The organism is Rhizobium sp. BK538 (assembly GCF_014197575.1).
Taxonomy (GTDB): Bacteria; Pseudomonadota; Alphaproteobacteria; order Rhizobiales; family Rhizobiaceae; genus Rhizobium.
Genome location: NZ_JACIFT010000019.1, coordinates 1 through 55,989, shown reverse-complemented (window position 1 = coordinate 55,989; position 55,989 = coordinate 1). Strand labels below are relative to the sequence as shown.

Genomic DNA, 55,989 nt, shown 5'->3' with positions numbered 1-55,989 from the left:
CAGAGAGGAATGGCCTCTGTCACCTTTGCAACTCCCGAAGGGGAGAGCGTGACATCGAAAGCACGGCCGCTATCGGATCTCTCGGCGACAACCCATCCGGCTGCCTGCAGCGGCTTCAGCGCGCGGACCAGAGTGGTGCGCTCCATGCTCAGCATTTCGGCCAGACGGGTAATCTTGAGGCTCTGGTAGGCTTCCAGCAGCGACAGGATGGAGAACTGCGAAACCGACAGTCCGGCAGGCGCCAGATGACTGTCGTAAAGACGGCTCAGATGCCGCGCGTTCTGGCGGGCGGCAAGGGCGTAACAGAGATGGGGACCGGTGGGTGTCAGCATGGGGTATATCTAAATGTGCAATTGCACAGTGTCAAGTCCGAACCTTGGCGCTCGACCTGCAAAGACCAGACTCGGCACAATCCGGCTCCTAGGCTCATTGCTTGAAGTGCAATTACACACTAGGTTTCAGGAACGTCGCAATTGAGTCTGGATCGCGCTCACGCGGCCACCCCAGAAATCACGCCATCCGGAGAAACGACATGTCGAGCAGCAACGGAGAAAAGCACCCATTCCTCGATGATCTTGCCGGTGACGCCGAACTGAGAGGGACGGTCCTGCGCCGCCCGGTTTCGGGCCGTGACAATATCAAGCATCTGGTCGAGGCCGTCGGCACGCTGTACGCCTCGCAGACGCCCACCTTCTATGGGGCGATCGACCAGCGCCATTTCCTGCAATACAAGGCAACACTTCGCACCGGCCTCGAGCTGGAAGCGGTTGGTGTCATCGAGCGTGACGAGACCGGGCTCGTTCGGCGCGTGACGATGACGTTTGCGCCTCTGGACGCTGCACTGTCACTGTCGGCAGGACTGGGCGGTATCGTCGGGGAGGAGTTTGGTGGCGATCTCTTTTACGCCGCGTCGGTGAACGAGATTACGGCGTCCTGATTGCCAGACTGGCATACGATCGCACGCAAAGGTGGGGGGGCGGGCTACGGCCAGCCCCCGGCCTTTCGCACGCCATCAGCCGCGAAGGAACGCCAGCAGGTCGGCGTTCAAGCGGTCCTTGTCGACATGCAGCAGCCCATGGGAGCCGCCTTCGTAGACAATGAGCTTGGCATGCGGAACGAGCCCGGCGGTCAACTTCGCGGAGATTTCCAGCGGGACGATCTGGTCATCGCTGCCGTGGACCACCAGCGCGGGAACGGTGATCTTCTTGAGGTCGTCGCGGAAATCGGTTTCCGAGAAGGCGCCAAGCACGTGATAGGCGGCAAGAAACCCGGTTGCCTGTCCCTGACGCCAGTAACTCTCCCGCAGACCTTCCGACACATGCGCGCCCGGACGGTTGAAGCTGTAGTACGCCATGGTGACGTCGAGATTCCACTGCGACCGGTTTGCCTGCACGGCGGCGCGGAACGTATCGAACAGCTCCTTCGGCGCGCCGTTTGGATTGGTCGCGGTCTTCAGCAGGAAGGGCGTCACCGAAGAAACGAAGGCGACCTTGGCGACGCGGCTCTGGCCATGGCGCGCGATATAGCGTGCGACCTCGCCACCGCCCATCGAATGACCGACGAAGGTCGCATCGCGCAGATCGAGTGCCTCGACCAGGTGCGCCAGATCATCGGCGAAGGTGTCGTAGTCGTAACCACCGGACGGCTGGGCCGACCGGCCAAAACCCCGACGGTCATGGGCGATGACGCGATAGCCATTCTGCAACAGGAAGAACATCTGGTCCTCCCAGGCGTCGGACGAGAGCGGATAGCCATGGCTGAACACCACGGCCGGGCCGGTGCCCCAGTCCTTGAAGTAGAGGCTGGTGCCATCTTTCGTGACGAGGCGATCGCCTGTGGGCTTGCCGGCTCGGGCTGACGCGGGGGTCTTTGCATAGGCGGGGGATGCGCCGGCGGCTGCAAGTCCGACGCCGGCGATGGCGGCCCCTTTCAGCAGGTTGCGCCGCGAAGCGCTGTCGGGTGTTGAGATCGTAGACATGAGGAAACTCCGTGAGAATTGTGCCGCCTGGGCGGCGCGATTGGCGACTGTGGTTGGGCGTCGGTGCGGTGTTCGCGCCGCGTTCGCGCGGAGGGATCAGAAGCCGAGCCTGCGCAGATCCTCCGCGACGAACATCTGGCCACTGCGATTCTTGACGCTCGGCAGCTCAAAGACCTTCGCGCGCCAGGACTTTAGCGCGGAATGATCGTCAGGGATGGCCATGCCGGCGGCGTCCGCGAACATCAGCCCGGCAAACACGGTGATGTCGGCCATTGAGAATGCATCGCCGGCGACGAACGAGCGATCCCGCAGCACCGTGTCGAAGTACCCCATGCCGGCGACCGCCTTATCGCGCTGGCGATTGCCCCAATCCTGACGGCCAGCCCATTCCGGGCTCTTGAACACTTGCAACTCGGCGCCCAGACCCGGCGTCGCGTGGTGGAAATAGTTGCCGACCGCATCGAGCAGCTCGGTCTCGGCCCGCTTCTGCATCATGTGGATGACGGCCTTTTCCTTCGGCGTCTTGCCGGTGAGCCGCGGATCGCCGTCGAGGTTATCGAGGTATTCGGTGATGGCGGTGGCCTCCGCGATGTAGGTGCCGTCCTCGAGCTGGAGGACCGGCAGCACGCCCGAGGGGTTCTTTTCGAGGAAGGCGGGTTGCTTGTGTTCGGCACCGATAAGATCGACGGAAACAAACTCGATCTGCGGTTCGAGACCCTTCTCGGCGAGCACGATGCGGATGCGGGCCGGATTGGGAAACCCGGGGCGATCGAAGATTTTCATAAGAGACTCCTTTGCCTGTCTATCGATAGATAGATTACAGCCGTCGTTTACCCCTTCCCTTTTCCGGCGTCAATAACTATCTATCGGGTGATAGGTAAGGATCGATGATGGCCAAAACCAAAACGGATATGCGCGAGGCGGTCATGATTGCCGCAAAAGCGACGGTGCAGTCGCATGGCTACAACGCGCTCAGCTTTCGCGAACTCGCGAAAGAGGTGGGTATCAAAAGCGCCAGCGTGCATTACCATTTCCCCACCAAGGGCGACCTCGGCGCCGCCTTGGCGCGTCGCTATACGCAGGAGGGGGCAGACTTTCTGGCGGAGCTCCTTGCAACGTCCGACGACGCGACCTGGTGCATGGACCGATACACGGAGATCTTCCGTTCGGCGCTCGCCAACGACAATCGCATGTGCCTGTGCGGCATCATGAGCGCGGAACTTGACGATCTTCCCACGGAGGTTCGGATTGAGGTCGACAACTTCGCCGCCATGAACGTCGGTTGGCTATCCCAGGTGCTATCGCGGGCCAAGCCTTCCGCAAGCGACCAAGACCTGCAGGAGCACGCCATGGCGATCTTCGCAGCCATCGAGGGGGCCCAGCTGGTCGCGCGTGGCTGCCGGGACATCGGCATCTATGACCGGACGATCCGAGCCTACCGAGCGACAGGCCTCATTCCCTAACGGCCGACGATGGGCCAATTGGTCGGTGCTGCACCCGAGCTTTCGGCGTCGCTCTTTCCGGCAAAACAGGGGTGACCGCTTTAGATGCCGCTAAAGAGCGAGATGCCGGGTTCGATAGGCCGGTCGCTCCTGAAAAAAGGCCGAGTGCTCTAGTCGCTTGGCGCCGTCCGATCGGCGATATCAAAGACGGTGGCATTGGCTTGGACTTCCCGCAAGCCTTTGTATGAAGCATGACGAGCCGCGGAATTTGATTTCGGCAATCTGCGTCGGCTGGCAAAGATGCGCGCATTGCGACACGCACAGCATGCGACAACACCGACAAAGGCCCGACCTTTACTCCCAGTCGACCTAAGGCGATCGCGGTGTTAAAGACCGATCTCAGCATGTGGAACGAACCCCGTCCCCCGTCTGTCGTTGAGGTGGAAACATATCGATCAGCGCTTCGCCGCGGCAGAGGATCATTTCAATGCCTTTCAAACACCTGCACAAAAGCAGAGGATGAGATTTCCAGATGATCGGGTTCGATATTCACGTAGCCGCGGCGGGTGCCACAAATCGCTCCATCCTCGGCGAAAATCTCGACGATGCCGCGGTCATGGAACAGACGAAGGTTCGCCCCGCCGCCAAGGTCCGCAACATACCGGATTGAGCCATCATCCTGCGCGAGCCGGATCGAAAAGATACCGTTCATGACGCGCACCTCGAAGGCAAGGTCACCATCCTGCGTCGCGACAAGCTTGCTGCCCTCAAGTAGTCCCGAAAGCCGGATCTCGATCGGCGCGCTTGGCAACGAATAATCACCGCCTTGGCCTTGGGCGACAGGGAGGGCGGCATAGTGCTCGTCGACCTCAATCGCCGGCAGCATGCATATTTTCTTCTTGTCTTCGCTGAGACGTAGAACACGGGGCAGAGACATTTCTCCGGAATAGGCTGAACCAGCCGGCTTGCGGTACTCCCAGTTGAAAAGCCACGCAAAGGCGATCTGACGCCCTTCTGCTTCAAAACTCTGCATCGCATAATAATCAGTCCCGAAATCCAGCAATTGCAGCTCGGGCGTATCAGGCACGAAGCGATCGTCAGTGAACTCGCCGATCAGGGCGTAGAGGAGATTGTGGCGCCGTGTCGTTGGTTCGATATGGCCCACAAAGCCCATGACCAGAATCCACTTGTCCTCCAGTCGGAAAAAGTCGGGGCATTCCACTGCACGGGCGCCTTCCTCGCGGAAATTGGCGGGTGCGCGGTAGAGCGGCCCCAGATATTGCCACTCTAGTCCATCGTCGGAGGCGTAAAGCAGCACGGCTGGATCGCCGTGAATTGATGCGCCAAGGATCATGCGATAGACGTTTGCTGCTTCGTCCCACCAAACTTTCGGATCTCGGAAATCATGCTTCACGCCTTCCGGACGGATCTCCAGCACGGTCGTGATCCGCTCGGCCTTGATGAGGTCGCGGTCGGGTTCGGCGATCTTCTGGAGTTCGCGGTAGCCGGCAAAGAGGTCGTAGGCTGGCAGCCGCTCCGTATAGTAGAACTTCACCTTCCCGTCCCGATCCCGGAACGCGCTCCCCGAAAACGCGCCGCCCGTCGCGCCAAGCCGGGCGAGGTTCTGCTCCGGCAGCAGGAAAACCGGCATGTGAAGCCACGTACATAGGTCGCGGCTCGTCGCGTGGCCCCAATGCATGGGTGCCCAATCCGTGCCGCCTGGATGGAACTGGTAAAACAGATGCCAGATGTCGCCAATCTTGCACAACCCGTTGGGATCATTCATCCAGTTCTTCACTGGGGAGAAGTGCAGGCGTGGCCGTTGCGGGTCGGCCGCACACCAAGCGTCAATCTCGGCTCCGGTGCGCTCGACCAGTTGCTCTTCGAACTCCAAGATAGTGATTCCTGTCTTGGAGACCGACTGTGGATCGTAACAATAGGCCCAGGTGAATTCTGTTACGCATTCATCCCATTCGAACTCCACCTCGCACGTTTCACGATGATGGTAGCTATAATACTCCGGAAATTCCGAGAAGCGTTTCACTGCCCACAGGACCTGCCCGCCCTGCAGTATCCGGAACGGGAATTCGTCCGCATTGTTGTCGATCGATCTCGCCCAAAACTCAATGCGCGCTCCTAACTCAAGAATCTTTCTTTGTCTTCGCATACAATCTTTCCCTCTACGCGAACTTTTTCTAGCTCATTGGCTTTATTGGAACTTGTTGTTCGCTTCGCCGTGACGAGTAAGCGGATATAGACATAAGGTTGGATACGGACTCGTCGGCCAGGAATTACCTGGTTGAACACTTGGCCGAAGGCGACCCCGTTTTTTCTTCGGCTTCGGTCAGGGATTCGGCACGATGGCGTTCAAGTTGCCGAGGTCGGAGATCTGGGCGCTGGAGCCGCTATAAATTACTTTGTTCTGGGTAGCCGCTGGGCCGAGGCGGACTGCTATATACTCAAGATCCGGAATGGCCTCCAAAACAAAGCTGTTATCGCTAATCCAGCGTCTATGAAGACGCGGGCATGTTCCACCGCGAGCGGAACTCTTGGAGAAAAATTGCGGGCTGATAGTCGGCGAGTGCGTCGGTAGCGCTCGGATATCCGGCGTACACCCTACGCAGCGGTTGACAATTGCACCATGTATTCCGAGCTCTCGTTCCCTATCTGGATCGCAAAAGCCGTCGGCCACGGCGCAAGCCCAAGCGGTATCGCGAAGGTAGGTTGATCGACGAGCTATCACCCGTTTCCTTTGGTTTGGCATCAACAAAATCCCCCGATAGTGGCTGAGTTTGCAGAGATGAGTTCGGAGCGTCCGGCTTATTGCCGAGGAACCGGAGTGGCCCTAAAGGCATTCAGTGTTCGGTCCATGAGAACCTGTGCATCGCCGCCGGAATCCAGGACCGTATTCAGCTCTGATCCGTCTTGAACCAGCACCGCTGTTACATCGAGCGGCTTGAGATTGCTGGTTGAAAGCAATGCGCCTACTTGTGTTGAGAAACAGGCACTGTTTGGTGCGTCATTGATTTTCGATGCTTCGGTTGTAGCCACGATATGGTTGTTGGCTATGTAATTGGCGGTACCGGAAGCCACCCTAATTACCACAGGCTTTGCAGTCGGAGGCTTGATGTATTGAGTATCTATCGTTTCCGAAATGTGGTTGGCGATGATTGAATTATTGCTGCCGTCAATTCGCAGGAGTCCGAACAGATCATCCAGGCCGTTATCGTACTTCTGCATCGGCGCCCATGGCTCGCGGTCTCGCAGAAAGTGATTTGAGGAGACCAAATTCTCGCAGCAGCTTGCAGCAAAAACCAACATTCCGGGATAGAAGGAATGGAATCTGTTTCCTGTGACCAAGGAACGCACCACGCCGGAAAAATAGACACTGCTGGCTCCTCGAGGGAATACGTTGTTTGAGGATATTAGAATGCCCGCATAATTTTCGGCATAAATGGAGTGGCCCTTATATCCGGCTCCGACAAAATTATTTGCTATTCTTGAGGCCTGCCCCATACCTTTCAATTCGATACAGTTGCCGCACTCTGCGATGAAATTGTTGTCTATCGCGAGCGCGTCTGCATCGTGAACGGTAACTCCATGCTCCAGATAGATTAGGCCCATCCCCGTTATCCGGAATGAGTCATTGGCGCTACCTACATAGATGCCCGTCTTGCCATTCTTGTATGAGTTTTCTGCCTCGGTTTGCCCCGAACCATCATCAATGAAATGCAGGCCGTCGATGCAAAAGTCGGCAAACTCCACGGAGCTTATACGAGGATTTCCGCTCCGCTTGACGTAGAACGCGGCCCCAGCAGCCTCGCCCTCGGCTTCGTCTGGACAAATGTCCACAAGTATGCGGCTTCCGCCCGGCCATATTTCGTGCCAGTGCGCCAGCTCGTTTGCCGGTGTGTTGAAACGGATGCTTGAAGACGTGAACCCATGTCCAGAGCCGACAATTTTCAGGTAGCTGACATCTATGACGACTTGAGTGACAAGACGATAATCGCCTGGGGGGATATAGATAACCGCGCCGGGTTTTCCGCCGTCCTTTAGATCGGGAAACCGCTGCCTGTTTTTTATATCCGCAATGATGCCATTTATGACGACGCCAATATCCTCATGGGGGTTCCCTACGGGATAGCTCGTCACGTCGTAATAGTTTTCACCAACCACTGTATATCTCCTCGGAAAGCGAGAGCCTTCCCGTTATCGCCTGACAACCCATCACCAGATGCTGGCGCGGGTGTCCGGCTCAAAGAAGTGAAGTTCTTCGGCATCAACGGCGATGCGGGCAATGTCACCGGAGCGCACAGTGCTCTTTGGTGAGAAGCGGGCTACAGCGGCGCTTTCGTTGCCGATGTCTACGACGGCGTCGGGGTCGCCAGCGTCCACCCACCGCGCGTCGATATTCAGATGCACCATGGACTCGGAACCAAGCGCTTCAACAAGACTGACTGGAGCCAAAATCTCGGCCGAAGAAGGCCGGATTGCAGCGTCATTCATGTGCTCGGGCCGGATACCGACAATGACTTGACGGTGAAACGCCCCGTTGAGCGACGGGCGGTGTTCGAAAACCCGGTCAGGGATTTCGAAACTGTTGCTGCCAAGCGTCAGCGTCCTCCCATTCAGAAGGCCCTCGTATAAATTCATCGAGGGCGATCCGATAAAGGCGGCGACAAATACATTGTCAGGGCGATCGTACAGGTTTTGCGGCGTGTCGACCTGTTGAAGGATGCCCGCCTTCATGACAGCTACGCGGTCACCCATCGTCATCGCCTCCACTTGGTCGTGGGTCACGTAGATCGTAGTGACATTCAGTTTCCTTTGCAGGCTGGCGATCTCGGCGCGCATCTGCACGCGCAGCTTGGCATCGAGGTTCGACAGTGGTTCATCCATCAGGAAGGCCGCTGGCTTGCGGACGATCGCTCGTCCCATGGCGACGCGCTGGCGCTGGCCCCCTGAAAGAAGTGCCGGCCTGCGGTCGAGCAAAGTCGTCAGTTCGAGGATGCGTGCGGCTTCGTCTACGCGGCTGGCAATCTCCGTCTTCGGCAGGCCTGCCATTAGCAAGGGAAAGGCAATGTTTTCGCGTACTGTCTTGTGCGGGTAGAGTGCATAGGACTGGAAGACCATGGCGATGTCGCGATCCTTGGGATCGACATCATTGACCAACTTGTCACCGATTCTGAGTTCACCGCTTGTAATACTCTCCAGGCCAGCGATCATTCTGAGCGCGGTTGATTTCCCACATCCCGACGGGCCAACGAACACCATGAACTCACCATCCATGATGTCGAAGCTCATATCGTGCAGAGCGTGAAAGCTGTTTCCGTAGACCTTGTTGATATTGCGCAGTTGTATGCCGGCCATGCCTTTGCCTCCCTCATCCCTTTACAGCGCCGAAAGTCAGGCCGCCGACGATCTTCTTTTGAAGTGCAAGCGTTACGATGATGACGGGCAGCGAATAGAGCACCGCCGCCGCGGTCATCGCGCCCCACGCAAGCCCGTAGACTGAATTGTATTCGGCGATGACGATCGGTGCCGTTTTGGTCGCCTCCGACGTCAGCAGCAGCGCATAGAGGAACTCGTTCCAGCTTGTGATGAACGTAAAGAGCGCGGTGACCGCTATCCCCCCTGTCATGACCGGAAGGACAATCTTTCCAAAGGCCTGGAATCGTGTGCAACCATCCATCCGCGCCGCTTCTTCGAGCTCCTTCGGCACTCCCTCGAAGAAGGCGGACATGAGCAGCAGCGCCAGTGGTACCGCGGCCGATGTGTGAGCGAGGACCAGACCAGGGATCGTGTCGAGCAGACCCATGGATTTTAGAAGCTGAAACAGCGGCACACCCAGCGACACCGAAGGCACCATGCGCGTGATCAGTGCGAAGAGAAGGAAAAGTGTCGTAATGCGGCGCCGGTATTGCGTCGCGACATATGCGGCCGGCACGGCCACCGAAAGCGAGAGGGCAGTCGTCAGCACCGCGACGGTGAGGGAGTTGACGAAGGCCCTCGGCAAAGTGGAGGATTGCAGGACTTCTCGAAAATTTTCGAACGACAGAGCGGCTGGAAAGAAGCTCGGCGGGATCTGCTGCACATCGGCCGCCGGCTTGATGGAAGTCATGAGCAGATAGATGTAGGGCAGCGCGTATGACAGCACGAGCACGAGGGCTGCGGCTTTGACCAGCACACCACTGATATCGAGGCGATGACCTTTACGCATGGACCGGCCTCCAGATTTTCCAATAGGCGAGGGCGGCCAAAAGCATCATGACGATGAGGAACAGGGTGCCGGATGCCGATGCCTCGCCGAGATCGCCGAAACGAACCATGCGTTGATAGATGTTCATCGAGAACACTTCCGAGGCGTGGCTCGGTCCACCCTGTGTCTGAATCCAGATCAGGTCGAAGGTTTTGGCGGCGTCCACGCCACGCACGATCACCACGACGGCGATCACCGGCCGCATCATAGGCAGAGTGACGTGCCAGAACCGCTTGAGCGCGTTTGCCCCGTCGATCCTTGCGGCTTCCAGCAGATCCTTTGGGATATTCGTCAACCCGGCATAGGACACAAGGGCGACGAACGAAGTGGTAAGCCAGATGTCGGCAAAGGAAACAGAATAAATGACGATATCTTCACTGGACAGCCATGCAATCGCGTCGGGATCGCTGATGAGCCCTAGCCGGACGAGCCCGTAGTTCAGGATGCCGATATTGCCGACGAGCAGGAACCGCCACAGTAGGCCCGCGACGATGGGCGGAACCATCAACGGCAGAGCGAAGATCGTACGGTGCCACCGCGAGCCCCCTGCCATCGCCGAAAACAGCAGTGCCGCACCAAAACCGAAGATGAATTCAAAGAACAACGCGAAGACCGAATATTGGACGGTCCGCAGAGCGCTCTCCGCGACACGTTTCGATGTCAACGCGTCGACATAGTTCTGTAGTCCGACCCACTCGCGTATGTGGGGTGTGATCGTATCGACCTTGAAAAAGGAATCGAATACCAGGAGTCCCACCGGGTAAGCGACCAGCAATCCGAGGATCGCCACCGCGGGCGCAAGCATGTAGAGCACAAATCGGTCTTCACCCGACATGTCCGTCTCCAAGAAATGATCTTGCGGGCTTCCCGCAATGTTGAAGAAAATGTCGGATTAGTTGAGGATGTCCTCAATCGTCTCTTTGGCTTCCTTCAGCACGTCGCCGACATCCGTTTTGCAAGTCAGTGCCTGCTGCACAGCAGGCAAGACAGCCTCGTCGACGATTTCCTGATATTTCTCGTTGATCGGCCGGCCTTGTGTCGCGGGCGCGCTCAGCGTCTCGAGAAGTGGGGCGAAGTGTTCATAACCTGACTTCCCGGAATAGCTGCGATAGGCGGAATTCGTTGCGGCAAGGCCGAGCGGGGCCTCAATGCCCAACGCATTGTTAGCGATCGCGAAAGCGATGAATTTCTTCGCCGCTTCCTTGTGCTGAGAAGTCGATGGGACAACGTTGTACCATGGGCCAGGAATAGCAGCGATTCCGGCGTCGTCGCTCAGCATCGGTGCGACGCCGACCTTGCCGCTGACCTTTGAATCTGCAGGCGTCATCTTATACGCGTGCGCCCAGAACTTCATCATGGCCGTTTTGCCCTGGTAGAACAGGTTCTGTGCCTCACCCCAACCGATTTCGTTGACGTTTTCTGGAACGGAATGATCGACGCAGTGCGGTGCGATATAGAATTCGAGCGCTTTCTGGTGCGCCTCATTGTCAATGATGACCTGCCCGTCCTTATCGAGTATTACACCGGCCGAACCCGCTTGCAGCACATGGGCCATCCATTCCTCAGAGAAGGTGCCGATGGTGTCGGTGCCCCAGAAGTCAATCTTGCCATCACCATCGGTGTCGCGCGTGAAGAATTTCGCGACGTCTCGCCACTGCTGCCATGTCTTGGGAGGAGCCAGCGGGTAGCCATACTTCGCCTGAAATGCTTCCTTCTCCTCTGACTTATCGAAGAGATCCTTGCGATAGAAGACGATCTCGGCATTCGCCCAGGCTGGCATGCCAATCACTTTGTCACCGACCTTCGCGTCTGCCAGCAAGGCTGGCGGCAGGTCCGCCCGAATTGCATCGGTATAAAGGGATGAGATGTCTTCGACGTGGCTCGCGAATTTTGCATTCCAAACGACATCGATAGTAACGACATCGAAAGCCGAAGAGCCGGAGGCGATTTCGGCTGAGAACTTATCAAAGACGCCCTGGTAGGGAACGACGGTGAAGTTCACCTCGATGCCGGTTTCGGCGGTGAATTTCTCAGCCGCAGCCTTCTGCAGCATTTCGCCGCCGCCTTCCACCAAGATATTGATGATCTCGGCTCTGGCAGGAGCCACCATGAGAATGAGCGCAAGCGCGCTGACACCAGCAAATTTCTTCATTGATTCCTCCCTTAGATGCCAGGACGTTTGCTTAGGCGTCCTTGCTTGGATCCGACCATAATCGCGTTATGACGACGTTGTCAACGCGCGTTGTCGACGTTGTCAGAAATAAATGTCGACGTTGTCATATAATTTATTTACAACATCGCGGAGCAAGGAGTTGACGGGTCATGGTCAGTATTATCAGCGTCGCGAAAGCGGCCGGAGTTTCCAACAAAACCGTTTCGCGGGTTATCAATGGTGAGCCCTATGTGACCGAGGAAACCCGGGAGAGAGTGGAAAAGGCGATCCGCGACCTCGGCTATATTCCAAACATGGCGGCGCGCCTCATACGTTCGAGCCGTTCCAACACCTTCGGCATCATCACGGATTATGTGTCTACCACGCCCTATTCGGTCGACATTGTTCGAGGGATACAGGATTGGGCAAATGCGCATGGGAAAACCATCCTCATGGCAAATACCGGCGGCTCGTCCGAGCGAGAGGCTGAAATCTGGAAAATGTTCCAGTCCCATCGAATTGACGGGGTTCTTTATGTAACGATGTACCGTCGCACGGTGGATCCTGTGGCAGGCGACGTCCAGATTCCGACGGTGATGATCAATTGCAGACCTGAGACGAACGAACTGTTGCCTTCCATTGAACCAGATGACTACCAGGGCGCCCAAGACCTGACCCGCTATCTGTTTGACAAAGGTCATCGAAAGATCGGCTACATCCGGCTCAATCCGATCTTGCTGGGTGCGCAACTTCGCCTTGAGGCGTTCCGTAAAACCACCGCGGATTTTGGCATTGCTGAGAGCGACCTGAGTATCCGTCTGGGCATGGAAGGGCCGGTTGGAGCGGAGAAGAACTACGTTTTTGCCGTTGCGACGGAGATGCTGCAACAAAAGGAACGACCGACCGCGATCATGAGCGGCAATGACGAAATGACGATCCAAGTCTACATCGCGGCGATGGCGTTGGGTCTCCGCATCCCTGAGGATGTCAGTATCGTCGGTTTTGACGATTTTCGCACGGTTTCCCTCGCACTGAAGCCGGAACTGACCACCGCGGCCTTGCCTTATTACGATTTGGGTCTGGAAGGCGCGGAATTGCTGAATAGCGTTGTCGCAGGAAACAACGTAAGTCCGAGTACTCGCGTTTTGCCGTGCAAACTGGTCGAACGAAGCTCGGTGCAATCCTTGTAGTCTGACCTCACGAAGCAGGAGCGCTTAGGTCAGCGATCAACCCAGCGAGTTTCAACGCGTGGGGATTTGGTGGTGACGACCTCGCTGCCCACCAACGAGGTGGAGGACTTCGGGGCTGCCTTGGACGTCGCCGACGACGCAGTTGTTCGCCGGCTGAACCGGCATCTCGACAAACTGCAGGACACGCTCGGCGAGCCGGTAGTGCTCACAGAGGAATGACTGCCAGCGTTCGTGACCCGCATAGGCGAAGACTTCAAGCTTGGGGCGGAGCCCAGAGCGCGACCGGCCGCAGCGCGGGGCAGCCAGGTCCTATAGGATCATAGGAAGGACACGGCCAGGGGAAGGAAGGGAGGGCCCCCAAACATGCGGTACCCTAAAAATGACCAAAGGCGCAGTCGGTGAAGACCACGCCCAGTCAAATTCCGTTTAGACTCTCCAAGTGCCATGGTAACGCCATGGGCTCGCAACACCATTGTGCCACCACTCAGCGAGTGGCTACGCTGTTGGGCGAAGTGACTCGCATTGCAAGGGGGGACCGGGTGTCCAGCATCCCCAAGCGGCATCTACCGACATCACAGCTCCTGGGTGAATACCTGACCTTCGTTCCCACCCCTCAGCAGGTGGATCACTTCAAGGCGGACATGCGCACTCTCAACCAGACCCTCTTGCGCGACGGTATCCGCGAAGGGGTCCAGGTCCAGGCCCTCCAGCAGATACCCATACACGAGCAGAGGCTGGTGATCCACAGGATCGACACCCGCAGGGTCAAGGAGTTCTCCTCGATCTATCCCCTCGTCTTCGCGGTCGAGAATGCCTTAAGGTCGGTACTGGCCGACTACCTTGAGGAACGCTTCGGCCGGATGGACCGGTGGGTCCTGATCCGCAATGCCCGGGACAACGGGCAGGCATACACGGCTTTTCCTCACATCCTCGGCACTGCGGTCAATCCGGGTTTCGTCAAGGCGGTCTGGCGGGTGTTCGACAACATGATCAACCCCCAGCATATCGGAAGCGTTATCGGCAACACCAAGACCGACGAGTTTTACTACTGCCTGACAATGGGAGAGCTATGGACGATCATTGCAGGCGGACTGGGTGCTGATCCGCGGTATGTTCGCCCCGGACGCCGAACTTGGTTTCACATTCACGAAGACCCTTTTCAACGACACGATGCGGGTCATCAAGGAAACCCGCAACGAACTCTTCCACAGCAATCCGATCAAGGACCGCAAGAAGATCATCGAGGCGTGCGAGCGCATCTTGAGCGGCCTGCAGTTCCATCTCGGCGACTACGACCACGATCTTGGCGCCGCGCAATATGTCCGAGTGCCTGGGACTGTCGCACGCGCCCCGCGCCACGTCATTCCGGCGCGGTGAGGGCGGGATGCGGATCCGCCTTGGCGGATCCGCAGAGCCGCTTCAGTGAACCGGCCGGTTCCAGATGATAGCAAAGCCGTCTTGGTCGTCCTGGTCGGCGGCACTCCCGAGGTTGGCGTAGATCTTGCGGGTCAGCTCGGGCGTGTCGGTGAGCGAGACGTAGTCGTCGCCGGTTTCCCTGTTCTGCCTGATCCAGCCGGCCCCGACTTCGGCGCCTTCGCTCATGATGCGGAAGGTGGGTGCGTTGGGCTTTGAGGCGGTGATGGGCACAATCCGGATGGGGCCTTGATGGAGAGAGTGACCAGGCGGCCTTCATATGCGCCGTTTGCGAGTTTGGTGACGATACCGATAGTTTCCAATGTCGCCTCGCTTCATCTCGGCTGGGCCGAGATGAAGCGGAAGCTCGCCGCGCAACGCTTTGCGCATGGACAGGACGAGATGGGTTTCTTATATTATCACAAGGTATCACCTTCGAATAAAGGCTGCAGACATGGCGACCTCGATCAAGATCGATGACGGCCTCAAGGGCCGTATCCAACATTTGGCCGAAACCAGACAGCGTTCCGCACATTGGATCATGCGCGAAGCCCTCAAGCAATATGTAGAGCGCGAGGAGGCGCGGGAGAGCTTCAAGCAGGAAGCTTTGGCATCATGGGAGGCTTATCAGGAAAACGGACGGCATCTCACGGGAGCAGAAGCCCGCTCCTGGCTTTCGACCTGGGGCACTGATACTGAGACCGAAGCGCCGAAGTGCCACGAGTAGTCCTAACGGAAGGCGCGGTTGTCGGCCTTGACCGCTGCCGCACCTTCCTAACAGCTAAAAATCCTAACGCGGCCCGCAAAGCCGCCGAAGCGATTGCCCATCATTTCCTTTTGTTGGAAACGTCGCCCGAAATGGGGCGCCCCTTCGGTGACGATCCCGAGTTGCGTGAATTGATCATTGAGTTTGGTGCTGCTGGTTACGCTGCGCTTTATCGGTATATTCCGGTGAAGAACGAGGTTTTCGTATTGGCGTTCCGCCATGTGCGTGAAGCGGGATATTAACGGCGGACGCTTGCATTCGATCGTTTGCCCGAACTCAAAGAGCTTGCTCAACAAACGTTTCAAATGTTTGCAGGGTTTTGACGACAGCACGTTCGGAACCGTGACGGTGCGCTTCTTCTCACCCTAAAAACCGGGCGGTGAAATCGCTCTTTCCAACATGTGGGAATCGTGTCGCTCACTTCGAAACGAGCGGATGGAGTGAGAAGGGCGTATGAGCGGCAATGCTGAAGGTCTTTAGGATCTTCGTTCGATTCTCTTGAAGCCGGTCATTGTGAAAACTGACCGAGCAGCTCGGCCGCATCAGCAGCGGCTCGCGGATATCCGAAGCAGCGGGTGGGCGCTGGGTGGTTGGCCGGTCACGGAACTGGAAGCTGGCCGAACCCGGACCAGTTCTCCGGTGAAGGGGGAGGCGGCTAAGACTTGCATCCCTTCGCCGGAGGGTAGCTGATTGGTCGGATCAATCTGACGCGACCTTCGAGCCCACCATCGAAGTGGCGGCTTTGTCCGTCAGACCTCCCGCGCGGGGTTTCCAACCACCGTTGCGCCTTCCGCGATGTCGCGGGTGACGACTGAACCGGCGCCGACGATGGCGCCGTCGCCGATCATCACACCGCCAAGGATGATAGCGCTCCCGCCGATCCAGACGTTAGTACCGATCGCCACGGGCCGGTCAATCTGCAGCCCGCTGCGCCTAAGAGCCGGATCCCTATGATGGTCGGCACAGTAGATGTGGACGCCAGGCCCCAGCATGGACCCTTCGCCGATCCGCACGCTCGCCGTGTCCAGGATGGTGCAGCCGGCATTGAGATAGACACCGTGGCCGAGTGCAATGTTCATGCCGTACGCGCAATGGAACGGCGCCTCAATGAAAGCATCGTCCGGTGCCTCAGCAAAAAGCGCCCTTAGCGCTGGCGCAATGTTGCCCCGGTTTTCGGGATCCAGTGTGTTGTGCTGATGCACTGCCTTGCGCGCAAGCACGCGCAGAGCGTCGAGCTCCGGGTCGAAGCAGCAATACCATTCTCCAGCGGCCATCTTTTGTCGTTCACTGTCACTCACGAGACCCTCCTCAGTTGTTCACATACCGCTGGCACGATGATGGACGAAGGTGTAGCGTCGCCGCAAGAGTTGCAATCGCGCCGCTCGGCTTGGGCAGATATTTGCGTCAGGGTTCATGCCACCTTGTGCTTCCGCCACAAGGATAACCGAACCTCGATTGAAATAGCGGTCATCACATCGCGCGACAGTGGACGCTGCTTCGCCCACTGAGCTGACAAAGGTTCTTGGGCTTAGAGCACCGAGACAACGGCCTTGGCGAGGTCGTCGAGCCGGTCTTCCCTGAGGCCTGCGACATTGAAGCGGGAATCACCAACCATATAGATGCCGAACTCATCTCGCAGGCGGTCGACCTGCGCTTCGGTCAGGCCGAGCCGCGAGAACATACCCCGGTGGTCGGCAATAAAGTCGAAGCGCGAGGAGTTGGACTGGCGACGGAGCGCCTCGGCAAAGCCCTTGCGCAGGTTGAGCATACGAAGCCGCATAGCTTCGAGTTCGGACTTCCAGTCGGCGCGCAGTGTATCGTCCTCGAGGATAAGGCGGACGGCGGCGGCGGCATGGTCCGGCGGCATGGAATACAGCACGCGAGTAGTAGCGAGCGCCTGACTGCCTGCGATCTTTACGCTTTCTGCGTTCTTGCCCATCAGGATAACGGCGCCGACGCGGTCGCGGTAGACCGAAAAATTCTTCGAGCAAGAGGTGGCGACAGCCATTTCCGGCACCCTGCTTGCGAGTAAGCGAACGGCGGCAGCGTCTTCCTCCAAACCGTCGCCGAAGCCTTGATAGGCAAGATCGACGAAGGGGAAAAGATCACGTTCGACGAGAAGATCCACGACCCGACCCCACTGCTCGATCGTCAAGTTGGCGCCGGTCGGGTTGTGGCAGCAGCCATGCAGTAGGATGATGTCGTTGGCCTTCGCCTGCTTCAATCCCTCGAGCATGGCATCGGCCTTCACCGTGCCGCTGACTGGATCGAAATAGGGATAGGTCGCGGTTTTGAAGCCTGCAGCCTTCAGGATCGGTACATGATTCACCCAGGTCGGATCGGAGAGCCAGACGGTGGCGTCAGGCCGGGCCTTTGCAAGCAGGTCGGCGATCGTGCGGAGCGCGCCCGAGCCGCCCGCTGTCTGGCAGGCGAACATACGCGAGAGATCGGCCTTCTCGCCAAAGACCAGCTTCAGCATGGCCTTGTTGAAACCTTCATCGCCTGCCATGCCGATATAGGTCTTGGTCGTCTGGCTTTCATAAAGGCGCTTCTCGGCGTCACGCACGGCCCTCATGATGACGGTCGCACCCTGCGAATCCTTGTAGACGCCGACGCCGAGATCCATTTTCGTCGGCCGTGCGTCATTTTTGTACAGAACCGAGAGGCTGAGGATCTTGTCTGGCGGCGCGGCAGTGAGGGTTTCGAACATGGCTTTTCCTTTGAATTGAGGTCAAATGCGAGCTGCTTCAGCCGCCCCGCATTGGCGGAATCAATGCTCCAATTCGCTTTGCGATCCGGCGCGGATTGCCGCAAGCACCTGCTTTTGAAGAGCAACGAATTCCGACGTCGAAATCATGTCCTGGCTCCGTGGACGGGCGAGCCCGACGTGGAAGGTCGCGTTGATGCGTCCCGGATTGATACTCATCGCGACGATCCGGTCGGACAGATAGACGGCCTCTTCCACGTCGTGGGTGACGAAGAGAACGGTCAGCCGATGCTCCTCCCAGATATGCGTCAGGAGTTCCTGCATCTGGTGTCGGGTCAACGCGTCAAGTGCGCCGAACGGCTCATCCATCAATAGCATTTTCGGGCGATAGGAAAGGGCCCGTGCAATGGCGACGCGCTGCTTCATCCCGCCCGACAGTTGCGACGGAAATGCATCGGCGAACTTGGTGAGCTTCACCAGTTCAATGTGCTGACGGGCGACATCTCTGCACTCGGCTGCCGGCCGCCCGGCCGCCTGCAGGGCAAATTCCACATTCTGTTGTGCAGTCAGCCACGGCAGCAGTGTGTAGGATTGGAAGACAACGCCGCGATCGAGCCCTGGGCCGACGATCGGCGCACCGTCCGTCAGAAGAACGCCATTGTCGAAGCCCTGAAGTCCAGCCACGATAGACAGCAGCGTACTCTTGCCGCAGCCGGATGCGCCGACCAGGGAGACGAACTCGTTGTCGGCAAGTTCCAGGTCGATACTGCTGAGCGCATGAACGCGGTTCTTCCTGCCACCATACCACTTGTCGAGACCCTCAATCTTAAGTTTGGATTCGCTCATCTCAAATGCCTCGAAGCGTAACGGAAGAAGACACGCTCGAGGGCCTTCATGCTCTGGTCTGTGATCAGACCGAGCAAGCCAAGGAGCAAGATGTAACCAATGATCGTCTGCGTCTGGAAATATCGCTGAGAGACGACGATGCGATAGCCGAGGCCGGATGTCGCCGCGACAAGCTCTGCCAGCACAAGCCAGGTCCAGGCCCAGCCAAGACTGATGCGCAGCGTGTCCCAGATGCCGGGGAGGGCGGACGGCAGGACGATGCGGCGCAGGATCTTGGTCTCCGACATGCCGAGTGTACGGCCCAGTCCGACGAAGTCGGTTGGCACACGCTTGACGCTGTCCATGACCATCAGCACCTGCTGGAAGAAGGTTCCGATAAAGATGATGACAAACTTCTGGATATCGCTTGTTCCGGCCCACAAAATGGTCAGCGGGACAAAGGCGACGACTGGCATATAGCGGACGAAGTCCACGAAGGGCTCGATGGCCGCTTCCCAGGTCTTGAAACAGCCGATCATGATCCCGATCGGGATCGCCAGGGCCGATGCAATCAGAAAACCGACGAGCATTCGATAGATGCTGATCCCGGCATCGGCCCACAGCGTGCCATCCATCGCCAGTTCCACCATCTTGGCCCACACCGCTCCGGGCGAGGGCAAGAAGATGGGCTTTACCCATCCGGTGACGGTAGCAACCCACCACACGGCAAAGAGCAGCGCAAAAACGGCAACCGCAATCAGAAAAAACGACCGGCCGCTGATCGGATCCCCGATCCGAAAGGCACTGGGTGGTCTACCGACGCCCGCGCGCGATTGCGCGCGGGGCCTTTCCTTCGTTGTCGACGACAATTCTGAGCTAGACATTACGGTCCCGTTGGTGGCCAGAGGTCACTTGTTCGCTGCATCGACAAACGATGTGTCGATCATGGCGTCGGCGGAAACGTCCTGGGTCACGAGGCCGGCTGTTTTGGCCGCCCTCAGAACGTCGGCGAAGGTCTTGGTCTTGAAGTCACCGGCAAAGGCCTTGGCTGCTTCAGCAGAGGTATAGTACTGGACGCCGTCGAAAGCCGTTTTCAGATCATCCGGGGAGGCGCCCACGGCCTTCGAGATGATGGTGCGGTCCTCCTCGGTATTGGCCTTGTAGTCGGCCAGAGCCGCATCCCAGGCCTTGATCATGGCCAGAACCTGCCCAGGCTTCTGCTTCAGTACCTCCTCGCGAACGACGAGGACGTCGGAGACAAGGCCCGGATCCTTGCCGGCTTCAAAAAGCAGCTTGATATTCTTGTCCTGGGCCAGCGCCGTTGAAATGTAAGGCTCGTAGGTGACAGCGACGGGAACACGGCCAGCAATCAATGCCGTTCCGGCATCAGCTGCAGGCATTGGCACGCGCACGATATCGTCGATCGTCATGCCGTTGCTGGCAAGCGCGTAGTTCAGCAGGATGTCGCTTGTCGTGCCTTCCTCGAAGGCGATGTTCTTACCCTTGAGGTCAGCGACGCTCTTGATGTCGCTTCCGGCAAGGATTGCGTCCGCCTTCAGGCTGAAATCGAGAAGCGAGACGATCTTCACAGGCAGGCCGGCGGCGACCATGCCCATGGCCGTGTGCGTGGCGATATTGGCAGCGTCGAGCTGACCGCTGGCAAGTGCCGCGTTGATGTCCTTGTCTTCGCTGAAGTTGACAAGCTCGACATCCTCAAGGCCGGCTTTCTTGAACAGGTCTTTGCTGGCGGCGACGTGCCACTGACCGTAACCGAGCCATGGCTCGATGCCGATCTTGAAGGTGCCCGGCTCCGGCTTGGATGGGATTTGATCCTGGGCGTTTGCCTGCGCACTGGCAAGAACGCCGACGATCCCGAGCGCGATCGCTGCGCGGGCAAACTGCTTGCTGATGGATTTGTAGTTCATTGGGAACCCCTCTTTTGATGATTTTAACGGATCATACAGCTTTCATCTTCTGAAGTCTGATGCCCACCCATCAAAGTCATGACGGGCGAATATCGTATGCAAGTGTTTGTCTCCTTTCGCCGGCGTTCGCGGTCACTGTTTGAGTATCAGATGCGAGCCACGTTTCTTTAGGTCGGCGATCGAGCTCACACCCATCAAAGCCGAGGTAATCGAGAACACGCGACGCAATGTCTCGATCGCACGGTCGACGCGGGCCTGGCCTGCAGCTGCAAGAGCGTAAGCATAGGCTCGACCCAGGAGACCGACCGGTCCCAGCATAAAGGGAAGAGGATGTCGCCGTCCGAGGTATTCGGTCGACAGATCAGGCTCGGCATAGTCGACGAGAACGTGCTGACGCAGCCCCAAAAGCGAGAAATCGTCCTTGTTTCGACGATAGGTTTCCTCCGCAAAGGATGCACCGTCGATGTAGCTTCGATCCCAAACAGATCTCGCAACAGGTCGGCAAGAAGAGCTTCGGCACTGCCGTCGCGCTTGTTGGCTTTTTCCCGGATGGCTGCGGTCCGACTGTTGGGCTGCCCCATGATCTCTCACTCCTGGAATGACGCGAAGGCTTTCATTTTTTGGGCGGCAAGTATCTGCTGCCGAGCGAGTAGCGGCTGCCGACATAGGTGAAGGTATTGACCGTTGCGATCGCCTGCCCCGTCCACGTTTTTCGGTTGAGAACCAGGCAGCTGTCCCGCTCACGAATATGCAGGAGGCGTGCATGTCTCTCCGTCGCCGGGATCGCGCTGATGAGATGCTCGACCTCGGTTAGCGGCGTGCTGTGCTGCAGGTAGTCGTAGGTGCCGATGGACGTAAAATCCTGATCGAGATAGTTCTTCACGAGCTCTGTATTGACGTAGCGCTCCTCCAGTTGAACAGGGACGCCATTCTCGTAGTGAACGACCATCGAGTGATCGACGGGGCAAAGCTTTCTGAACTCGAACGCGTCCAATAGCATTTGATCCGGCCGCTCGATCCGCTCGAGCAGGATCACCTCCGCGCGGTGTTGGCTTCCGCGCGCTTTGATCTCGGTGATGATATTGCTGATCTCGATGAGCGTCGACTGCGCCTTGGGAGGCGAGACGAACGTCCCGACGCCCTGGACCCTGCGCAGATAGCCTTCGGCAGTCAGTTCGCGAAGCGCGCGATGGACCGTCATGCGAGAAACCCCGAGCGAAGACGTCAATTCATGCTCGGACGGAAGCTTCTCGTTCTGTGGCCAACTGCCGTTTCCGATATTGTCGAGGACGAAGTCCTTGACCTTTTCGTAGAGCGGCAGCGCGGTGTTTGAAAGGCCGGGCAATTTCTATCTCCGTCTCACGCCGAGGCGTGTGCTCGATCAATCGGCTATTCGAATGATCGTCTTTAATTTGGTTGAGCGACCATCGATCAGTCGGTGGTACGCGTCAGGAATTTCGTCGAGTGAGTTCAGGATCTCGCTGAATTGCAGAAGTGAGGGCTGCAGCTTTGGCAACAGCGCGATGGCGTCGGCGAGTTCGTCTTCAAAGGCATGGCAGCCAACGAGGGAAATCTCACGCTCGACGAGGACATTGGGATCCAGATCCAGTTTCCCATGACTAATGCCCACAAGAGCGAAGGCGCCGCCCCCGTCCAGAAGTTCGATGCCTTGCGCGATGGCCTTTGTGCTCCCCGTTGCATCCACCGCATAACGCAGTCGCGCGTTGCCGAGAGCAGTCCTTGCTTGCGACTTATCCAGCAAGACCACCGAGCCTCCGCAGAGGCCGGCCACCATCTCGGCACGACTGCCATTCAAATCCGCAAACAACAGCTTCCCATCGTGGAGATGTGAAAGCAGCAAACCGCAGAGACCGCCGATTGTCCCGCAACCGATAAGAATAATCGCTTCGCCTTGGGGCGGATTGAGCCGTCGTACCGCGTGAAGGGCGACGGCCAAAGGTTCGGCCATGGCCGCCACTGCAGGATCAAGTGACGGCTCGTGCTTGAAAACCAGACGAGCCGGTAGTTGGGCCTGCTCCGCAAATCCTCCGTCGCATACCTCGCCGACGAAACCGAGATGTTCGCAGATATTGGTGCGGCCTGATCTGCATGCTTCACATTGGCCACAGTAAAAGCGGGAGTCAGCTGCGACGAGGTCACCGATCGCGAGACCTTCGACGCCCTCACCAATTGCGGAGACGCGACCGCAGAACTCGTGTCCAGCGGTGGATGGACGCCTGCTGATCCACTGGCCGGTTCTGTAGTTGTGAAGGTCCGAGCCGCAGATGCCCACGGCGCGAACATCAATCGTCACGTAACCTGCCGGGGGCGACAGAGGTCTGTCGACTTCCTCGACCCTAAGATCAAGCGCGTCGTAAAGCCGGACCGCCTTCATCCAATCAGCCCCGCTTTGGCAGATAGTTGTCGCGGACCGCCGAGACCGCATACGCGTGAGATGAGAAGCCTTCATACTCCGCAAGCGTATGGGCACGCTTCGCAAACTCGGGATAGGCCGACGCTGTCACGTAGCCGATCGAACTGCGCTTCACAAAATCGGTCACCGACAGCGGGCCGAACGTGCGCGCCCAGCGGCTCGTCGGCAGCACGGCATTTGGACCGAGGCAGAAATTGGCGATGCTGACAGGGGTATGCGGACCCATGAGGATTTCTGCAGCCTCCGTGATCTGTCCGAGATGGGCGAAGGGATCCTGCGAGAGGATTTCGAGATGCTCCGGCGCGTAGGCGTTGACGAAGTCGTAGCTTTCCTCGATCGAGGAGGTAAGGATGATTCCACCGCATTTGCCCGAAAGGACGGCACTCGAGAACTGGACGCGCTGTTCGGTCATACGTGCCCAATGCTCAGGCAGTGCGGCGAGGGCCTCCTCGGCCACGCGGCGGCTATGGGTCACGAGATAGGCGGAAGAGTCGGGACCATGCTCGGCCTCGATCAGGAGATCGAGCGCGGCAAGGCCGCCATGGATCGTGTCGTCCGCGAAAATGATCGCTTCCGAAGGGCCAGCAGGCAGGCCGGTGTCGATGATGCCTGACAGGCTCCGCTTGGCTGCGACCACCCAAGGGCTTCCCGGCCCAACGATCTTCAGAGCCGGCTTGATCGATTCCGTCCCGTAGGCAACCGCTGCGACTGCCTGAGCGCCGCCTACTTTGTAGACAGTTTCCACGCCGGCCAGACGCGCTGCCACGAGCGTTGCGGCGTCCACGCTACCGTCCGGGGCAGGCGGAGTGACGATCGCCAGATTCGGAACACCTGCCACGACGGCCGGGACGGAGGTCATCATCGTGACCGACGGAAACGAACCTTTGCCGCGCGGAACGTAGAGGGCGGCGGACTTGATCGGCGTGAAGCGGTCGCCGGCAAAGGCGCCTGGCTTGATCTCCTTCAGCCACATGGCCTCGGGCTTCTGCTCTTCATGAAAATGACGAATATTCTCGATGCCGAAGGTGATGGCCTCGATCACATCTTCGCTGACGAGCTTGAAGGCGGCGTCGAATTCCGCGTCCGTTGCCTTGATCGTTGCTTCTGTAATATTTGCCTTGTCGAGGTCGCGGCCGAAGCGGGCAACGGCGCGGTCACCCTCGGTGCGCACGGCCTCTAGGATTGGTGCCACTTTCTCGATGAAGCCCGAGATGTCTGTTTCAGACCGTCGCAAGAGCGCGGCCTGCTCATCCGGTCCAAGATTTGAATATTCATGAAAAGTGACGTCGGTCATTGCTCATACCCTTGTTGGCGCACAGAGGCGCAGACAGCCGCTGTCGTCCGCGCCCTGACGGCGCGACGATGTATCGTCCCTACAGGTCATGCTGAAACGCACCGCAAGTCGGTGGCCACCGGCGCAATACCCTGCAAGCTGTTCATGCGAGGACGCCGGATGGCTATCCGGCAAATTCCCAGGAAGTCGAAGACTTCGTTCCCGTTTTATTGTCTAGAGTTGTCTATACATCTATAGACAAATATGATCGTTCATGTGCTGTCAAGCGTCAATTTCCGTTTCTATATCGACGCCAGAAAGCCGCCGTCGACAGGAATACATTGGCCAGTGATGTAGGCCGATGCGCCACTCGCAAGGAAGACGACGGCGCCGCCGATGTCGGAACCATCACCGAACCGCTTCTGTGGAATCTTGTCGAGCATTTTCGCAGACCAGCCCTCATCCTGATAAAACCCTTCGGTCATCGCTGTTCGGAAATAGCCCGGAGCCACCGCATTCACGCGGATGCCCAGCGGCGCCCATTCCGCCGACAGCGCGCGCGTCATGCCGAGCAGTCCCGACTTCGAGGAGCCATAGGGCACAGCGGTCGGGATGCCGACGTAGGACGTGAGGGAGCAGAGATTGATTATGCTTCCACCGTGGGCTCGGCGGGACATCCGGCGTGCTGCGGCTTGCGACCAGAAGAACGCGCCCTTGAGGTTGGTGCCGATGATCTTGTCCCAGATCTGTTCATCGACGTCGAGCGAGGGAGATATCTGTTCGTAGCCGGCATTGTTGACAAGGATATCGACAGCGCCAGTGATGTTTTCGAACTTGCTTAGCGTTTCATCGATGGACGAGATGTCTGTCACATCCTGGGCGCTCGTGATGCAGGTCCTGTTAAGCGCCTCAATCTTCCCTTTGGTTTCGCTTAGCGAATTTTGATCGCGCGCCGTAACGCCAACATCGGCACCCGCTTCGGCAAGCGCCAGCGCAATCCATTGGCCCAGGCCGCGGCTCGCACCGGTCACAACTGCCACTCTTCCTGCCAGATCGAACATCGTATTGGCCATGATGATCCCCTTACTTTTGCAGGATAGAACCACCGTTCAACAATAATGTCTATACATGTATTGACAAAGAGTGGCATTCCGATTTGTGCCTGAAAGACGCGCCATGGCAAAAGTTGCCACAGGACATTACGTTCAGAAATCCCGATCCGCAGCCGCAAGGACTATCATTAGGTTTGAACCGTGGTCTCATGGAGCTGGCCTGGAATCCGTCGCCTGCGCTTGACGCAGTGACAACGGTCTACGTTAATTAAGCGCGCTTACCTAAGCTTGATGCTTATTTAAATAGAAGGGCGCTTGCTTAAATAACGGTCGGAATTCATATTAGGCCATGTCTAATTCCGAACCTAATTTGCGCCTGGGTCGTTTTGTCGAAACAACAGCAGCGAGCGAAACAGTACGGGCGTTCGTGCCTCCGCCATTGCCGCCCGAGCCATCCATCGATGTCCTTTCGCTATTGGAGCGCCTCAGTCTGGCAGAGCGTGCGCTAGGTCGCCTGGATGGCATCACAATGCTGCTCCCGCGCCAGGAGCTGTTCCTTTACATGTATGTGAGAAAAGAGGCAGTTCTTTCCTCACAGATTGAAGGTACACAGTCGACCCTTTCCGATCTTTTGCGGTTTGAGACCGAGGCTCAAGCGGGGCAACCGGTCGATGATATTCGTGAGGTTTCCAATTACGTTGATGCGATGATGTACGGTTTGGAGCGTTTGGAAACGCTGCCAATGTCATTGCGACTGATCCGAGAGATGCACGCACGACTGCTGCAAAGCGGGCGCGGAGGCACAAAGGATCCAGGAGAGTTTCGGCGCTCGCAGAATTGGATTGGAGGCACGCGACCCGGTAACGCACTCTTCGTGCCACCACCTGTGACGGAGTTGGGTGGCTGCCTAGATGCGTTCGAGCGCTTCATGCATGACGCTCAATCACGATTACCGGCACTGATCAAAGCCGGCCTCCTGCATGTCCAGTTCGAAACGATCCATCCATTTCTCGATGGCAATGGCCGTATAGGTCGTCTGCTGGTCACTCTTTACCTGTGTGTGAACGGCGTTCTACGCAAACCATTGCTCTACCTCAGTCTTTACCTCAAGGCTCATCGAAGGGAATATTATCGATTACTGCAAGAGGTCCGTGAACATGGAAACTGGGAAGGTTGGTTAGACTTCTTCCTGACAGGTGTAGCCGACACCGCCAACCAAGCATTTGAAGCTGCCACTCGGATTGTCGATCTTTTCAAGGAGGACAGGGAGAAAATCACAACCGAGAGCGACAGAGCTGGATCGGCCCTTCGTATTCACGAACTCTTTCAGCAAAACCCCTTTCATACGGCAAATCAAATCGTTCAAATGACAGGCCTTTCCGCACCGACTGTCAATGCAGCGCTCGCTGACTTGGAGCGCTTGGGGATTGTCGACGAGGTGACAGGTCGCAAGCGTGGCCGTGTTTTCAGCTACCGTAGATATCTCGCAATCCTAAGCGAAGGCACTGATCCCCTGCCGGCTACGTGATTAAATCAACCGACGTCGTTGACTTTGTCGCCTGACGGACATCTCGTCAGATTGACAAATATGCTACTGAGTAGCAAATTAGGCTCAAAGGAGTTGAACCGATGAGTGTCAAATCGTCGATCTCGCTAACTGACCAGCAGGATGCGTTTGCCCGTTCGCTGGTGGAGAGCGGCCGGTACTCCAGCATGAGTTCCGTTCTTCAGCAGGGCCTAGAACTGCTTCGGCAAAAGACTGAAGCTGAGACCGTTGAAACGGCAGCGCTTCGCGAATTGGTCCAGCGGCGATTGAACGGACCGATGATTTCTGCGACGGAAATGGAAAGCCGAGTCGCGGCAATGATTGAGCGGAAGCGACGGGTTGTTCGTGTGGACTCTTGATTATTCTGAGGATGCCGAACGCGATTTCGAGTTGATCTTCGATCATCTGTTCGACGCCTATGTCGAACTCGGGGACTCGGCTGGCGAGGCTGTGGAGCGTACCGCTGAGCGGATTCGCAAATTGCGTGTCGAAATCGATCGCCTCGTCAATACGCCTTATATCGGGACTCTGCGGCCTGATATTCATCCCGGGATTCGGTTTCTTCGGCGGGACAAGGCGGCTATTTGGTTTTTACCGGTGGAACATAGCCGCACAATCATTGTCGCGGCAATTTTCTACGGCGCGCAGGACCACATCCGAAATATGCTCGCACGTATGCTGGCGCGATAAGGTCCCTACAGCCCCGAGGCCCTCGTCAGATTGACCCTAAATAGATCGCGTCGGCGCTGGTATTTGCGGGTCATTTCGGCGCTCGCATGGCCGAGCTGCTTTTGCACATGACGCTCATCGACCTCGGCCGAGGAGGCCAGACCGACGCGCAGCGAAATGACCGGAGAATTTTGCCGCCCGCTCTTCCTCACCGAGGTCGCCATATAGACGGGCGGCAAGGGCCGCGGACTTGACGAGGTGGGCGACCGCCTTGTCATTGAGACGGTCCGGCCCAACGTCTTTGCCGCGTCCGGTGACGCGGCGGAAGAGGGGGCCTTTGGCGAGCTTGGCGAACCTGATCCAGGTCTCGACGGCGACGGGCGGACAGTTGGTGTCGGCGGAACCGCGGCCGATCTCGACCTCGCGTCAGCCGGTCTTGCAGCGCAACGTCAGCAACATTCCCTTGTCGAGGATCTCGATCCAGCCGCACCCGTCCTCGGTCTGATCGCGTCCGAGGTCGAGGCCGGTGATTTCCTTGCGACGCAGGCCGCCCGCAAAGCCGACGAGTAGGAGTGCCCGGTCCCGCAGGCCCCGAAGCGTGCCGCGTTCCGGGGTCTCGAGCATGGCGATCAGGTCTTCCGGCAGGATCGCCTCCTTTTGCCGCGGCAGGGCGGTGTGGCGATTGCGTCCCCCCGCCATGACGGTGGCGATGGCGCGGTCCTTGCGGTCGAGCAGCATGCCCCGTTGGGTGCAATTCCAGGCGATCGCCGAGAGGCGCCGCTCGATCGTGGAGACGGAATTGGCCTTCACGCCCCGCCGGCGGTCCCGGAGGCACAAGCGGTGATGTAGAGGCCGACGACGTGCGGATCCGGGGGAAGGGGAGCGAGGTTCTGCCGCCGGCACGAGGCGGAAAAATGCTTCCAGTCCGAGGCATGGGTCTTGCGGGTGTTGGCGGAACTCGCCGCCTCGACATAAGCGGAAGCTACTCCGGGACTCAGGGCCAGGCAGCGTAGCTCGTTTCTACGCTCGGCCTTTTCAGGACGACGCCGGCGCGATGGGCACGCGGGGAGACGCCGGTAAGGCGTTTGAAGAAGCGGCTGAAGTATGCCGGGTCGGAAAAACCGAGCGCTTCGGCAACTGCGGCGATCTGCAGTCCCGAGCCGTCCAGCATGGTTGATGCCTCCGAGATCAGGCGTGAATGTATCAGTTCCAGCGGGGTTCGGCCTGTCGCGCGGCGGATTGCACTGTTTAAACGGTCGGCAGTGACGCCAAGTGCGTTGGCGTAGTCGTTGATTGTCCAATGATCGCGGATATGCACCTCGACCAGATGCACAAAGCCGCGAACGACGGCGCGCGGCGAAGGTTGCTGTCGTTCGTCCGCCGGACTGGTCAGGCGCCATATTGCAAGAAGAAGGAGTGCCAGGTGATGGCGAATGACTTCCTGCGCGCCAGGGACGTCTGCTTTCAATTCCTGTTCAATGATGCTGTGTGCTGCCGAGAGGCGGCGCGCTTCCTGCGTGCTTAGACGAGCGCCAAGGATCGGGCGCGAGATTGCTTCGCGAACCTGTGCGAAGACCGCGCCTGACGGCATCGCGGAGCCAAGGACGATGTCTGGTACGGCGAGCGAGGCGCCTTCCGCGCCGGCGTCGAAGGTGATCAAGCCGGTCTCTCCCGACGGCGCCCATACGATGGTAGGGCCGTTGATCGGCACTTCATGCGTGCCGAGCCGGATGTGTCCGCTGCCGGAAACAAGGACGAAGGCACGATTGCGGGTCCCGCGGAAGGTCCACGTCGAGTGCGCGAGCGCGCCGTGGAAAATGCGGGCCTCGACGGCTTCGGGCGCTCGGGGCAAAGGGTGCGCTGCAGGATTGGTAGGCATGATGACGGGAGACATGGCCGCCCTTTTCGCGTTTCCGTGAAAAGTACAAGTATCTCTTGTAAAAGTCTATCACGCTTCGACTGGACGGCGCGTAAATTGAACATGTCAATGGATGCAGCCCCGCCCCAGGAGGAGAAACGGGTCGTGGTTGGCACGTTGGCCTGAACAGCCTGTGGGAGCAGGCTTATGGGAGGAAAATCGATGAAAACCTTTCAACGCAGGCAAGTCCTGCGAAGTGCTGCGCTTGTCGCAGCGGTTGCTGCAACGGGCGTCGGACGGGCCGCCTTTGGGGAAGAGCGCAAGTCCGTTCGTATCGGCTATGCCATTTCAAAGACCGGGCCGAATGCCGGCGGTGCCGGGATTACCACGCTTCCAAACTACCTGCTCTGGGTCAAGGACGTGAATGATGCCGGCGGCCTGGAACTGCCGGACGGCAAGAAGCTGCCGATTGAGGTCATCGAATATGATGACCGTTCGTCGTCGGAAGAAGTTGTGCGGGCGACGGAGCGCCTGGCGACGGACGATCAGGTCGATTTCATTCTTGCGCCATGGGGTACGGGCTTCAATCTTGCTGTTGCGCCACTTTTTGACCGGTACGGCTATCCGCAACTCGCTGTTTCGGCTGTGACGGACAAGGCTCCTCAATTCGTTCAACGTTGGAAGAAAAGCTTCTGGATGCTGGGCGGCGGCCATGATTACGCCAAGGCACTGGCCAGTATCCTCGTCGAAGCCAACAAGGCCGGTACGATCAACAACAAGGTTGCCATGGTCTCCGTTGCCGATGGTTTTGGCATTGACCTTGTCAGCGCGGCCCGTCCGGCCTTCAAGGAGGCTGGTATCGAGGTAGTCTACGACCAGACCTATCCGCTGGCGACATCCGACTTTTCACCGGTCATCAATGAGGCGATGGCGAGTGGCGCTGACAGCTTTGTGGCCTTTTCCTATCCGCCGGATACGTTCGCATTGACGCAACAGGCACAGGTCGCGAGCTTCAATCCCAAGGTGCTCTATCTCGGCGTCGGAACGGGCTTTCCGGTCTACGGCAAGAACAACGGGGAGAATGCGACAGGCATCATGAGTCTTGGTGGTATCGATCCTGCCAACAAGGCCAACGAGGAATATCGCAAGCGTCATGAGGCGCACACCGGGATTGCGCCGGATTACTGGGGTAGCGTGATCACATATGCCAGCCTTCAGATGCTGCAGGAGGCAATCAAGCGCAAGGGACTCGATCGGGAAGCAGTATCGGCCGAGCTTGCCAGTGGCACCTTTGAAACTGTCCTGGGCGATACGAAGTTCGAGGAGAACCAGCTTCGCAAGCTCTGGTGGACCGGCCAGTGGCAAAACGGCCAGTTCGTCGGCGTCGCTCCATCCGACCGTCAAGGGGTGAGCAAAGTGGTGCTGCCCAGGCAGGAATGGAAGAAGGCCTGACACCAAAGGCGGTGCGCGTCCAGGAATGCGCACCGCCCTTTCGCATCTCGATTGAAGGAGGGGGCTGATGCTCGGCACAGCCATACTATCCGGGTTGGTGCTCGGCGGGACCTACGCGCTCGTCGCCATGGGGTTGACGCTCCAATACGGCATTGCGCGGATCATGAACCTTGCCTATGGCGAGACAATCATCGCTGCCGCATTCCTGGCGTACGTGATGTTTTCCCAATGGGGCGTCAGTCCGGTACTCGGCCTTCTCATTGCCATACCGGCGGGCTTTTTCCTCGGCTACATCGTCTATGGCCTGCTGATGCGCCCGCTTGTTGCCCGCGCCCGTGACAAGGCGAGCCTCGAGATCGACTCGATCCTGGCGACGTTCGGTTTGCTCTTCGTGATCCAGGGCCTGCTGTTGGTGGTGTTTGGGGCGAATTTCACAAACTACAGCTACCTCAACATTCCCGTGAAGGTGCTTGGCACAACGGTCGCCGCAAATCGGTTGCTGGCGCTTGTGATGGCCGTTGTCTCCGGCCTTGGCATCTATCTCGTTCTAACCCGAACTCTCTGGGGCACTGCACTGCGCGCCGTTGCGGTTTCGCCATCGTCTGCCGCCCTCGTCGGCATAGATGTCGACAAGGCCGCACGCACGGCGTTTGCGATCGGGGGAGCTCTTGCGGCCGCCGGCGGTGTCGTCATCTCGATGTATCAGACGTTTACGGCAACCTCGGGCGTCGTCTTCACCATGAAGGCGCTGATCGTGGTCATCATGGGCGGCGTTGGCAATATTCTCGGCGCTCTTTCGGCAGGCTTGATACTTGGTCTGGTGGAGACCTTCGTGGCGACCTTTGTGTCACCGGGGCTCACCCTCGCGGCGACCTATCTCATCTTCCTTGGTGTTTTGCTGTGGCGTCCGGCCGGTATGTTCGGAAGGACCACAAGATGAGCCGCAATTCTCTTTTACAGGCCGCGATCATCACCGTTGTTGTTGGCGCGTTGGCCTGCCTGCCGTTCTATGCCAATCCCTATACCGTCACACTGATGATCGGGATGCTCGGTTATGTCACCCTGGCAACAGCCTGGGCGCTGTTTTCCGGTCCAACGCGCTACGTGTCGCTCGCAACCGTCGCTTTTTTCGGCATCGGCGCCTATACCTGCGCAGTCTTCAGCGAGAGCGTTCCTTATGTTCTGCTCCTTCCGATTGCCGGCGTTATCGGCCTGGCAGTCGCACTCATTGTCGGCTTGTCGACCCTGAGGCTTGCCGGCGTCTATTTCGTCATCTTCACCTTTGGTCTTGCCGAACTGGTACGCCAGCTCGTGACCTGGTACGAGGTCAATATGACGGGAACGCTCGGTCGCTATATCTTCCTGCCGGTGACGCCGGAAGGGATATACTGGCAGCTTCTGGCGCTGGCGACGGCCACTTTGCTCATCTGCTGGGGTGTGGGCCGCAGCCGTATCGGTTTGGCCCTGAAGGTGATCGGTGACGACGAGGTCGTTGCTGCCCATTGCGGCATTAACATTGCCCGCGTGAAGCTTGCGCTATTTGCCATAAGTTCCGTTATCATCACGCTCGTCGGTGCCATCCAAGCGCCGCGCTGGACGTATGTGGAGCCGGCGATTGCCTTCAATCCCACGCTTTCCTTCCTGACGCTGATCATGGCCTTGCTTGGGGGCGCCAACAGGCTTTGGGGACCGCTCTTGGGTGCCGTGCCACTCTTCCTGCTATTTGAATGGTTGTCGGCCAACTTCCCGAACCATTATTCGATCATCCTCGGCCTGCTATTCATCGCGATCGTCTTCGTGTTGCCGCGTGGCGTGCTGGCCTTCATCGAAGAGAACTGGAAGCGCCGGCACAATGGCAAGATCAAAGCAGTTCCGGGAGTTGCCGAATGAGCGAGCTTTTGACGATTTCCGGCCTGACCAAGCGTTTCGGCGGCCTAACGGCGGTAAATGCGGTGTCATTCTCGATGGAGCGTGGCGAGGTCGTCGGTCTGCTTGGCCCAAACGGTTCCGGCAAGACCACGGTTCTCAACATGATCTCCGGGCATCTGAGGCCGACGGGGGGAACGATTGCGCTCAGCGATCATATCATCTCCGGACTGGCGCCGCACCGGGTGGCTTTGAAGGGAGTGTCACGCACCTTCCAGTTGGTGCGCGCGCTGCCGTCGCTGAGCGTCATGGAAAATGTTGTGGTCGCGCTTGCCTTCGGCCGTGGCAAGCTATGGGGACGTGCGGCTGAGGAAGCGGCGCTCGCCAAGCTTGATGAGGTCGGCCTGGCCCATCGCGCGCACCAGGCGGCACAGGACCTGACCTATATCGACCTGAAGCGCATGGAACTTGCCCGCGCACTTGCGGCCGAACCGGAACTGCTGTTGCTGGACGAGTGGCTGGCGGGGCTCAATCCGACGGAACTTAGAACGGGGATCGATCTGATCCTCTCGTTGAAAAATCGCGGTATCACCATTCTTCTCGTGGAGCACGTGATGGATGCCATCCGCGCGGTCTGCAGCCGCTGCGTCGTCATGAACGCCGGCCGCAAGATCGCCGACGCATCAACAGCTGAAGCGCTCGCCAATGCTGACGTCGTCACCGCCTATCTCGGAGAGCGCCATGCTTGAGGTTGCTCATCTTTCGCTGCACTACGGCCGCCACAATGCGCTTGATCGCGTATCGATCAAGGTCAACAAAGGCGAGACCGTGGTCATTTTAGGCGCCAACGGCGCGGGCAAGTCGTCGCTGCTGAAGTCGATCGCCGGGATCACCCGGCCAGACCCTGGTGCCGTGGTGAGTTTTGCCGGGAACACGATATCGGGCGTGCCTGCGCATGAAATCGTCGAGGCCGGCATCGCCCTCGTGCCGGAGGGAAGAGGAGTGTTCGGCGATCTCACCGTGGAAGAAAATCTTCTCCTCGGGGCCTACTCCAGGCGCGCTCGCAAGTACGCGGCCGAGAGCCGCCAATTCATCCTTGAGCTTTTTCCCAAGCTACGCGACCGCGGCGGGCAGTTCGTCAATACGATGTCAGGCGGCGAGCAGCAGATGGTGGCAATTGGCCGCGCACTGATGTCGAAGCCGGATCTCTTGATGCTGGACGAGCCGAGCCTTGGCCTAGCGCCCCTTGTCGTCGGCGAGCTGTTCGAGAGCCTGGCTCGCATTCGAAAAAGAGGACTTGCACTTCTGATCGTCGAGCAGAACGTCAAGAAGAGCCTTGCCATCGCCGACCGTGGCTATCTTGCCGAGGCCGGTCGGATCACTGGCGAGGGACCCGCCGGCGAACTGATAAACGATCCCGCAGTGCAGCGCGCTTTTCTCGGCGCGATGGTTTGATTTGGTGACACGGAGATCCCCATGAACATGCTTGGCCTGAAGATCAACAATGCCGAAGTGGAAGCGACCGACGGTCGCAGTTTCGAGCGGCTGAACCCGATTTCCGGAGAAGTCGCCTCGACCGTTGCCGCAGCGTCGGTGGAAGATGCCCGCCAAGCCGCAAATGCTGCCGCCAAGGCGTTTCCTGCCTGGGCCGCGACCGGCCCCGGCCAGCGCCGCAAGCTGTTGCTCGCTGCCGCCGACCGGCTGCAGGAAAAGGCGCCCGAGTTCGTGGCGGCCATGGCTGCGGAAACGGGTGCAACCGCTGGATGGGCGATGTTCAACGTTGGCCTTGCTGCGGATATGCTTCGGGAGGCGGCATCTCTGACGACCCAGATTTCAGGCGAGGTCATCCCGTCTGACCGGCCCGGGAGCCTCGCCATGGCGATCCGCCAGCCGGCGGGCGTGGTGCTTTCCATCGCGCCGTGGAATGCGCCGGTTATTCTAGGCGTCCGCTCTTTGGCAACGCCGCTTGCCTGCGGCAATACCGTCGTGATGAAGACCTCGGAGATCTGCCCGCGAACCCACCGACTGATCGTCGATGCGCTGCACGAGGCCGGTCTACCCGAGGGAGTGCTGAACGCAGTGTCGAACGCACCCGAAGATGCGGGCGAGATCGTCGAGACGCTCATTGCCCACCCTGCGGTGCGCCGCGTAAATTTCACCGGCTCCACGCGTGTCGGCCGCATCATCGCCGAAACCGCTGGCCGGCATTTGAAGCCTGTGCTGCTGGAGCTTGGCGGCAAAGCGCCGTTCGTCGTTCTGGACGATGCCGACATCGAGCAGGCCGTCGCCGCTGCAGCGTTCGGGGCCTATATGAACCAGGGACAGATCTGCATGTCCACCGAGCGGATCGTCGTCGACGACAAGATCGCTGACACCTTCGTTGAGGCATTGGCTGCCAAGGTCAAGACGCTCAAGGCGGGCGACCCGCGCAAGGCAAACACGCCGCTTGGTTCTGTCGTTGATTCCAGGGCAGCGCAACGCATCGACGCACTGGTGCGCGACGCGGTTTCCAAGGGGGCGGTGCTTGCCGGGGGTGGCGACGTCAATGGCACAATCGTCGATGCAACGCTGCTTGACCGTGTAACGCCTGCCATGCGGATCTATGCAGAGGAGAGCTTCGGGCCAGTAGTCTCGGTGGTGCGTGTCGGCTCGATCGATGAGGCCGTCCGCGTTGCCAACGACACGGAGTACGGGCTTTCCTCGGCGGTCTTCGGCAAGGACGTGAACCGCGCCATGGCCGTTGCAAGAAGGATCGAATCCGGCATTTGCCACATCAATGGTCCAACCGTGCATGACGAGGCACAGATGCCGTTCGGCGGTGTCAAGGATTCCGGTTATGGCCGCTTTGGCGGCAAAGCCGGAATTGCCGAGTTTACCGAACTGCGCTGGATCACCATTCAGGATGGCCCGATCCACTATCCGATCTGATGGAGAGCGCCTTGGGTATGCTTGATGGGAAAACCTGCATCGTCACGGGTGGCGCAGGAAGTCTCGGCCTGGCGGCCGCCAGGTTGTTTCTCGCAGAAGGAGCAAACGTTGCCCTCGTCGATCTCGCGCGACAGGCACTTGCGCAGGCAGCAGCGGATTTGCCGGCGGATCGGGTGGAACTGGTTGCGGCGGATGTGTCGAATGCGAAAGACACAGCGCGCTACGTCAAGCGCACGGTTGATCGGTTCGGCTCGATTGATGTGCTGTTTTCCAATGCGGGCAACTTCGGTACGGTGTCGCCGATCGAGGACTATCCGGAAGATGTCTTCGATGCCGTACAGGCGGTCCATGTGAAGGGGGCCTTCCTTGCCGCGAAGTTCGTTGTGCCTGCCATGCGCGACGGTGGCAGCATCGTGATTACCTCGTCTGTCGCCGGTGTCCGCGGTGATGCCGGCGTCTATGCCTACATCACCGCCAAGCATGCACAGGTCGGTCTCATGCGTTGTCTTGCCAAGGAGTTGGCGCCGCGTGGTATCCGCGTCAATACCATTCATCCCGGTCCGATCGACAACAGCTTCCAGCTCGCCGTTGAACAGGGGCTGGGTGCTGCGATTGGTGCTGATGGCACTGAATTCTTCAACCAAATCATTCCGCTCGGACGACATGGAACCGCCGGCGAGGTTGCGAGATCGGTGCTCTACCTTGCCTCGGACCAGTCGAGCTTCGTCACTGGAGCGACGCTCATGGTCGACGGCGGCATGAGCGTCTAGACAACGGGGAACGATACATGGACAGCAACATCGAGCGCCAAGCCAGGGGGGAGACGATGACCGCTGGCGGGGCGTTACTGGCACGGCTCAAGGCGATCGGCATCGACTATATTTTCGCCAATTCGGGAACCGATTTTCCTCCCATCATCGAAGGGTTGGCTGAGGCTGATGCCAAGGGCATCCCCCTGCCAGAGGCGATCGTCATCCCACATGAGAGCGCGGCAATGGGGATGGCCCACGGCTATTACCTGGCAACGGGGCGTCCGCAGGCGGTCATGGCGCACACAAATGTCGGCCTTGCAAATTGTGCGATCGGGGCGATCAATGCCGCGACCGAGCATATTCCCCTACTGCTTTTTTCGGGCAAGACGCCGGCTTCGGAGATGGGTCATCTTGGGTCGCGCACGGTGCCGATCGGCTGGGGGCAGGAGATGCGCGACCAGGCGGCATTGGTGCGCGAGGCCGTGAAATGGGACGACGAACTCCGCTTTCCGGAACATGTGCCACAGATGGTCGACCGCGCACATGCCATTGCAATGTCGACGCCGCGCGGGCCAGTTTACATGAGCCTGCCACGCGAGGTTCTGTGTCAGCCTTGTCCGACAGAAGGTTTGGGGGCTTCCCTGCAGATGGAAGCCTTTATCCACGCGCCAGATCCAAGGGCGATTGAAGAGGCGGCGCGGCTCCTCGCATGCGCACGCCAGCCGGTGATTTTTGCGCAGCGCGGTGCTGGATCAAAACACGGGTTTGCAGCGCTTCGTGCCCTTGTCGAGGAATGGGCAATTCCGGTTTGCCAGTATTGGGCCGTGCAGCTTGCGCTCCCGAGTGACCATCCGATGGCCGCGCAGGCCGACCCCGAACCCTTGTTGGCGCAGGCCGATGTTGTGCTCGTTATCGATGCACTCGCTCCATGGTCGCCCGACATTCATTCGTTGAACGATGGGTGCAAGGTCATCCAGCTCGGGCAGGATCCGTTGTTCCAGCGCTTTCCGGTCCGCTATTTCCCTTCGCACGTGACAATCGCCTGCGACGTGGCCGATGGATTGGCAGCGTTGCGTGCGGCGATGTCGCGATTGTCTCCGGCAACGGACATTGAGCGCAGATCCGCAACCTTGACCAAGCGGAATGGTGAGGCACGGGCGGCGGTGCTGGCGCGAGCAGAGACCGGATGCGCTGAGCCAATGACCAAGGAGTGGGTGAGCCTTGCGCTATCCAAGACAATCGGCGGCCGTCCGGCGACGGTTTTGTCGGAGCTTGGATGTCCGCTTGCCCCGATGCAAATTGCTGACCATCGTGGCTGGTATCAGGAGCCGCATTCAGGTGGTCTTGGCTGGGCCTTCCCTGCCGCGCTCGGGATGCAGCTTGCAGATCGCGACCGCCTCGTCGTGGCGACGATGGGCGACGGCTCCTACATCTTTTCCAATCCGGTTGCCTGCCACCAGATCGCCGAGGCACTGGCGCTTCCGATCCTTTTGATCATCGTCAACAATGCGGAATGGGGGGCCGTGCGCCAATCCGTGGTTGGCATCTATCCGGACGGCTATGCCGCCAAAGCAAACCGGATGCCGCTGACGTCGCTTTCGCCAATCCCGGACTTTACCAAGATTGCGCAGGCGAGCCGGGCATACGCCGAAAGAGTTGAGCGTGGGGGCGATCTTGAGGCCGCGCTTGCGGGCGCCATCCGCCACATCGACGAAAACCGGAGCATGGCGCTGCTCGACGTGCGTGTGCGCGCCTGAGACTATGAAAATGGGAGGAAAGCATGCCTGAACTCGCGACCACAGAATTCTGGAAAGACTTGCAGCCGATCAGCAAGGTCTTTCAGCCAGACGCGCTGCCCGAGGTCTACCTTCAAGATGCGCCGACAGAGGATGAACGCTATTATGTTCCGTTCACGGATACTGTCTCTTCGCGTCCGCTCTGGATTTCGCCGACGCAGAACAAGTGGTGCGACATCCTCATGGCCAAGAAGGCAGGCCTTGTAAACCGGCACTATCATCCGCACGAGGTTTTCGCCTATACGATCTCGGGCAAGTGGGGATACCTCGAGCATGAGTGGACGGCAACGGCTGGCGATTTTGTCTACGAGACGCCGGGCGAGGGCCATACGCTGGTCGCCTACGAGCACGAACAGCCAATGAAGGTGTTCTTCCAGGTCAAGGGGCCACTGATCTGGCTCGACGGGACCGGCGAGCCGGACGGGTTCTTCGATGTACACAACTACATTGCGCTTTGTCGTGACCACTACGAGAAGGTCGGACTCGGGCGCAATTATGTCGAACGGCTCTTCCGGTAACCTTAAGCTGTGCGTCCTGCTCCGGTGGCGTGCCGATCCGCTTGAAGCCGGCCGGGTATTGTCACTTCGCCTTGATCGCGCGTAGTTCCGGTATCCGTCCGGCCAGGGTCGCGGACTGTGACGAGCACCGCCGGCGCTGTCGCAGCCGCTGGCTTGTAAAGACAATACCGGCGTCGAATGCGACGTGCGTGCAGTTCCCTATCAGTCGTCGGCTCCAGCTGCCAGCGGGACGAAGAGCCCAAGCTTTACGTCGCGAAGTACTACATTGGTGTGCATGCGCCGGATCTGAGGGTTTTCCGCCATGATCAAGGCTGCAATATCGTCATAGTGCTCGACGTCACGGGCGGTGACGATGGCAATGAGATCCACGGCTCCCGTGACATAGTAGACCTGCTGGATATGATCCTGTTTTTCCGCCCAAAGCCGGAATTTCGCCAGTGCATCGTAATTGTCCCGCTCAATTTCCATGCCGACGATAAACACCATAGGTGTGCCGGTTGCCTTGCGCTCGACGACCGCCACCTCCGCCTTGATGATCCCATCTTCGCGCAGGCGCTTCAGACGCCGTTGAACGGCCGACGTTGAGAGGCCGACGTCGTCGGCGATGCTCTCGGCGGTTCGCTGGCAATTGCGCTGAACGAGCTGGAGAATGTCGCGGTCAAAGTGATCCAGTTTTTCCATTTTGTCTCCTTTGGCCATCGCGCCGTAAGCTGCTTCGTTCGTTCTATCCGAAAACAAGCAATGGGAAGAGATTTTTGCACATATTATTCATTTTAGTTTAGCTTTGCGCGCAAAATTAACGCACATCCGCGATATTCTGCTCAAATTGCTTTTACGGAATTGTGAATGCCAGAACCAACTTCTCAGGCACTATGTGTCGATGATCTACACAAGAGCTTCGGCTCGCACGAAGTCCTCAAGGGCCTTTCGGCAAGGGCCCGTCAGGGTGACGTGATTTCGATCATCGGATCGTCCGGGTCTGGAAAGAGCACCTTTCTGCGCTGCATCAATCTGTTAGACGTTCCCGACCGCGGTCGTATCATCGTGAATGGTGAGGAAGTCGCCTGGAAGCGGACGCATCGGGGGCAATTGCAGCCAAAGAGCTGGCGGCAGATCGAGCGGATGCGCGCCGGCCTCGGCATGGTCTTCCAGAGTTTCAATCTGTGGGCACACAAGACAGTGCTCGAAAACATTATCGAGGCCCCGGTTCACGTCCTGCGCATTCCGCGCCGCGAGGCAATCGAGAAGGCAGAAGCGCTCCTGGCCAAGGTAGGCCTTTACGACAAGCGCGATGCCTACCCAGCTTTTCTCTCCGGCGGCCAGCAGCAAAGAGCGGCGATCGCCCGCGCACTTTGCATCGAGCCGTCAGTGATGCTCTTCGACGAGCCGACGTCGGCACTCGACCCGGAGCTGGTCGGCGAGGTGCTCAAGGTCATACGCGACCTCGCCGAGGAGGGGCGAACCATGCTCATCGTTACCCACGAGATGCGTTTTGCGCGCGATGTCTCGAGCCACATCCTCTTCCTGCACCAGGGGCGGATCGAGGAAGAGGGGCGCCCCGAACAGATCTTCGACGCTCCCCTTAGCGCGCGCTGCCGCGAATTCACCGGCATGCTCACGCGCTGATCCTTGGCGCTTTCACATACGACAACATCAGGAGAATCTGAAAAATGAAACTACTCCCCATGCTTCTTGCCGGCGCTACGCTGGCTTTTTCGGCCATCACCGCTCAGGCTGAGGTTCGTTTCGGCATTATGAACGAATCTTATCCGCCGTTCTTCGCCAAGGATGCCTCCGGTCAATGGCAGGGCTGGGAAATCGATCTGATGAACGCCGTCTGCGGAGAGATGAAAGAGCAATGCTCAATCGTGGAGCTGTCCTGGGATGGCCTCATTCCTGCCCTGCAGAGCAAGAAGTTCGACGTCATTTGGTCGTCCATGTCGAATACCCCTGAGCGTTCGAAGGTCATCGATTTCACCGACAAATATTACAACACCCCCAGCACGCTGATCGGGCCGAAGGGTGAGAAGGTCGGCGCAAGTGCAGAGGATGTGAAGGGCAAGACCATCGGCATCCAGGTCTCCACCATCCAGTCGGACTACTTCAAGAAGTATTTTGCCGGGGTCGCGGACGAGAAGACCTATCAGACGCTCGATGAGGCGTTCCAGGACCTCGCTGCCGGACGCATCGACTACGTATTCGGGGATTCGCTTGCTCTGGATGCCTTTCTGAAAAGCGATAGCGGCAAGGATTGCTGCGCCAAGGCCGGTGATGTTGCAGATGACAAGGAGATTCTCGGGGCAGGAGTGTCCGGCGGCCTGCGCCAGGAAGATACCGAACTGAAGGCAAAGCTCAACGCCGCGATCGCTGCGGTACGCGCCAGCGGCAAGTATGACGAAATCACCAAGACGTACTTCGACTTCGACATTTACGGCGCAAAGTAAACGGTCCGGACGATGGCGGCCACCCAAGGAATCCTCGAGCTTCTTTCACCCTATCCACCTGGATGGGGTGGGACGTTGCTCGTGGGTGCCGTCTCCACGATTGCGATTTCTGCCGGCGCCTTCCTGATCGGCCTTCTGCTCGGGACGGGAGGCGCTCTTGGCAAGCTTTCCGGCAACCGGCCGCTTCGTCTGGTACTCGATCTCTATACGACGGCTATTCGAGCCATTCCGGAACTGATCTTGATCGTCGGGCTCTATTATGCCGGCATGGACGGCCTCAATCGGCTGCTGGCAACGTTTCGTCTGCCGGAGATCGAGGTGAATGGCTTCGTCGTCGCCGTCGCTGTGCTCGGCTTCGTACAGGGTGCCTACATGACGGAAGTGCTGAGGGGAGCGATCCTCGCCATTCCCGCTGGCGAAATCGAGGCGGCGAAGGCCTTCGGCATGGGGCCACAATTGCGTTTTCGTCGTGTCATCCTGCCGGCACTATTGCCGAACGCGTTGCCGGGCCTTGCCAATCTCTGGATGTCGATCACCAAGGACAGCGCGCTGGTTGCCGTCGTCGGTTACCAGGAACTCGCGCTCGCCACTCGCCTGGCCGGCGCGAGTACCAAGCATTACTTCATCTTCTTCCTGGCCGCAGCGCTTCTTTACCTCGCCATCACGCTCGTCTCCAACGTCGTCTTCAGTCTGATCGAGCGTCATGTGCGGCGCGGCCAACCGAAGCCCGTCTGAGGAGTGGGCAGCATGACCTTCACATGGATGGCCTCTTACTGGCCGCTTCTACTGGCAGGCGCCGCACAGACCGTTCTGCTCCTGGTGATCTCGGTCGTCTTCGGCTTCGCAATTGCGATCGGTCTTGCCTTTGCGCAGGTAAGCGGCGGCCCCCTCGTCAGGTATTTCGCTAGGGGCTATTGCACCTTCTTCCGCGGCACGCCTCTGCTCATCCAGCTTTGGCTTCTCTACTATGGTGTTGGTTCGCTACTGCCGATGATTCCCGGTATCCGCCAGAGCCTGTTCTGGCCCATGCTGCGCGAGGGTTTCTTCTTTGCGGCCGTGAGTTTCACCCTGAACTACGCCGCCTACGAAGCGGAAGTGTTGCGCGGCGCGCTGCTTGCCGTACCGAAAGGTGAGTTGGAAGCAGGCCGCGCATTCGGCATGTCGCGCTTCACGCTAATCCGGCGCATCTGGCTGCCGCGGGCCATCCGCATAGCATTACCAACGATTGGTGGTGAAATCGTCATGCAGCTGAAAGCGACCCCACTCGCCTTCACTGTCACCGTGATGGATCTCTATGCGGTCGCAAGCAAGGTGCGCCAGGACACATTGCTCGTCTACGAGCCGCTGATCGTGGTGACGGTGTTCTATCTCATTCTCACCGCCACTATTGCCCGCGTCTTCCGCCAGCTTGAGGCGGAGGTGCCGGTGCGACGGTAACAAGAGGAACGATCATGTCTTCTCGACTTCCAGCGGCTCCAACGATGATTGCGGCTCTCTGGCTCCTGATAACCCCCTGATCCAAGTTCGGAATCCTTCCATGAATGAAGTCTGCATCCTCGACGGCGGCATGAGCCGCGAACTCTTACGGCTTGGCGCCGAGCTGAAGCAGCCGGAATGGTCGGCTCTCGCGCTTATCAATTCGCCAGACATTGTTCGCAAGGTCCACGACGAATTCGTTGCCGCGGGCTCCGACGTCATTACGACCAACAGCTATGCTGTCGTGCCGTTTCACATCGGCGAGGACCGATTTTGGGAGGAAGGCGCCGCATTGATCGCGCGCTCAGGCAAGCTTGCCCGCGACGCCGCGGATGCCTGCAGGGACCGCAAGGTCCTGGTTGCCGGTTCGCTACCGCCCGTTTTCGGTTCCTACGAGCCGCAGAATTTTGATCCTCTGCGGGTACAGAAGTATCTTGCGGTACTCGTGCAAAATCTCGCTCCTTATGTCGATGTCTGGCTAGGCGAAACGCTGAGCCTCATCGCCGAAGGGGATGCCGTTCGCGAGGCGGTTGCGCAAACCGGAAAACCATTCTGGATCTCATTCACCCTGGCCGACGATGCAGTGCAGACAAGCGGCGCACCACCAAAGCTCCGCTCGGGCGAGTTGGTAGAGCAGGCTGCGTCATGGGCGGCGCAATCGGGTACGGAGGCGCTCCTGTTCAACTGCAGCAAGCCGGAAGTCATGCGTGCGGCCGTCGGCGCGGCGGCCCAGATTTTCAAGGATCGTGCCTCGCCCCTCAAAATCGGCGTATATGCGAATGCCTTTGAGGGCGAGCAAGGAGATGCTGCTGCCAACCAAGGCCTTCACGAGACTCGGAGCGACCTAGATGATGACATCTATTCGCGCTTTGCCTGTTCGTGGGCGGAGGCCGGTGCAACGATGGTCGGCGGTTGCTGCGGGATCGGTGCTGGACACATTCACCGCCTCCGTAGAGTGCTTAAGGGTTAACGGCCACAGCTGAACGGTGGTGATCTCGCGGATGGTGTTATCGTGAACGAAGGAGCATGGCCTGGCCGTGGGGCTTTCGTGTCTTTTGACAGGAAAGTTGTTGAATCTCGACAGGCTGGCAAGGCCAACCGGCGCGTTTTCATGACGCCAATGATGAGTGGCATGACAATGCCCATTCCGGTGGGGCCGTGAGGCTCCCCATCCGTTGTCGTACCAGCCGGATACGCGCAGCAGTCTTCCCGTGAAGAGTTTGAGAAGGGCTTCCAAGCCTCGCCTATTTGGTCGTGATGGCGACGATCTTTTCATAGACGCTGCGGGGGATGGATAGTTCCCCTGACGTCTGAGCGGACTCTATTCCACTAACGCCTGGAACGAACACGCCTTTGTCCTGCAGGCGACGTACTTGGCGGAGTGCTCGATCAATCCGCCCGTCAGCTCCTTGCCCAGGCACGATTGCGACCACACTCAGCCCGACGGCGGGCGATGCCGTACCCGACCTGAAATCCGGCGCATCGAGAGACCAGGGGCCACCGGAAAGGCCAGCCGACAGCATTTCCACAAGGAGCGCGATATTTGCGCCTTTGCGGCCGCCGAAGGGCAACAAGGCTCCCGTCAGCGCCGTTTTTGCATCTTGGGTTGCGTTACCGTCTGCGTCCACCGCCCAACCTTCAGGGATCGCCGTTCCTTCTTCCGCTGCCCTCACGATGTTTACGTAAGCGGTTGCGCTCGACGCCTGATCAATGATCATTGGGGGCGTGCACTCGCCGAGCGGAAATCCGAACGCCATCGGATTTGTGCTGTAGACGACAGGTCCTCCGGCTTTAGCCACCATCATGGCATTTGCATTCGTCGCTGCCAGTCCAACCACACCTTCATTGCAAAGTCTGCGGACGTAATATCCGAGCTCTCCGGTCGTATAGCTGTTGGTCTGCGTGAAGACAGCAACACCAAAATTGCGAACGGCTGCGAGCAGATCAGCAAAGGCAAGATCGAAACCCAGCTGGGCGATGCCGCGATCTGCGTCGGAAACGAGAAATGCAGGAAAGGCACGCTCCAACCGCGGGTTTGGATCGCGATTTATCCGTCCCTTGCGGAAGCCATCGAGATAGTCCACGAGGTGCGGAAATCCTAGGGTAGGTGGCCCGTAGATTGCCGCCGACAACGTAGCATCCACGAGAGAACGTGCGCTCGATACGGCCGTACCGCAAGCCAGGCACGCTTTCATTGCAAGTTCCTCGGCGTCCTTTCTACTGAGTACGACCGCGTCGGACATGTCAGATCTCCAACCCTGCTTTTCTGCCTTCGTAGAACGCGTAAGGAGCCTGGCGCGGTGCCGCGCAATCTCCGATCTGTCGCGTGGCAACGCCCAATTCAAGAAGGCTTGGCATCAGCAAGTCCATCGGATGATTGGTCGTTGCGGTGACCAACCCCTCCGCCTCGATGAAGCGGCGCTCACCGGTGTTGTGATCCAAAATCGTTGCACCGTTGCCGTGCCATTCGACGACACTGACCTCCGTGATCCATTGAACACCCAGCCTTTTCAAAGCCTGTCGCATCGGCACATCGGCGGCCGTTCTTTGAAGTTCCTTTCCGACGAACGGGTCGGGCGTAAGAATTGTGACATGATGGCCATCTTCCGCCAGCTTCCAAGCCGTCCCGCATCCACGCCAGCCACCTCCCTCATCCAGGAGAAGGACACGCTTGCCTGGTCTTGCCTGCCTTGCCATTACCGCTTCGACGGTGAAAACGCTGCGCTTGTCGATGCCGGGCATCGCCTCAACGGTTGGCAAAGCTTTCTGAAAGCCGGTCTCAGGGGAATAGGAACCAGTGGCCACCACAACGACATCCACCTCCGATAGGTCGATCTCGTCGGATTCCACGTAGGTGTTCAGCCTGACGTCAACGCCGAGCTTGTCCAGTTGGCGTTCGTACCAGCCGAGCAGATCAAGGATCTGGGCGCGCCTGGGCTGCAGACCAGCGAGCAGAAAATTGCCGCCGAGGCGCATGCCGGCTTCCGAGAGGACGACGCTGTGACCGCGTTGCGCCGCTACCCTTGCCGCCTCGAGCCCTGCTGGGCCGCCACCGATGACAAATACTCGCTTTGGATCAGAGGTCTTGGTGAATCGATCGCCGTTCCATTCGAACTCACGCCCCGCCGAAGGATTGATCAGACAGCTTATCCAGTAGTCCCTAGAGCGTCGCCCCCAGCACATCTGGTTGCAGGAGATGCACCCACGAATGTCTTCAGGACGTCCTTCGCTGGCCTTTTGCGCCAGATGAGGGTCGGCGATCTGTCCGCGAACGATGGACACAAGGTCGCACGCGCCTTCGCCGAGGACCGTCTCGGCATTCTCAGGTGTTCGGATGTGACTTTCGGCGATGACGACGGCGTTCTTCACGACCTTCTTCAGACATGCGGCAAGATCGGCGCCGAGTTTTTCTGGATAGATAAACGTCGGCATCAGCTTGTGGAAGTCGAGATAGCCTCCCGACCCGCACGTTACGTAGTCGACGAGACCGAGCGCATCGTGAAGCTTCACGATCTCGGCAAGTTCTTCCCGCTGGAGAGCTGCCTTCACGTCCGGCTCGTCACTAACCGCAAGACCTATAATGAAATTCGGTCCACAGGCTTCTCGTATCCGGGAAAGAATCTCGCGAGACATACGTGTACGGTTTTCGAGCGACCCTCCCCATTGATCTTCACGTCGATTGCTCCATGGCGTCCAGAATTGGTCGACCATGCCCAGATACGCTGCCCAGACTTCCACGCCGTCGAAGCCGGCCTCGCAACATCGCCGCGCCGCTTGAACAAACCCGTCGATCGTTTCCCAGATCTCGGCTTCGGTCATCGGATGCGATCCGTCGCTGTCGTGGTAGCTCGGCAGACCGGACGGCGACCAGTGAGGATGGAAGGAATTGTCGGAGTCGCCGTGCGCTCCAACGTGATAGAGCTGCTGGATCGCGACGGCCCCGTTCTCCTTGATGGCCCGAACAACCTTGGCAAAGTGGGGGACGACGGTATCGTCGCAGTGACGGAAGTTTCTCTGTGTCAGGACCGCAGCAGCATGGACCGGCATCGGTTCGACGACGATCATCGCGGCGCCGCCGATCGCGCGCTCGGCGTAATAGGCGACATGGCGCTCGGTTGGCAGTCCATCGACGGCCATGTTTGCTGTATGAGCGCCAAATACGATGCGGTTGCGAAGGGTGTGCCCACGGATCAGGAGCGGAGTGAACAGGCGGGGAAACTTTTCGGGCATGATCGCTTCCGGATTGCAGGTCTTTGCTAGATTCTGGCTACGATGGTCTTTCGGATGTCATCGACTTGAGAGCAGGGGGCAATTGCCGCGCCGGAGAAAAGGAGTGCTTGCCCGAGCGCGTCGTCGACGCCCTATCGTCGGGACAGAACATGCTTCCGAGGATCTCGACGGGCAAACCTGTATCCTGGGAGGCAGTCGTGCATGGAACTCGCGAGAAATCCCATGCACAGGGGGATCCGTTCCAACAGGCACCGTGGTCGAACCTTTGTGCGAAAAGCCTCACCGCACGAGGGCAACAGCATCGTTGCTCATTTGAGCGACGTCCGAGTTGACCATCGCGGCCGCAAGCTGGCGGAAAGTGACGACACCGACAGGACGAGATCCTTGCCCGACGACTGTTACATCGCCATCGGGCGCCAACGCGAGCAGACGAACGGCCTCCTCGACAGTCGTCGAAGCGTCGACGGTGAAATGGCTAACGGCGGCTCCAGGCCGCAAAGGGCTCATGACGGCGCTTACCTGAACCACGCGACCGCGGTTGACCTCCTTTACGAAGTTGGCGACATACTCATCTGCCGGCCGCAACACGATGTCCTGGCTGCTGCCTTGCTGAATGATTTCGCCATCGCGCAGGATAGCGATCTGATCTCCCAATCTCAGCGCCTCATCGAGATCGTGTGTGATGAAGACGATCGTCTTCTTGATCTCCTGCTGGATGTCGAGCAGCACTGTCTGCATATCCGTTCGGATCAGCGGGTCGAGCGCAGAATAGGCTTCATCCATCAGAAGGACCGGGGCGTCGTTCGAGAGTGCGCGCGCCAGGCCGACGCGCTGCTGCATGCCGCCTGAAAGCTGGTTCGGGTATTTCTCCTCAAAGCCCTTCAAGCCGACGCGCTCAAGCCATCGCATTGCGACGTCGACGGCCTTCGAACGCTCCACACCCTGGACTTCAAGGCCGAAGAGCGTGTTATCGAGCACGTTGCGATGCGGCAGGAGCGCGAACTTCTGAAACACCATCGCCGTCTGGTGCCTGCGGAACGTGCGAAGCTCAGTCTCGTCCATCTTGACGACGTCTTTGCCGTTGACCAGCACTTCGCCGGCCGTCGGGTCGATCAATCGGTTGATGTGACGAATGAGCGTCGACTTTCCCGAACCGGACAGGCCCATGATGACCTGGATGTAGCCCGACGGCATTTCGATGTTGATATCGCGCAGTCCAAGGACGTGGCCGTGCTTTCGGTTCAATTCAGACTTGGTCAGCCCGTTCTGGACCGCCTCGATATAGGAACTGGCATTCGGACCGAAGATCTTGAAGAGGTGGCGGATCCTGATGCCGCCGAAATCATGATCAGCCATGGACGATCTCCCGATGCTTCTGGAGCCGCTTGCCGTATGCCTGGCTGACTCGATCGAAGATGATGGCGATGCCGACGATGGCAAGGCCGTTGAAAATGCCCAGCGTGAAGTACTGATTGGCAATCGCTTTCAGAACAGGCTGTCCAAGCCCCTGGACGCCGATCATCGATGCCACCACGACCATCGCCAGTGCCATCATGATCGTCTGGTTGATCCCAGCCATGATGGTTGGCAGTGCAAGCGGCATCTGTACCTTGAAAAGCTTCTGGGAATTCGAAACTCCGAAGGCATCGGCTGCCTCAAGCACGTCCTTGTCGACCAGTCGAATGCCGAGGTCGGTCAGTCGGATCATCGGCGGAATTGCATAGATCACGACGGCGATGAGGCCGGGAACACGGCCAATCCCGAGCAGCATGACGACAGGGATCAGGTAGACGAAGCTCGGCATTGTCTGCATGACGTCGAGGATCGGATGGACGACGCGCTGGAACCGGTCGGAACGCGCCATCAGAATGCCGATGGGCAAGCCGAGCGCGATAGACAAGACCGTGCAGACGAAGATCATCGAGACAGTCCGCATGGTGTCGTCCCACATGCCGAAGTAACCGATGAGCAACAATGTCACGAGACAGCTCAACACAATCTTCAGGTTGCGGCTGGCTAGCCACGCAACAACGAGGACCATAAGGGTTATGATCGGCCACGGCGTCTGAGTCATGAACCGGTCGACAGCGATCAGGAAGTGTTGCAACGGAGAAAAGAAGCTCTCGATCGCATCACCATAGGCGCGCGTGAAACTTCGAAATCCGTCGTCGATCATCTTCTTGAGATCGCGAAGACTGTCGTCGTTCATATGCGGAAATTTGTAAAACCATTCCATTCGGTTCCCCTTTCTCTGAAAGAGCCGTGACAAGTCTTTTGATTATTTCCGGCTTTTGAGGTGGCGGCGCGTCAGCACGCGCCGCCCACTCAACTATCAAAGCGAGGCTTCGACTTTCTTTGCTGCGTCTTCCGACACCCACTTGGTCCAGATGTCCTTGTTTTCCTTGAGGAAGTGCTTTGCAGCATCTTCGCCGCTTGCCTGGTTGTCGGTCATCCACGCCATGACCTTGTTGACCGTGTCGTTGCTCCAGGAGCGCTTCTGCAGGTAGGACATGACATCCGGGCCAGCCTTTTCGGCGAATGGCTTCGCCACCAGTGTGACAATCGTGTCGACAGGCCATGCGTTCGGCTTGGGATCTGCGCAATCCGCCACCGTGTTGCAGCGTTTCCATTCAGCGGCATCAGCAGGGACGCCGGCTTCCAGCTTCACCATTTCATACTTGCCGAGCAAAGCGGTCGGGGCCCAATAGTAGCCGACCCAGCCCTGCTTGCGCTCGTATGCTTTCGCAATCGAGCCATCGAGACCGGCCGCGGAGCCCGTGTCCACAAGCTTGAAGCCCGCCTTCTCTGCATCGAAAGCCTTATAGAGCTGAGAGGTGACGACCGTTCCGCCCCAACCTTGCGGTCCGTTGAAAATTGCCCCCTTGGAGGAATCCTCCGGGTCAGGGAACAGTTCCGGGTGCTTGAGCATGTCCGGAATCGTCTTCACATCAGGGTGGGCGTCCGCGAGATATTTGGGGATCCACCAACCTTGGATACCGCCATCGGGAAGGGGCGAACCAACTTTGATGATGCGTCCTTCATCAGTGCCTTTCTTCACGACGTCCGGAAGAAGATCAATCCAAGCCTCCGGCGCGATGTCGGGTTCGCCCTTCTCGGCCATTGAGGTGATCGTCGGGACGGTGTCGCCGACGGTAATTTCCGCCTGGCAGCCGTATCCCTCGTTCAAGATAATCTTATCGAGATTCGAAAGAACCTCGGCGCTCTGCCAGTTCATACTGGCGATCGTCAGGGAGCCACAATCGGCGGCGTTCGCATATGAGGCCACTCCCAGCAGCCCGAACATCATGCATGTGGATGCCAATAGTTTTTTCATTCCCGTTCCCTCTTTTATGGCGGCGCATGTTTTGAGAGTAGGATGCCGCGTAGTCCCACCCCACGGTCATCATGAGGTATCTCCCATGCTCTCCGATCTCTTGAACGCGACGGTCAGTCCCCTGGAGACGGCCTCGTTGAGGCCTGCTGCACGCATTTCCTCGATCGCCGCCGCGGTCACCCCGCGGTAGTCGACAAAGGCGCGCACGATGTCGTTGGGACATTCCTGGCGTTTTTCCAGAAGGCGACCCGTCCCCTCAAGAAGCGTGACCACCGCGCGACGTGCCACGTCGACGGAAAGTCCATGGCCGACCGCGTGCTCCATCATTGCCGAGGCCAGCAACGACGGAAAGGCAGGCCCAGTGCCCGAGAAGCCGGTTAGATAGTCGATGTCGCGTTCGCTCTTAACCTCGTCCTGGATTCCGCAGGCACTAAAGATGGCTTTGACGATATCTCGGTCGTGTTCCTGCACAGCTTTCGATGCGATCCATGGAGTATAGGACATCGAAACTTCGGCCGCAGCATTGGGAAGCGTTCGCACCACCCGTTCGGTCTTATGCCTTTCGCGCAGCGCGGAAATACGAATGCCCGCCATCACCGAGATGAGCAGCTTCTGCTTGGCGTCGATCGAGACCGCGTCCCAGTCCTGCGGTCGAACTGAGATGATCACGACATCGGACCTGTCCACCAGCTCCTGGTTATCCTTCGTCCAAAAGGCGCTGGGGAAGCGTTCCGGTTTCGCGCTGCGATAAGAAAGCGAAAGGTGCTGTGACCTGACGATGCCGGCATTGAGCATGGAGTTGGCAATTGCGCCTCCGAGCCATCCGGCTCCGCCAATCACTCCGATCCTCAACGAGACGTTCATCGTCCTTTCCTCCTAGCCGGGCCTGTATCCGTGTCTTGCGTAAAAGCGATCGAGCTCTCGCTGCTGCGGTATCTCGCCAGTGTAGATCGCGATGTATTGCGGGATTCTCTTCATCCTTACCGCCACGTCTTCCTTGGCCTGCATGGAGATGTAGCCGATCTGCACGAGGTAAGTCGTTCGTGCGCGAACGTCGGCCGTGTTCTCGGCGTGACCGAACCGCATGAACATGCGCGTGAGCGCCTCCATTCTGGTCCGATCTGCCTCGCGGACCTCTGCGAGGATCTCGTCTGACTGGAGCGCCCAACTTCTGACGGCAAATTCGAACTTGCTGTCAAAAAGCCTGAAATCGAGCCAGCAGTCGAACACGTTTAGCATCGCCTCGGCCAGAGTCTCGGCATAGGCTTCCGATTGCTTGACGATGCTGCCGGTGTTCTTTTCGCGCCAACGCGACACCAGTCCCGCCAGCAGTTCTTCTCGATCCTTGAAGAACCAGTAAAAGCTTGTGCGCGAGAGATTGAGCTTCTTCGCCAGAGGCAAGATCTTCACGGAATCGACCCCAGACTCCAGCAGGGAGTCGTAGGCCGCCTCCAGCCATCCCTCCTGCGATCCACGCCAGCCACTGTCGCTTAAACTCTGGTCCATAACCAACTCCTAGCAAATCGTTAAGGTCGACGCAATCAAAATGTACATCACTGTCCATTTAATTCGACTACAGTGTTTTCATGATTGACACATATGTACATTGTGCTTAGCGTCCGAACCAATTCCTAATTCGGAGCACGACCGATGTCGAATGATCCCCTCCTGCAGCCGTATCAACTCAAGCATCTGACGCTACGCAACCGCATCATCGTGACATCCCATGAGCCGGCCTATCCTGAGGACGGCATGCCCAAGGAACGCTACCGGGCCTACACGGTCGAACGGGCCAAGGGCGGTGTTGCCATGACGATGACTGCGGGGTCGGCGGCCGTGTCCAAGGACAGTCCGCCCGTCTTCAACAATCTGCTCGCCTACAAGGACGAGATCGTCCCGTGGATCCGGGAGATGACCGATGCAGTGCACGAGCAGGGCGCGGCAATCATGATCCAACTCACCCATCTCGGTCGGCGTACGCGCTGGGACAAAGGCGACTGGCTTCCGGTCGTCGCCCCGTCGCATCATCGTGAAGCGGCCCACCGCGCGTTTCCGAAGAAGCTGGAAGATTGGGATATCGAGCGCATCATCAAGGACTTTGCCGACGCCGCCGAGCGCATGAAGGCCGGCGGCATGGACGGCGTGGAACTGGAAGCCTATGGACACCTGATCGACCAGTTTGCCTCTCCGCTGACCAACGAGCTCGAAGGTCCGTACGGCGGACCGCTCGAAAACCGCATGCGCTTCTGTCTGGACGTGTTCAAGGCGATGCGCCAGAGGGTCGGCGACGATTTCATCCTCGGCATCCGTTACACCGCCGACGAGTGCCTTCCAGGTGGTACAGGCAAGGCCGAAGGGATCGAAATTTCGAAGCGATTGCGTGACAGCGGTCTAGTCGACTACCTGAACGTCATTCGTGGTCACATCGACACGGATCCGGGCCTGACCGACGTCATTCCGATCCAAGGCATGGCCAACTCGCCCCACCTCGATTTTGCCGGCGAGATCCGCGCTGCAACGAATTTCCCGACGTTCCATGCCGCGAAGATTCCGGATGTTGCTACTGCCCGTCACGCTATCGCCGCGGGCAAGGTCGATATGGTTGGCATGACGCGTGCGCATATGACGGATCCTCACATCGTCCGGAAGATCATCGAGAAGCGCGAGGACGACATCCGCCCCTGTGTCGGCGCCAACTACTGTCTTGATCGCATCTACCAAGGTGGCATGGCGTTCTGCATTCACAACGCCGCCACCGGCCGCGAGCAGACCATGCCTCATGTCGTTCCCAAGGCCGAGACTCGCAAGAAGGTCGTCGTCGTTGGCGCTGGCCCGGCGGGCCTCGAAGCGGCCCGCGTCGCTGCCGAGCGCGGCCACGAGGTCATCGTCTTCGAAGCCGCGAGCAACCCGGGCGGACAGATCCGCCTGACTGCCCAGAGTGAACGTCGCCGAGAGATGATCAGCATCATCGACTGGCGGATGGCCCAGTGCGAGAAATACGGTGTCGTCTTCCATTTCAATAGGTGGGCAGAAGCAGACACGATCACCGCGGAAAGGCCCGACGTCGTCATCATCGCGACAGGAGGCCTTCCTCACACGGAGGTTCTGACCAAGGGCAACGATCTTGTCGTGTCGTCGTGGGATATCATTTCCGGCGACGTAAAACCGGGATCGAATGTCCTCGTCTTTGACGATGCCGGAGATCATGCAGGCCTGCAGGCAGCCGAGTTCCTTGCCAAGGCAGGCGCAAAGGTCGAGATCATGACGCCCGACCGCTCCTTTGCGCCCGAAGTCATGGCCATGAACCTTGTCCCCTATATGCGGTCTCTCCAGAAGCTGGATGTCACCTTCACAGTCACCTTCCGCCTTGAGTCCGCCGAAAGGAACGGAAACCAGCTCGTTGCCAGCGTCGGAAGCGATTATGGCGGCGTGTCGAAACAGCGGGTGGTGGACCAAATTGTCGTCAACCACGGCACGATCCCGCTCGATGAGCTCTACTTTGACCTCAAGCCTCTTTCGAGCAATCTCGGCGAGACCTCCTACGACCAGCTGTTGGCAGGCGAGCGCCAATCGGTGGTCCGCAACGCTGAAGGAAAATTCCAGCTATTCCGGATCGGCGATGCGGTCGCGGCGCGCAATACCCATGCGGCCATATACGATGGTCTGCGCATCGCGAAGGACCTCTAGACCGCGCAAGAACGCGTTTTGAACGAACGGAGATCTGTCAGTGGCAGAACGTCGTGATCAGCTGCAGCTTGTAATCGACGCCGCATATCTGGCGTTCGACAGCCATGCCCAAGATCCCCAAAGCCGGCGATCGCTCAGCCAGGTCTTTTCGACCCTCCAGATGTCAGGCGAACAACGCCCGGGGAAAGGAAGCCGACTACCAGCGTGCCAGTTCTTGTCGATGATTTCGGTCGATGCCGGTTCGCAGCTGTTGGGGGACCTTTATGCTCGCTTCCAGGCAATTGAGCCACTTCTTGCCTGGCGCCGCCGCCAGGACGCCTCCGGTACTGCAAGCGACAACTTTCAGGATGGGCATGCAAATGCGATGATCATCGGACCGGGAGGCTTGGAGGAGCGCAATGACGTCTGGTTTGGCGCCACCTTAGTGGCGCCGAACGTGCGATACCCCGATCACGACCATGCCCCCGAAGAAGTTTATCTCGTGATGTCCGAGGGAGAGTTCCAGCACGGGGATTCTGCCTGGTTTTCACCCGGTATCGGCGGGTCGTTCTACAACCCGCCGGGAATAAGACATGCCATGCGATCGACGGATAAGCCGCTTTTTGCGTTCTGGGTGCTCCTGCCCGGTCGAAGCGATGACCCGGCTCTGAACTCTAACGAACAGGTGCAGCGATGAAAATTCTCGTCCCCGTAAAGCGGGTGGTTGATTACAACGTGAAGATCCGCGTGAAGGGCGATGGCACAGGCGTCGAGCTTGCGAATGTGAAGATGTCGATGAACCCGTTCGACGAGATCTCGGTGGAGGAGGCGCTCAGGCTGAAGGAAGCCGGCAAGGCCGAGGAGGTGATCGTCGTGTCGATCGGCCCTGCCAAGGCCGAAGAGACGCTGCGCACCGCACTTGCCATGGGTGCGGACCGCGCCATCCTGGTGGAGACCGACGATCCGGTCGAGCCGCTTGCCGTCGCCAAGATCCTCAAGGGCGTCGTCGATGCCGAGCAGCCCGGCCTCATCATCGTCGGCAAGCAGGCGATCGACGACGATTCCAACCAGACCGGCCAGATGCTGGCCGCCCTTCTCGGCACCGCCCAGGCGACCTTCGCTTCGAAGATCGAGATCGAAGTCCCTGGTCCTGGGGGCAAGGCGCAGGTGACCCGCGAGGTCGATGGCGGCCTGCAGACGATCGAGATCAGGCTGCCGGCCGTCGTCACATCGGATCTGCGCCTGAACGAGCCGCGCTATGCCTCGCTGCCGAACATCATGAAGGCCAAGAAGAAGCCGCTCGACAAGAAGAGCCCTGCCGACTTTTCCGTCTCCACCGCCCCGCGCCTCAAGGTCTTGAAGACCGAGGAGCCGTCCGGCCGCAAGGCCGGCGTCAAGGTCAAGTTGGTCGCCGAGCTCATTGAGAAACTTAAAACCGAAGCCGGCGTCCTCTAAGTTCGAGAAAGGGAGATATATCCATGGCCATTCTGCTTCTGGCTGACCACGACGGCAGTCACCTTTCCGACCAGACCGCCAAGACACTGACGGCGGCGCAGAACATCGGCGGCGACGTCACCGTCCTCGTCACCGGCGCCGGCGCCAAGGCTGCGGCCGATCAGGCCGCCAAGCTGTCCGGCGTTTCCAAGGTGCTGGTTGCCGAGGACGCAAGCCTTGCCAACAACCTCGCCGAGCCGCTGGCGGCCCTGATTGTTTCGCTTTCAGGCAGCTACGACACGATCATCGCCGCCGCCACCTCGACCGGCAAGAACGTCATGCCGCGCGTGGCAGCCCTTCTCGATGTCGCCCAGGTCTCGGAGATCATCGAGGTGGTCTCATCTGACACCTTCAAGCGGCCGATCTATGCCGGCAACGCCATCCAGACGGTGCAGGCGACCGACGCAAAGAAGGTGATCACCGTGCGCACCGCCTCGTTTGCTGCCGCCGCGGAAGGCGGTTCTGCCCCGGTCGAAGCGATCGCCGCGGCAGCCAATCCGGATCTGTCGAGCTTCGTCAAGGATGCGCTGTCGGCCTCCGACCG

At 58.8% G+C, this 55,989-nt stretch carries 56 protein-coding genes and 3 pseudogenes (1 of these 59 only partly in view); 28 read left to right on the top strand and 31 right to left on the bottom strand.

Translation table 11 applies throughout. From position 1 onward, the window contains the following. On the bottom strand, positions 1-332 hold the 5' portion of the coding sequence (locus FHX09_RS22065) for a MarR family winged helix-turn-helix transcriptional regulator (protein ID WP_132590534.1). 94 nt of this gene lie to the left of the window's left edge; only the first 332 of its 426 coding nucleotides appear in the window; its start codon is at positions 330-332; its stop codon lies off the left edge, out of view. A 200-nt stretch (positions 333-532) separates the two neighbouring features. Here FHX09_RS22065 and FHX09_RS22060 point away from each other — a divergent pair, with 200 nt between their 5' ends. After that, entirely contained in the window at positions 533-937 is a 405-nt protein-coding gene (locus tag FHX09_RS22060; RefSeq protein WP_184450639.1) for a hypothetical protein, read from the top strand. Between the two features lie 75 nt (positions 938-1,012). Here FHX09_RS22060 and FHX09_RS22055 read toward each other — a convergent pair whose 3' ends face one another. Together FHX09_RS22055 and FHX09_RS22050 are read right to left on the bottom strand one after the other, a co-directional pair. After that, the gene (locus FHX09_RS22055) at positions 1,013-1,978 is read right to left on the bottom strand and encodes an alpha/beta hydrolase (RefSeq protein ID WP_184450638.1); all 966 of its coding nucleotides are present in this window, start codon (positions 1,976-1,978) and stop codon (positions 1,013-1,015) included. Positions 1,979-2,074: 96 nt separating this feature from the next. Then, positions 2,075-2,761, bottom strand: coding sequence for a glutathione S-transferase (locus FHX09_RS22050; protein ID WP_184450637.1), 687 nt, complete (start codon positions 2,759-2,761; stop codon positions 2,075-2,077). A 104-nt stretch (positions 2,762-2,865) separates the two neighbouring features. On the opposite strand from FHX09_RS22050, the gene FHX09_RS22045 reads away from it, so the two are divergent. Further along, on the top strand, positions 2,866-3,441 hold the full coding sequence (locus FHX09_RS22045; RefSeq protein WP_132590542.1) for a TetR/AcrR family transcriptional regulator: 576 nt from the start codon (positions 2,866-2,868) through the stop codon (positions 3,439-3,441). Between the two features lie 149 nt (positions 3,442-3,590). On the opposite strand, the pseudogene FHX09_RS30035 reads toward FHX09_RS22045, so the two are convergent. The 7 genes and pseudogenes from FHX09_RS30035 to FHX09_RS22015 all read right to left on the bottom strand — a co-directional run. Beyond that, positions 3,591-3,714: pseudogene (locus FHX09_RS30035) on the bottom strand (ATP-dependent DNA ligase); the annotation flags it as partial. A 190-nt stretch (positions 3,715-3,904) separates the two neighbouring features. Beyond that, a complete protein-coding gene (locus tag FHX09_RS22040) occupies positions 3,905-5,587 on the bottom strand; it encodes a glycoside hydrolase family 32 protein (protein ID WP_184450636.1) in 1,683 nt (560 codons plus the stop codon). A gap of 653 nt (positions 5,588-6,240) precedes the next feature. Then, positions 6,241-7,596 carry a NosD domain-containing protein gene (locus tag FHX09_RS22035; RefSeq protein ID WP_184450635.1) on the bottom strand — a complete coding sequence of 452 codons (1,356 nt, stop codon included), beginning with the start codon at positions 7,594-7,596 and terminating at the stop codon, positions 6,241-6,243. A gap of 51 nt (positions 7,597-7,647) precedes the next feature. Then, on the bottom strand, positions 7,648-8,790 hold the full coding sequence (gene ugpC / locus FHX09_RS22030) for a sn-glycerol-3-phosphate ABC transporter ATP-binding protein UgpC (RefSeq protein WP_184450634.1): 1,143 nt from the start codon (positions 8,788-8,790) through the stop codon (positions 7,648-7,650). 13 nt (positions 8,791-8,803) lie between these two features. After that, positions 8,804-9,640: a carbohydrate ABC transporter permease gene (locus FHX09_RS22025; protein ID WP_184450633.1), complete on the bottom strand. Its 837-nt coding sequence runs from the start codon at positions 9,638-9,640 to the stop codon at positions 8,804-8,806. Continuing rightward, positions 9,633-10,514 carry a sugar ABC transporter permease gene (locus FHX09_RS22020; protein WP_132590552.1) on the bottom strand — a complete coding sequence of 294 codons (882 nt, stop codon included), beginning with the start codon at positions 10,512-10,514 and terminating at the stop codon, positions 9,633-9,635. Before FHX09_RS22020 ends, FHX09_RS22025 begins: the two co-directional genes overlap by 8 nt. A 57-nt stretch (positions 10,515-10,571) precedes the next feature. After that, positions 10,572-11,831, bottom strand: coding sequence for a sugar ABC transporter substrate-binding protein (locus tag FHX09_RS22015; RefSeq protein ID WP_132590554.1), 1,260 nt, complete (start codon positions 11,829-11,831; stop codon positions 10,572-10,574). A gap of 170 nt (positions 11,832-12,001) precedes the next feature. On the opposite strand from FHX09_RS22015, the gene FHX09_RS22010 reads away from it, so the two are divergent. From FHX09_RS22010 to FHX09_RS22000, 3 genes are all read left to right on the top strand, one after another. Further along, positions 12,002-13,021, top strand: coding sequence for a LacI family DNA-binding transcriptional regulator (locus tag FHX09_RS22010; protein WP_132590556.1), 1,020 nt, complete (start codon positions 12,002-12,004; stop codon positions 13,019-13,021). A gap of 72 nt (positions 13,022-13,093) precedes the next feature. Further along, positions 13,094-13,240, top strand: a complete 147-nt coding sequence (locus FHX09_RS22005; protein ID WP_165933111.1) for a hypothetical protein — start codon at positions 13,094-13,096, stop codon at positions 13,238-13,240. 876 nt (positions 13,241-14,116) lie between these two features. Next, positions 14,117-14,398: a hypothetical protein gene (locus FHX09_RS22000; protein ID WP_184450632.1), complete on the top strand. Its 282-nt coding sequence runs from the start codon at positions 14,117-14,119 to the stop codon at positions 14,396-14,398. Positions 14,399-14,440: 42 nt separating this feature from the next. Here FHX09_RS22000 and FHX09_RS30030 read toward each other — a convergent pair whose 3' ends face one another. Next, positions 14,441-14,668 (bottom strand): DUF736 family protein, encoded by a 228-nt coding sequence (locus FHX09_RS30030; RefSeq protein WP_348649189.1) that lies wholly within the window; start codon positions 14,666-14,668, stop codon positions 14,441-14,443. A gap of 220 nt (positions 14,669-14,888) precedes the next feature. Here FHX09_RS30030 and FHX09_RS21990 point away from each other — a divergent pair, with 220 nt between their 5' ends. Then, positions 14,889-15,161, top strand: a complete 273-nt coding sequence (locus FHX09_RS21990; protein ID WP_132590562.1) for a CopG family ribbon-helix-helix protein — start codon at positions 14,889-14,891, stop codon at positions 15,159-15,161. After that, positions 15,149-15,442, top strand: a complete 294-nt coding sequence (locus FHX09_RS21985) for a type II toxin-antitoxin system RelE/ParE family toxin (protein ID WP_132590564.1) — start codon at positions 15,149-15,151, stop codon at positions 15,440-15,442. The genes FHX09_RS21990 and FHX09_RS21985 overlap by 13 nt, the downstream gene beginning before the upstream one ends. Before the next feature lie 507 nt (positions 15,443-15,949). Here the strand turns inward: FHX09_RS21985 and FHX09_RS21980 are convergent. From FHX09_RS21980 to FHX09_RS21935, 10 genes are all read right to left on the bottom strand, one after another. Then, positions 15,950-16,498, bottom strand: coding sequence for a sugar O-acetyltransferase (locus FHX09_RS21980; protein ID WP_184450631.1), 549 nt, complete (start codon positions 16,496-16,498; stop codon positions 15,950-15,952). A 230-nt stretch (positions 16,499-16,728) separates the two neighbouring features. Then, the gene (locus tag FHX09_RS21975; protein WP_132590568.1) at positions 16,729-17,910 is read right to left on the bottom strand and encodes an amino acid aminotransferase; all 1,182 of its coding nucleotides are present in this window, start codon (positions 17,908-17,910) and stop codon (positions 16,729-16,731) included. Between the two features lie 60 nt (positions 17,911-17,970). After that, a complete protein-coding gene (locus FHX09_RS21970) occupies positions 17,971-18,753 on the bottom strand; it encodes an ABC transporter ATP-binding protein (protein WP_184450630.1) in 783 nt (260 codons plus the stop codon). Next, positions 18,750-19,616, bottom strand: a complete 867-nt coding sequence (locus FHX09_RS21965) for an ABC transporter permease (protein WP_132590570.1) — start codon at positions 19,614-19,616, stop codon at positions 18,750-18,752. The genes FHX09_RS21970 and FHX09_RS21965 overlap by 4 nt, the downstream gene beginning before the upstream one ends. A 24-nt stretch (positions 19,617-19,640) precedes the next feature. Further along, positions 19,641-20,657, bottom strand: a complete 1,017-nt coding sequence (locus FHX09_RS21960; protein ID WP_007800679.1) for an ABC transporter substrate-binding protein — start codon at positions 20,655-20,657, stop codon at positions 19,641-19,643. Between the two features lie 132 nt (positions 20,658-20,789). Beyond that, the gene (locus FHX09_RS21955) at positions 20,790-21,323 is read right to left on the bottom strand and encodes an alpha-hydroxy-acid oxidizing protein (protein WP_245505481.1); all 534 of its coding nucleotides are present in this window, start codon (positions 21,321-21,323) and stop codon (positions 20,790-20,792) included. Beyond that, on the bottom strand, positions 21,271-22,002 hold the full coding sequence (gene hutC / locus FHX09_RS21950) for a histidine utilization repressor (RefSeq protein ID WP_132590572.1): 732 nt from the start codon (positions 22,000-22,002) through the stop codon (positions 21,271-21,273). Before hutC ends, FHX09_RS21955 begins: the two co-directional genes overlap by 53 nt. A 36-nt stretch (positions 22,003-22,038) precedes the next feature. Beyond that, positions 22,039-23,052 (bottom strand): alcohol dehydrogenase catalytic domain-containing protein, encoded by a 1,014-nt coding sequence (locus FHX09_RS21945; RefSeq protein WP_132590574.1) that lies wholly within the window; start codon positions 23,050-23,052, stop codon positions 22,039-22,041. 4 nt (positions 23,053-23,056) lie between these two features. Beyond that, complete coding sequence (gene hisD, locus FHX09_RS21940) at positions 23,057-24,385, bottom strand: histidinol dehydrogenase (protein ID WP_132590576.1); 1,329 nt, start codon at positions 24,383-24,385, stop codon at positions 23,057-23,059. A gap of 281 nt (positions 24,386-24,666) precedes the next feature. After that, positions 24,667-25,437: a glucose 1-dehydrogenase gene (locus tag FHX09_RS21935; RefSeq protein WP_132590578.1), complete on the bottom strand. Its 771-nt coding sequence runs from the start codon at positions 25,435-25,437 to the stop codon at positions 24,667-24,669. Between the two features lie 328 nt (positions 25,438-25,765). Between FHX09_RS21935 and FHX09_RS21930 the strand changes: the two genes are divergently transcribed. The 3 genes from FHX09_RS21930 (at position 25,766) to FHX09_RS21920 (ending at position 27,652) form a co-directional block, all read left to right on the top strand. Continuing rightward, on the top strand, positions 25,766-26,944 hold the full coding sequence (locus FHX09_RS21930) for a Fic family protein (RefSeq protein WP_184450629.1): 1,179 nt from the start codon (positions 25,766-25,768) through the stop codon (positions 26,942-26,944). 101 nt (positions 26,945-27,045) lie between these two features. After that, a complete protein-coding gene (locus tag FHX09_RS21925; protein ID WP_132590582.1) occupies positions 27,046-27,321 on the top strand; it encodes a type II toxin-antitoxin system ParD family antitoxin in 276 nt (91 codons plus the stop codon). Then, positions 27,302-27,652, top strand: a complete 351-nt coding sequence (locus FHX09_RS21920; RefSeq protein ID WP_184450651.1) for a type II toxin-antitoxin system RelE/ParE family toxin — start codon at positions 27,302-27,304, stop codon at positions 27,650-27,652. Before FHX09_RS21925 ends, FHX09_RS21920 begins: the two co-directional genes overlap by 20 nt. A 5-nt stretch (positions 27,653-27,657) precedes the next feature. Here FHX09_RS21920 and FHX09_RS21915 read toward each other — a convergent pair. Further along, positions 27,658-28,605 (bottom strand): annotated as a pseudogene (locus FHX09_RS21915) (tyrosine-type recombinase/integrase); the annotation flags it as partial. Positions 28,606-28,625: 20 nt separating this feature from the next. Continuing rightward, positions 28,626-29,525, bottom strand: coding sequence for a helix-turn-helix domain-containing protein (locus FHX09_RS21910; RefSeq protein WP_184450628.1), 900 nt, complete (start codon positions 29,523-29,525; stop codon positions 28,626-28,628). Positions 29,526-29,711: 186 nt separating this feature from the next. Here FHX09_RS21910 and FHX09_RS21905 point away from each other — a divergent pair, with 186 nt between their 5' ends. The 9 genes from FHX09_RS21905 to FHX09_RS21865 all read left to right on the top strand — a co-directional run bounded on the left by FHX09_RS21905 (position 29,712) and on the right by FHX09_RS21865 (position 38,801). After that, positions 29,712-30,941 carry an amino acid ABC transporter substrate-binding protein gene (locus FHX09_RS21905; RefSeq protein ID WP_184450627.1) on the top strand — a complete coding sequence of 410 codons (1,230 nt, stop codon included), beginning with the start codon at positions 29,712-29,714 and terminating at the stop codon, positions 30,939-30,941. Positions 30,942-31,008: 67 nt separating this feature from the next. Continuing rightward, positions 31,009-31,881, top strand: coding sequence for a branched-chain amino acid ABC transporter permease (locus tag FHX09_RS21900; protein ID WP_184450626.1), 873 nt, complete (start codon positions 31,009-31,011; stop codon positions 31,879-31,881). After that, entirely contained in the window at positions 31,878-32,831 is a 954-nt protein-coding gene (locus FHX09_RS21895; protein WP_184450625.1) for a branched-chain amino acid ABC transporter permease, read from the top strand. Before FHX09_RS21900 ends, FHX09_RS21895 begins: the two co-directional genes overlap by 4 nt. After that, a complete protein-coding gene (locus FHX09_RS21890) occupies positions 32,828-33,556 on the top strand; it encodes an ATP-binding cassette domain-containing protein (protein WP_132590594.1) in 729 nt (242 codons plus the stop codon). Before FHX09_RS21895 ends, FHX09_RS21890 begins: the two co-directional genes overlap by 4 nt. Then, positions 33,549-34,262 (top strand): ABC transporter ATP-binding protein, encoded by a 714-nt coding sequence (locus FHX09_RS21885; RefSeq protein WP_184450624.1) that lies wholly within the window; start codon positions 33,549-33,551, stop codon positions 34,260-34,262. The genes FHX09_RS21890 and FHX09_RS21885 overlap by 8 nt, the downstream gene beginning before the upstream one ends. A 21-nt stretch (positions 34,263-34,283) precedes the next feature. Then, positions 34,284-35,735 (top strand): aldehyde dehydrogenase, encoded by a 1,452-nt coding sequence (locus FHX09_RS21880; protein WP_132590598.1) that lies wholly within the window; start codon positions 34,284-34,286, stop codon positions 35,733-35,735. Positions 35,736-35,752: 17 nt separating this feature from the next. Next, on the top strand, positions 35,753-36,505 hold the full coding sequence (locus FHX09_RS21875; RefSeq protein ID WP_132590642.1) for an SDR family NAD(P)-dependent oxidoreductase: 753 nt from the start codon (positions 35,753-35,755) through the stop codon (positions 36,503-36,505). Between the two features lie 17 nt (positions 36,506-36,522). Continuing rightward, on the top strand, positions 36,523-38,244 hold the full coding sequence (locus tag FHX09_RS21870) for a thiamine pyrophosphate-requiring protein (RefSeq protein ID WP_184450623.1): 1,722 nt from the start codon (positions 36,523-36,525) through the stop codon (positions 38,242-38,244). A 23-nt stretch (positions 38,245-38,267) separates the two neighbouring features. Further along, positions 38,268-38,801, top strand: a complete 534-nt coding sequence (locus FHX09_RS21865; protein ID WP_132590602.1) for a 2,4'-dihydroxyacetophenone dioxygenase family protein — start codon at positions 38,268-38,270, stop codon at positions 38,799-38,801. 201 nt (positions 38,802-39,002) lie between these two features. On the opposite strand, the gene FHX09_RS21860 is transcribed toward FHX09_RS21865, so the two are convergent. After that, positions 39,003-39,482 (bottom strand): Lrp/AsnC family transcriptional regulator, encoded by a 480-nt coding sequence (locus tag FHX09_RS21860; protein ID WP_007800588.1) that lies wholly within the window; start codon positions 39,480-39,482, stop codon positions 39,003-39,005. Positions 39,483-39,647: 165 nt separating this feature from the next. On the opposite strand from FHX09_RS21860, the gene FHX09_RS21855 reads away from it, so the two are divergent. The 5 genes from FHX09_RS21855 to FHX09_RS21835 all read left to right on the top strand — a co-directional run bounded on the left by FHX09_RS21855 (position 39,648) and on the right by FHX09_RS21835 (position 43,691). Next, positions 39,648-40,427 (top strand): ATP-binding cassette domain-containing protein, encoded by a 780-nt coding sequence (locus FHX09_RS21855; RefSeq protein ID WP_184450622.1) that lies wholly within the window; start codon positions 39,648-39,650, stop codon positions 40,425-40,427. A gap of 44 nt (positions 40,428-40,471) precedes the next feature. Next, complete coding sequence (locus tag FHX09_RS21850; protein WP_132590606.1) at positions 40,472-41,245, top strand: transporter substrate-binding domain-containing protein; 774 nt, start codon at positions 40,472-40,474, stop codon at positions 41,243-41,245. Positions 41,246-41,257: 12 nt separating this feature from the next. Further along, on the top strand, positions 41,258-41,980 hold the full coding sequence (locus FHX09_RS21845; RefSeq protein ID WP_007800583.1) for an ABC transporter permease subunit: 723 nt from the start codon (positions 41,258-41,260) through the stop codon (positions 41,978-41,980). A 12-nt stretch (positions 41,981-41,992) separates the two neighbouring features. Beyond that, positions 41,993-42,682, top strand: coding sequence for an ABC transporter permease (locus tag FHX09_RS21840; protein WP_007800581.1), 690 nt, complete (start codon positions 41,993-41,995; stop codon positions 42,680-42,682). A gap of 100 nt (positions 42,683-42,782) precedes the next feature. Next, on the top strand, positions 42,783-43,691 hold the full coding sequence (locus tag FHX09_RS21835) for a homocysteine S-methyltransferase family protein (protein ID WP_132590608.1): 909 nt from the start codon (positions 42,783-42,785) through the stop codon (positions 43,689-43,691). Between the two features lie 274 nt (positions 43,692-43,965). On the opposite strand, the gene FHX09_RS21830 is transcribed toward FHX09_RS21835, so the two are convergent. From FHX09_RS21830 to FHX09_RS21800, 7 genes are all read right to left on the bottom strand, one after another. Further along, entirely contained in the window at positions 43,966-44,964 is a 999-nt protein-coding gene (locus FHX09_RS21830) for an Ldh family oxidoreductase (RefSeq protein ID WP_132590610.1), read from the bottom strand. A gap of 1 nt (position 44,965) precedes the next feature. Continuing rightward, positions 44,966-46,951, bottom strand: coding sequence for an FAD-dependent oxidoreductase (locus tag FHX09_RS21825; protein WP_184450621.1), 1,986 nt, complete (start codon positions 46,949-46,951; stop codon positions 44,966-44,968). A 279-nt stretch (positions 46,952-47,230) separates the two neighbouring features. Further along, positions 47,231-48,307, bottom strand: coding sequence for a glycine betaine/L-proline ABC transporter ATP-binding protein (locus FHX09_RS21820; RefSeq protein WP_132590614.1), 1,077 nt, complete (start codon positions 48,305-48,307; stop codon positions 47,231-47,233). Then, positions 48,300-49,187, bottom strand: coding sequence for a proline/glycine betaine ABC transporter permease (locus tag FHX09_RS21815; protein WP_184450620.1), 888 nt, complete (start codon positions 49,185-49,187; stop codon positions 48,300-48,302). Before FHX09_RS21815 ends, FHX09_RS21820 begins: the two co-directional genes overlap by 8 nt. A gap of 96 nt (positions 49,188-49,283) precedes the next feature. After that, entirely contained in the window at positions 49,284-50,285 is a 1,002-nt protein-coding gene (locus FHX09_RS21810) for an ABC transporter substrate-binding protein (RefSeq protein ID WP_132590618.1), read from the bottom strand. A 69-nt stretch (positions 50,286-50,354) separates the two neighbouring features. Next, the gene (locus tag FHX09_RS21805; RefSeq protein WP_184450619.1) at positions 50,355-51,149 is read right to left on the bottom strand and encodes a pyrroline-5-carboxylate reductase dimerization domain-containing protein; all 795 of its coding nucleotides are present in this window, start codon (positions 51,147-51,149) and stop codon (positions 50,355-50,357) included. Positions 51,150-51,161: 12 nt separating this feature from the next. Next, on the bottom strand, positions 51,162-51,791 hold the full coding sequence (locus FHX09_RS21800) for a TetR/AcrR family transcriptional regulator (RefSeq protein ID WP_132590622.1): 630 nt from the start codon (positions 51,789-51,791) through the stop codon (positions 51,162-51,164). Positions 51,792-51,935: 144 nt separating this feature from the next. Here FHX09_RS21800 and FHX09_RS21795 point away from each other — a divergent pair, with 144 nt between their 5' ends. From FHX09_RS21795 to FHX09_RS21780, 4 genes and pseudogenes are all read left to right on the top strand, one after another. Next, positions 51,936-53,972: an NADH:flavin oxidoreductase gene (locus FHX09_RS21795; protein ID WP_007800560.1), complete on the top strand. Its 2,037-nt coding sequence runs from the start codon at positions 51,936-51,938 to the stop codon at positions 53,970-53,972. Between the two features lie 40 nt (positions 53,973-54,012). Continuing rightward, entirely contained in the window at positions 54,013-54,648 is a 636-nt protein-coding gene (locus FHX09_RS21790) for a dimethylsulfoniopropionate lyase (RefSeq protein ID WP_184450618.1), read from the top strand. Next, positions 54,645-55,406: an electron transfer flavoprotein subunit beta/FixA family protein gene (locus FHX09_RS21785; protein ID WP_184450617.1), complete on the top strand. Its 762-nt coding sequence runs from the start codon at positions 54,645-54,647 to the stop codon at positions 55,404-55,406. Before FHX09_RS21790 ends, FHX09_RS21785 begins: the two co-directional genes overlap by 4 nt. A gap of 23 nt (positions 55,407-55,429) precedes the next feature. Then, positions 55,430-55,989, top strand: a pseudogene (locus FHX09_RS21780) (electron transfer flavoprotein subunit alpha/FixB family protein); the annotation flags it as partial.

Coding starts and splice junctions, on each gene's coding strand:
- FHX09_RS21895 (WP_184450625.1), top strand. CDS start 31,878: ATGAGCCGCAATTCTCTTTTACAGGCCGCGATCATCACCGTTGTTGTT.
- FHX09_RS21800 (WP_132590622.1), bottom strand. CDS start 51,791: ATGGACCAGAGTTTAAGCGACAGTGGCTGGCGTGGATCGCAGGAGGGA.
- FHX09_RS21870 (WP_184450623.1), top strand. CDS start 36,523: ATGGACAGCAACATCGAGCGCCAAGCCAGGGGGGAGACGATGACCGCT.
- FHX09_RS22020 (WP_132590552.1), bottom strand. CDS start 10,514: ATGTCGGGTGAAGACCGATTTGTGCTCTACATGCTTGCGCCCGCGGTG.
- FHX09_RS21795 (WP_007800560.1), top strand. CDS start 51,936: ATGTCGAATGATCCCCTCCTGCAGCCGTATCAACTCAAGCATCTGACG.
- FHX09_RS21860 (WP_007800588.1), bottom strand. CDS start 39,482: ATGGAAAAACTGGATCACTTTGACCGCGACATTCTCCAGCTCGTTCAG.
- FHX09_RS21925 (WP_132590582.1), top strand. CDS start 27,046: ATGAGTGTCAAATCGTCGATCTCGCTAACTGACCAGCAGGATGCGTTT.
- FHX09_RS22060 (WP_184450639.1), top strand. CDS start 533: ATGTCGAGCAGCAACGGAGAAAAGCACCCATTCCTCGATGATCTTGCC.
- FHX09_RS21835 (WP_132590608.1), top strand. CDS start 42,783: ATGAATGAAGTCTGCATCCTCGACGGCGGCATGAGCCGCGAACTCTTA.
- FHX09_RS21875 (WP_132590642.1), top strand. CDS start 35,753: ATGCTTGATGGGAAAACCTGCATCGTCACGGGTGGCGCAGGAAGTCTC.
- FHX09_RS22050 (WP_184450637.1), bottom strand. CDS start 2,761: ATGAAAATCTTCGATCGCCCCGGGTTTCCCAATCCGGCCCGCATCCGC.
- hisD (WP_132590576.1), bottom strand. CDS start 24,385: ATGACCGACGTCACTTTTCATGAATATTCAAATCTTGGACCGGATGAG.
- FHX09_RS21990 (WP_132590562.1), top strand. CDS start 14,889: ATGGCGACCTCGATCAAGATCGATGACGGCCTCAAGGGCCGTATCCAA.
- FHX09_RS21830 (WP_132590610.1), bottom strand. CDS start 44,964: ATGTCCGACGCGGTCGTACTCAGTAGAAAGGACGCCGAGGAACTTGCA.
- FHX09_RS21785 (WP_184450617.1), top strand. CDS start 54,645: ATGAAAATTCTCGTCCCCGTAAAGCGGGTGGTTGATTACAACGTGAAG.
- FHX09_RS22015 (WP_132590554.1), bottom strand. CDS start 11,831: ATGAAGAAATTTGCTGGTGTCAGCGCGCTTGCGCTCATTCTCATGGTG.
- FHX09_RS21930 (WP_184450629.1), top strand. CDS start 25,766: ATGTCTAATTCCGAACCTAATTTGCGCCTGGGTCGTTTTGTCGAAACA.
- FHX09_RS21820 (WP_132590614.1), bottom strand. CDS start 48,307: ATGGCTGATCATGATTTCGGCGGCATCAGGATCCGCCACCTCTTCAAG.
- ugpC (WP_184450634.1), bottom strand. CDS start 8,790: ATGGCCGGCATACAACTGCGCAATATCAACAAGGTCTACGGAAACAGC.
- FHX09_RS22055 (WP_184450638.1), bottom strand. CDS start 1,978: ATGTCTACGATCTCAACACCCGACAGCGCTTCGCGGCGCAACCTGCTG.
- FHX09_RS21970 (WP_184450630.1), bottom strand. CDS start 18,753: ATGAGCGAATCCAAACTTAAGATTGAGGGTCTCGACAAGTGGTATGGT.
- FHX09_RS21955 (WP_245505481.1), bottom strand. CDS start 21,323: ATGTCGGCAGCCGCTACTCGCTCGGCAGCAGATACTTGCCGCCCAAAA.
- FHX09_RS21975 (WP_132590568.1), bottom strand. CDS start 17,910: ATGTTCGAAACCCTCACTGCCGCGCCGCCAGACAAGATCCTCAGCCTC.
- FHX09_RS21910 (WP_184450628.1), bottom strand. CDS start 29,525: ATGTCTCCCGTCATCATGCCTACCAATCCTGCAGCGCACCCTTTGCCC.
- FHX09_RS21810 (WP_132590618.1), bottom strand. CDS start 50,285: ATGAAAAAACTATTGGCATCCACATGCATGATGTTCGGGCTGCTGGGA.
- FHX09_RS21850 (WP_132590606.1), top strand. CDS start 40,472: ATGAAACTACTCCCCATGCTTCTTGCCGGCGCTACGCTGGCTTTTTCG.
- FHX09_RS21855 (WP_184450622.1), top strand. CDS start 39,648: ATGCCAGAACCAACTTCTCAGGCACTATGTGTCGATGATCTACACAAG.
- FHX09_RS21960 (WP_007800679.1), bottom strand. CDS start 20,657: ATGAACTACAAATCCATCAGCAAGCAGTTTGCCCGCGCAGCGATCGCG.
- FHX09_RS21890 (WP_132590594.1), top strand. CDS start 32,828: ATGAGCGAGCTTTTGACGATTTCCGGCCTGACCAAGCGTTTCGGCGGC.
- FHX09_RS21905 (WP_184450627.1), top strand. CDS start 29,712: ATGAAAACCTTTCAACGCAGGCAAGTCCTGCGAAGTGCTGCGCTTGTC.
- FHX09_RS21935 (WP_132590578.1), bottom strand. CDS start 25,437: ATGGCCAATACGATGTTCGATCTGGCAGGAAGAGTGGCAGTTGTGACC.
- FHX09_RS22045 (WP_132590542.1), top strand. CDS start 2,866: ATGATGGCCAAAACCAAAACGGATATGCGCGAGGCGGTCATGATTGCC.
- FHX09_RS21885 (WP_184450624.1), top strand. CDS start 33,549: ATGCTTGAGGTTGCTCATCTTTCGCTGCACTACGGCCGCCACAATGCG.
- FHX09_RS22040 (WP_184450636.1), bottom strand. CDS start 5,587: ATGCGAAGACAAAGAAAGATTCTTGAGTTAGGAGCGCGCATTGAGTTT.
- FHX09_RS21900 (WP_184450626.1), top strand. CDS start 31,009: ATGCTCGGCACAGCCATACTATCCGGGTTGGTGCTCGGCGGGACCTAC.
- FHX09_RS21815 (WP_184450620.1), bottom strand. CDS start 49,187: ATGGAATGGTTTTACAAATTTCCGCATATGAACGACGACAGTCTTCGC.
- FHX09_RS21945 (WP_132590574.1), bottom strand. CDS start 23,052: ATGAAGGCGGTCCGGCTTTACGACGCGCTTGATCTTAGGGTCGAGGAA.
- FHX09_RS22025 (WP_184450633.1), bottom strand. CDS start 9,640: ATGCGTAAAGGTCATCGCCTCGATATCAGTGGTGTGCTGGTCAAAGCC.
- FHX09_RS21840 (WP_007800581.1), top strand. CDS start 41,993: ATGACCTTCACATGGATGGCCTCTTACTGGCCGCTTCTACTGGCAGGC.
- FHX09_RS21880 (WP_132590598.1), top strand. CDS start 34,284: ATGAACATGCTTGGCCTGAAGATCAACAATGCCGAAGTGGAAGCGACC.
- FHX09_RS21805 (WP_184450619.1), bottom strand. CDS start 51,149: ATGAACGTCTCGTTGAGGATCGGAGTGATTGGCGGAGCCGGATGGCTC.
- FHX09_RS21965 (WP_132590570.1), bottom strand. CDS start 19,616: ATGTCTAGCTCAGAATTGTCGTCGACAACGAAGGAAAGGCCCCGCGCG.
- FHX09_RS21825 (WP_184450621.1), bottom strand. CDS start 46,951: ATGCCCGAAAAGTTTCCCCGCCTGTTCACTCCGCTCCTGATCCGTGGG.
- FHX09_RS21865 (WP_132590602.1), top strand. CDS start 38,268: ATGCCTGAACTCGCGACCACAGAATTCTGGAAAGACTTGCAGCCGATC.
- FHX09_RS22010 (WP_132590556.1), top strand. CDS start 12,002: ATGGTCAGTATTATCAGCGTCGCGAAAGCGGCCGGAGTTTCCAACAAA.
- FHX09_RS21845 (WP_007800583.1), top strand. CDS start 41,258: ATGGCGGCCACCCAAGGAATCCTCGAGCTTCTTTCACCCTATCCACCT.